The 57,671-nt window shown below is 39.6% G+C and carries 49 protein-coding genes and 1 pseudogene (2 of these 50 cut by a window edge); 31 read left to right on the top strand and 19 right to left on the bottom strand.

Annotated elements, in window-relative coordinates; genetic code table 11:
- Positions 1-469: the 3' portion of a 4-hydroxy-tetrahydrodipicolinate reductase gene (gene dapB, locus AC0L3Y_RS00830; RefSeq protein WP_473467595.1), read on the top strand. The gene continues 332 nt to the left of window position 1, outside the view; 469 of the gene's 801 nt are visible here — the last part of the coding sequence; its start codon lies beyond the left edge, outside the window; it ends in the stop codon at positions 467-469.
- 130 nt (positions 470-599) lie between these two features.
- On the opposite strand, the gene AC0L3Y_RS00825 is transcribed toward dapB, so the two are convergent.
- The 6 genes and pseudogenes from AC0L3Y_RS00825 to AC0L3Y_RS00800 all read right to left on the bottom strand — a co-directional run bounded on the left by AC0L3Y_RS00825 (position 600) and on the right by AC0L3Y_RS00800 (position 7,204).
- A complete protein-coding gene (locus tag AC0L3Y_RS00825) occupies positions 600-1,808 on the bottom strand; it encodes a quaternary amine ABC transporter ATP-binding protein (RefSeq protein WP_473467593.1) in 1,209 nt (402 codons plus the stop codon).
- Positions 1,801-2,696 (bottom strand): annotated as a pseudogene (locus AC0L3Y_RS00820) (ABC transporter permease). The gene AC0L3Y_RS00825 and the pseudogene AC0L3Y_RS00820 overlap by 8 nt, the downstream one beginning before the upstream one ends.
- A gap of 90 nt (positions 2,697-2,786) precedes the next feature.
- The gene (locus AC0L3Y_RS00815) at positions 2,787-3,785 is read right to left on the bottom strand and encodes an ABC transporter substrate-binding protein (RefSeq protein ID WP_473467591.1); all 999 of its coding nucleotides are present in this window, start codon (positions 3,783-3,785) and stop codon (positions 2,787-2,789) included.
- Positions 3,786-4,157: 372 nt separating this feature from the next.
- The gene (locus AC0L3Y_RS00810) at positions 4,158-4,646 is read right to left on the bottom strand and encodes a MarR family winged helix-turn-helix transcriptional regulator (RefSeq protein ID WP_473467588.1); all 489 of its coding nucleotides are present in this window, start codon (positions 4,644-4,646) and stop codon (positions 4,158-4,160) included.
- A gap of 166 nt (positions 4,647-4,812) precedes the next feature.
- Positions 4,813-6,213: a deoxyribodipyrimidine photo-lyase gene (gene phrB / locus AC0L3Y_RS00805; RefSeq protein ID WP_473467585.1), complete on the bottom strand. Its 1,401-nt coding sequence runs from the start codon at positions 6,211-6,213 to the stop codon at positions 4,813-4,815.
- A 13-nt stretch (positions 6,214-6,226) separates the two neighbouring features.
- Entirely contained in the window at positions 6,227-7,204 is a 978-nt protein-coding gene (locus AC0L3Y_RS00800) for a YbgA family protein (RefSeq protein WP_473467583.1), read from the bottom strand.
- Between the two features lie 254 nt (positions 7,205-7,458).
- On the opposite strand from AC0L3Y_RS00800, the gene AC0L3Y_RS00795 reads away from it, so the two are divergent.
- The 3 genes from AC0L3Y_RS00795 (at position 7,459) to AC0L3Y_RS00785 (ending at position 8,726) form a co-directional block, all read left to right on the top strand.
- On the top strand, positions 7,459-7,731 hold the full coding sequence (locus AC0L3Y_RS00795) for a hypothetical protein (RefSeq protein WP_473470652.1): 273 nt from the start codon (positions 7,459-7,461) through the stop codon (positions 7,729-7,731).
- The gene (locus AC0L3Y_RS00790; RefSeq protein ID WP_473470566.1) at positions 7,628-8,389 is read left to right on the top strand and encodes a MerR family transcriptional regulator; all 762 of its coding nucleotides are present in this window, start codon (positions 7,628-7,630) and stop codon (positions 8,387-8,389) included. The genes AC0L3Y_RS00795 and AC0L3Y_RS00790 overlap by 104 nt, the downstream gene beginning before the upstream one ends.
- 97 nt (positions 8,390-8,486) lie before the next feature.
- Positions 8,487-8,726: a DUF2061 domain-containing protein gene (locus AC0L3Y_RS00785; RefSeq protein WP_473467581.1), complete on the top strand. Its 240-nt coding sequence runs from the start codon at positions 8,487-8,489 to the stop codon at positions 8,724-8,726.
- 109 nt (positions 8,727-8,835) lie between these two features.
- Here AC0L3Y_RS00785 and AC0L3Y_RS00780 read toward each other — a convergent pair whose 3' ends face one another.
- On the bottom strand, positions 8,836-10,194 hold the full coding sequence (locus tag AC0L3Y_RS00780) for a sodium-dependent transporter (protein WP_473467579.1): 1,359 nt from the start codon (positions 10,192-10,194) through the stop codon (positions 8,836-8,838).
- A 468-nt stretch (positions 10,195-10,662) separates the two neighbouring features.
- Here AC0L3Y_RS00780 and ectA point away from each other — a divergent pair, with 468 nt between their 5' ends.
- The 4 genes from ectA (at position 10,663) to AC0L3Y_RS00760 (ending at position 14,674) form a co-directional block, all read left to right on the top strand.
- Positions 10,663-11,166, top strand: a complete 504-nt coding sequence (gene ectA / locus AC0L3Y_RS00775; protein WP_473467577.1) for a diaminobutyrate acetyltransferase — start codon at positions 10,663-10,665, stop codon at positions 11,164-11,166.
- A 75-nt stretch (positions 11,167-11,241) separates the two neighbouring features.
- The gene (ectB, locus tag AC0L3Y_RS00770; RefSeq protein ID WP_473467573.1) at positions 11,242-12,555 is read left to right on the top strand and encodes a diaminobutyrate--2-oxoglutarate transaminase; all 1,314 of its coding nucleotides are present in this window, start codon (positions 11,242-11,244) and stop codon (positions 12,553-12,555) included.
- A 30-nt stretch (positions 12,556-12,585) separates the two neighbouring features.
- Positions 12,586-12,972, top strand: coding sequence for an ectoine synthase (locus AC0L3Y_RS00765; RefSeq protein WP_473467570.1), 387 nt, complete (start codon positions 12,586-12,588; stop codon positions 12,970-12,972).
- A 259-nt stretch (positions 12,973-13,231) separates the two neighbouring features.
- Positions 13,232-14,674, top strand: a complete 1,443-nt coding sequence (locus AC0L3Y_RS00760; protein WP_473470564.1) for an aspartate kinase — start codon at positions 13,232-13,234, stop codon at positions 14,672-14,674.
- A 132-nt stretch (positions 14,675-14,806) separates the two neighbouring features.
- Here AC0L3Y_RS00760 and AC0L3Y_RS00755 read toward each other — a convergent pair whose 3' ends face one another.
- Together AC0L3Y_RS00755 and AC0L3Y_RS00750 are read right to left on the bottom strand one after the other, a co-directional pair.
- Positions 14,807-16,999 carry a bifunctional diguanylate cyclase/phosphodiesterase gene (locus AC0L3Y_RS00755; protein ID WP_473467568.1) on the bottom strand — a complete coding sequence of 731 codons (2,193 nt, stop codon included), beginning with the start codon at positions 16,997-16,999 and terminating at the stop codon, positions 14,807-14,809.
- Positions 17,000-17,238: 239 nt separating this feature from the next.
- Positions 17,239-17,823: a HupE/UreJ family protein gene (locus tag AC0L3Y_RS00750; RefSeq protein ID WP_473467566.1), complete on the bottom strand. Its 585-nt coding sequence runs from the start codon at positions 17,821-17,823 to the stop codon at positions 17,239-17,241.
- Positions 17,824-18,086: 263 nt separating this feature from the next.
- On the opposite strand from AC0L3Y_RS00750, the gene AC0L3Y_RS00745 reads away from it, so the two are divergent.
- Positions 18,087-18,350 carry a DksA/TraR family C4-type zinc finger protein gene (locus tag AC0L3Y_RS00745; RefSeq protein WP_473467562.1) on the top strand — a complete coding sequence of 88 codons (264 nt, stop codon included), beginning with the start codon at positions 18,087-18,089 and terminating at the stop codon, positions 18,348-18,350.
- A gap of 206 nt (positions 18,351-18,556) precedes the next feature.
- The gene (locus tag AC0L3Y_RS00740; RefSeq protein ID WP_473467559.1) at positions 18,557-19,141 is read left to right on the top strand and encodes a hypothetical protein; all 585 of its coding nucleotides are present in this window, start codon (positions 18,557-18,559) and stop codon (positions 19,139-19,141) included.
- A gap of 73 nt (positions 19,142-19,214) precedes the next feature.
- Here AC0L3Y_RS00740 and AC0L3Y_RS00735 read toward each other — a convergent pair whose 3' ends face one another.
- Positions 19,215-20,429 carry a phosphoribosyltransferase family protein gene (locus AC0L3Y_RS00735; protein WP_473467556.1) on the bottom strand — a complete coding sequence of 405 codons (1,215 nt, stop codon included), beginning with the start codon at positions 20,427-20,429 and terminating at the stop codon, positions 19,215-19,217.
- Between the two features lie 291 nt (positions 20,430-20,720).
- Positions 20,721-22,208 (bottom strand): DUF3612 domain-containing protein, encoded by a 1,488-nt coding sequence (locus AC0L3Y_RS00730; RefSeq protein ID WP_473467552.1) that lies wholly within the window; start codon positions 22,206-22,208, stop codon positions 20,721-20,723.
- A 194-nt stretch (positions 22,209-22,402) separates the two neighbouring features.
- On the opposite strand from AC0L3Y_RS00730, the gene AC0L3Y_RS00725 reads away from it, so the two are divergent.
- The 5 genes from AC0L3Y_RS00725 to AC0L3Y_RS00705 all read left to right on the top strand — a co-directional run bounded on the left by AC0L3Y_RS00725 (position 22,403) and on the right by AC0L3Y_RS00705 (position 29,173).
- Positions 22,403-24,595, top strand: coding sequence for a malate synthase G (locus AC0L3Y_RS00725; RefSeq protein ID WP_473467550.1), 2,193 nt, complete (start codon positions 22,403-22,405; stop codon positions 24,593-24,595).
- A 55-nt stretch (positions 24,596-24,650) separates the two neighbouring features.
- Positions 24,651-26,231 (top strand): isocitrate lyase, encoded by a 1,581-nt coding sequence (locus tag AC0L3Y_RS00720; RefSeq protein ID WP_473470562.1) that lies wholly within the window; start codon positions 24,651-24,653, stop codon positions 26,229-26,231.
- A 350-nt stretch (positions 26,232-26,581) separates the two neighbouring features.
- Positions 26,582-28,252, top strand: coding sequence for a methyl-accepting chemotaxis protein (locus AC0L3Y_RS00715; RefSeq protein WP_473467548.1), 1,671 nt, complete (start codon positions 26,582-26,584; stop codon positions 28,250-28,252).
- An 83-nt stretch (positions 28,253-28,335) separates the two neighbouring features.
- The gene (locus AC0L3Y_RS00710; RefSeq protein WP_473467546.1) at positions 28,336-28,527 is read left to right on the top strand and encodes a hypothetical protein; all 192 of its coding nucleotides are present in this window, start codon (positions 28,336-28,338) and stop codon (positions 28,525-28,527) included.
- A 217-nt stretch (positions 28,528-28,744) separates the two neighbouring features.
- Positions 28,745-29,173 (top strand): GNAT family N-acetyltransferase, encoded by a 429-nt coding sequence (locus AC0L3Y_RS00705; RefSeq protein ID WP_473467541.1) that lies wholly within the window; start codon positions 28,745-28,747, stop codon positions 29,171-29,173.
- 29 nt (positions 29,174-29,202) lie between these two features.
- Here the strand turns inward: AC0L3Y_RS00705 and AC0L3Y_RS00700 are convergent, their stop codons facing one another.
- Entirely contained in the window at positions 29,203-30,240 is a 1,038-nt protein-coding gene (locus tag AC0L3Y_RS00700) for a GGDEF domain-containing protein (protein WP_473467538.1), read from the bottom strand.
- 266 nt (positions 30,241-30,506) lie between these two features.
- Between AC0L3Y_RS00700 and AC0L3Y_RS00695 the strand changes: the two genes are divergently transcribed.
- Positions 30,507-31,217: a YccT family protein gene (locus AC0L3Y_RS00695; RefSeq protein WP_473467534.1), complete on the top strand. Its 711-nt coding sequence runs from the start codon at positions 30,507-30,509 to the stop codon at positions 31,215-31,217.
- Between the two features lie 108 nt (positions 31,218-31,325).
- Here AC0L3Y_RS00695 and AC0L3Y_RS00690 read toward each other — a convergent pair whose 3' ends face one another.
- Positions 31,326-32,198 carry a carboxylate/amino acid/amine transporter gene (locus tag AC0L3Y_RS00690; protein ID WP_473467531.1) on the bottom strand — a complete coding sequence of 291 codons (873 nt, stop codon included), beginning with the start codon at positions 32,196-32,198 and terminating at the stop codon, positions 31,326-31,328.
- A 229-nt stretch (positions 32,199-32,427) separates the two neighbouring features.
- On the opposite strand from AC0L3Y_RS00690, the gene AC0L3Y_RS00685 reads away from it, so the two are divergent.
- A complete protein-coding gene (locus AC0L3Y_RS00685) occupies positions 32,428-33,066 on the top strand; it encodes an HD domain-containing protein (RefSeq protein WP_473467528.1) in 639 nt (212 codons plus the stop codon).
- Here the strand turns inward: AC0L3Y_RS00685 and modC are convergent.
- Genes modC through AC0L3Y_RS00665 form a run of 4 tightly spaced genes read right to left on the bottom strand, consistent with a single transcriptional unit; the run spans position 33,063 to position 36,055 of the window.
- Positions 33,063-34,175 (bottom strand): molybdenum ABC transporter ATP-binding protein, encoded by a 1,113-nt coding sequence (gene modC / locus AC0L3Y_RS00680; RefSeq protein ID WP_473467524.1) that lies wholly within the window; start codon positions 34,173-34,175, stop codon positions 33,063-33,065. The two genes, AC0L3Y_RS00685 and modC, sit on opposite strands and share 4 nt — an antisense overlap.
- Positions 34,172-34,870 carry a molybdate ABC transporter permease subunit gene (modB, locus tag AC0L3Y_RS00675; RefSeq protein WP_473467522.1) on the bottom strand — a complete coding sequence of 233 codons (699 nt, stop codon included), beginning with the start codon at positions 34,868-34,870 and terminating at the stop codon, positions 34,172-34,174. Before modB ends, modC begins: the two co-directional genes overlap by 4 nt.
- An 11-nt stretch (positions 34,871-34,881) precedes the next feature.
- Positions 34,882-35,676, bottom strand: coding sequence for a molybdate ABC transporter substrate-binding protein (modA, locus tag AC0L3Y_RS00670; RefSeq protein ID WP_473467520.1), 795 nt, complete (start codon positions 35,674-35,676; stop codon positions 34,882-34,884).
- A gap of 49 nt (positions 35,677-35,725) precedes the next feature.
- On the bottom strand, positions 35,726-36,055 hold the full coding sequence (locus AC0L3Y_RS00665) for a Rieske (2Fe-2S) protein (RefSeq protein ID WP_473467518.1): 330 nt from the start codon (positions 36,053-36,055) through the stop codon (positions 35,726-35,728).
- 371 nt (positions 36,056-36,426) lie between these two features.
- On the opposite strand from AC0L3Y_RS00665, the gene AC0L3Y_RS00660 reads away from it, so the two are divergent.
- Both AC0L3Y_RS00660 and AC0L3Y_RS00655 read left to right on the top strand, forming a co-directional pair.
- On the top strand, positions 36,427-38,643 hold the full coding sequence (locus tag AC0L3Y_RS00660) for a transglycosylase domain-containing protein (protein ID WP_473467515.1): 2,217 nt from the start codon (positions 36,427-36,429) through the stop codon (positions 38,641-38,643).
- Between the two features lie 39 nt (positions 38,644-38,682).
- On the top strand, positions 38,683-39,522 hold the full coding sequence (locus AC0L3Y_RS00655) for a substrate-binding periplasmic protein (RefSeq protein WP_473467513.1): 840 nt from the start codon (positions 38,683-38,685) through the stop codon (positions 39,520-39,522).
- A 9-nt stretch (positions 39,523-39,531) separates the two neighbouring features.
- Here the strand turns inward: AC0L3Y_RS00655 and glgA are convergent, their stop codons facing one another.
- A complete protein-coding gene (gene glgA / locus AC0L3Y_RS00650) occupies positions 39,532-40,977 on the bottom strand; it encodes a glycogen synthase GlgA (protein WP_473467511.1) in 1,446 nt (481 codons plus the stop codon).
- Positions 40,978-41,058: 81 nt separating this feature from the next.
- Here glgA and glgC point away from each other — a divergent pair, with 81 nt between their 5' ends.
- The 8 genes from glgC (at position 41,059) to acpS (ending at position 49,153) form a co-directional block, all read left to right on the top strand.
- A complete protein-coding gene (gene glgC, locus AC0L3Y_RS00645; RefSeq protein ID WP_473467508.1) occupies positions 41,059-42,309 on the top strand; it encodes a glucose-1-phosphate adenylyltransferase in 1,251 nt (416 codons plus the stop codon).
- Positions 42,310-42,688: 379 nt separating this feature from the next.
- Positions 42,689-43,321 (top strand): riboflavin synthase subunit alpha, encoded by a 633-nt coding sequence (locus tag AC0L3Y_RS00640; RefSeq protein WP_473467506.1) that lies wholly within the window; start codon positions 42,689-42,691, stop codon positions 43,319-43,321.
- A gap of 358 nt (positions 43,322-43,679) precedes the next feature.
- Positions 43,680-45,482 carry a translation elongation factor 4 gene (gene lepA / locus AC0L3Y_RS00635; RefSeq protein WP_473467503.1) on the top strand — a complete coding sequence of 601 codons (1,803 nt, stop codon included), beginning with the start codon at positions 43,680-43,682 and terminating at the stop codon, positions 45,480-45,482.
- A 51-nt stretch (positions 45,483-45,533) separates the two neighbouring features.
- On the top strand, positions 45,534-46,358 hold the full coding sequence (gene lepB, locus AC0L3Y_RS00630) for a signal peptidase I (RefSeq protein WP_473467500.1): 825 nt from the start codon (positions 45,534-45,536) through the stop codon (positions 46,356-46,358).
- Between the two features lie 15 nt (positions 46,359-46,373).
- On the top strand, positions 46,374-47,057 hold the full coding sequence (rnc, locus tag AC0L3Y_RS00625; RefSeq protein WP_473467498.1) for a ribonuclease III: 684 nt from the start codon (positions 46,374-46,376) through the stop codon (positions 47,055-47,057).
- Positions 47,050-47,964: a GTPase Era gene (era, locus tag AC0L3Y_RS00620; protein WP_473467495.1), complete on the top strand. Its 915-nt coding sequence runs from the start codon at positions 47,050-47,052 to the stop codon at positions 47,962-47,964. The genes rnc and era overlap by 8 nt, the downstream gene beginning before the upstream one ends.
- A gap of 5 nt (positions 47,965-47,969) precedes the next feature.
- Positions 47,970-48,707, top strand: coding sequence for a DNA repair protein RecO (gene recO, locus AC0L3Y_RS00615; protein ID WP_473467492.1), 738 nt, complete (start codon positions 47,970-47,972; stop codon positions 48,705-48,707).
- Complete coding sequence (gene acpS / locus AC0L3Y_RS00610; protein WP_473467488.1) at positions 48,707-49,153, top strand: holo-ACP synthase; 447 nt, start codon at positions 48,707-48,709, stop codon at positions 49,151-49,153. The genes recO and acpS overlap by 1 nt, the downstream gene beginning before the upstream one ends.
- Here acpS and AC0L3Y_RS00605 read toward each other — a convergent pair.
- On the bottom strand, positions 49,120-51,939 hold the full coding sequence (locus AC0L3Y_RS00605) for a response regulator (protein ID WP_473467486.1): 2,820 nt from the start codon (positions 51,937-51,939) through the stop codon (positions 49,120-49,122). The two genes, acpS and AC0L3Y_RS00605, sit on opposite strands and share 34 nt — an antisense overlap.
- 384 nt (positions 51,940-52,323) lie before the next feature.
- Between AC0L3Y_RS00605 and cysM the strand changes: the two genes are divergently transcribed.
- From cysM to mazG, 4 genes are all read left to right on the top strand, one after another.
- Positions 52,324-53,217 carry a cysteine synthase CysM gene (cysM, locus tag AC0L3Y_RS00600; protein ID WP_473467483.1) on the top strand — a complete coding sequence of 298 codons (894 nt, stop codon included), beginning with the start codon at positions 52,324-52,326 and terminating at the stop codon, positions 53,215-53,217.
- A 151-nt stretch (positions 53,218-53,368) separates the two neighbouring features.
- Positions 53,369-54,685: a 23S rRNA (uracil(1939)-C(5))-methyltransferase RlmD gene (gene rlmD / locus AC0L3Y_RS00595; protein WP_473467479.1), complete on the top strand. Its 1,317-nt coding sequence runs from the start codon at positions 53,369-53,371 to the stop codon at positions 54,683-54,685.
- 16 nt (positions 54,686-54,701) lie between these two features.
- Positions 54,702-56,951, top strand: coding sequence for a GTP diphosphokinase (gene relA / locus AC0L3Y_RS00590; RefSeq protein WP_473467477.1), 2,250 nt, complete (start codon positions 54,702-54,704; stop codon positions 56,949-56,951).
- Positions 56,948-57,671, top strand: partial view of a nucleoside triphosphate pyrophosphohydrolase gene (gene mazG / locus AC0L3Y_RS00585; protein ID WP_473467474.1) — the 5' portion only. It continues 80 nt past the right edge of the window; 724 of the gene's 804 nt are visible here — the first part of the coding sequence; its start codon is at positions 56,948-56,950; its stop codon lies beyond the right edge, outside the window. Before relA ends, mazG begins: the two co-directional genes overlap by 4 nt.

The following is a 57,671-nucleotide window of genomic DNA, read 5'->3' as shown; positions in this document are numbered from 1 at the left end:
GGCCGCTGTAGACACTCCTGTGGTTTTTGCACCAAATATGAGTGTTGGTGTGAATCTAACTCTTAAGTTGCTTACAATGGCCGCTGAGATTCTAGGTGATGATTATGATGTAGAGATCGTTGAGGCACATCATCGCCATAAAGTCGATTCACCTTCTGGCACTGCTTTACGTATGGGAGAAGTCGTTGCTGAAGCATTGGGTCGAGATTTAAAAGAATGTGCAGTGTATGGTCGTGAAGGACAAACTGGTGCTCGTACGCAAAAAGAGATTGGTTTTGAAACCATTCGTGCAGGTGACGTTGTTGGTGAACACAGTGTTTGGTTTGCGACAGAAGGTGAGCGTATTGAAATTGCTCACAAAGCGAGTAGCCGTATGACCTTTGCTAAAGGTGCTGTGCGTGCAGCAAGTTGGCTTGAAGGTAAGGCGGCTGGTATGTATGACATGCAAGACGTATTAGACTTAAAATAACTAATAGTGACACTCGCCTTTACTAATGAAGTTTAAAGTGGATTGATTATATTCAAACACAATAAAAAGCCGTATTCATATATTAATGAATACGGCTTTTTTTTATGTTTTAAAAAATTATTTACATTTGTTATTCAGCTGTATATTCAAGTGTTTCGGCTAAACTTTCAGAGCTAAGGTCTCCGACATATCGACCGTCTTCATCCAGAACTGGCAGTGAATATTCCGATGTTAATGAGTCAGATAAGGCTTCTTGTAAGAGCATATCTGGCATTAAATTTGGAATCTCTGTTACATCTTCAGGTGTTATATTGCCTTCTGGGCGTAGTTTGATCGCGGCCTCCAACTTTTTACGAGTTAGAAGTCCGTGGAAACCAGATTCATTTTGATAAAATGCATAACCCTGTTTAGGAAGCTTGGCGATAGCTTCCGCTAAGTTAGCCGATTTTATGATAGGTACCGACTGTTGCATAATTGTTTTGACAGGTACTGCACGGGCGCGATTCACATCTTTAACAAAGGCTTCTACATAGTCATCGGCTGGATTCAGTAGGATATCTACTGGTGTCCCTATCTGTGATACTACGCCATCATTTAGAATGGCAATACGGTCACCGATTCGTAAAGCTTCATCCAAATCATGAGTGATAAAGATAATAGTTTTCTGGAGTTTCTCTTGTAATTCAAGTAGCTGGCCTTGCATTTCACTGCGTATAAGAGGATCAAGTGCAGAGAAGGCTTCATCCATCAAAAGAATTTCTGCATCTGTACATAACGCTCTAGCTAACCCAACACGTTGTTGTTGACCGCCTGAAAGTTGACCTGGATACTGTTCTTCGTAACCAGCTAATCCCACAGTCTCTAGCCATGTTACGGCTTTCTCTGATCGTTCTTTTTTTGGAACTTTTTGGATCTGTAAGCCATAAGCAACATTTTCCAAAACAGTTCGATGCGGCATAAGTCCGAAATTTTGAAATACCATAGACATTTTATGGCGTCTAAATTCAATTAATTCATCTTTAGACAATTTCATAATGTCTTCACCTTCAACCTTTATTTGACCTGCTGTTGGATCAATTAAACGGTTGAAGTGTCGAATAAGCGTTGACTTACCAGAACCTGATAGTCCCATAATGACGAAAATTTCGCCTTGTTGTACTTCTAAATTAATGTCGCGTAAACCAACAGTGTGGCCAGTTTCTGCTAATACGTCTTGTTTGTTTTTACCTGTTTCTAGCATAGGTAAAATGCTTAGTTCTTTAGGGCCAAAGACTTTATATAAGCCATTGATTTCGATGAGAGGGCTCGTCGTTTTCTTGTTTGTGTTTGTATTAGTCATGACGATTTCCTAGGTGTTTTTGTGAGCGTTTCGCATAAGCCTGAGATACTCGATCAAAAATAATCGCAAGAGCTACAATGGCTAATCCATTTAATAAACCTAATGTAAAATATTGGTTAGTAATGGATTTTAAAACAGGTTGCCCTAAGCCTTTCACGCCAATCATAGAAGCGACAACAACCATGGCTAATGCCATCATAATTGTTTGGTTGATACCAGCCATAATAGTTGGCATAGCTAGTGGTAACTGAACACCAAATAATTTTTGTGTGTTCGTTGCTCCAAATGAAGTAGCCGCTTCCATGATTTCTTTGTCGACTAAACGAATACCTAAATTAGTTAGGCGAATTACCGGAGGAACAGCATAGATAATAACCGCAATGACACCTGGAATTTTACCAATACCTAATAGCATGACAACAGGTATCAGATAGACAAAAGCAGGCATAGTCTGCATGACGTCTAGAATAGGCGTTATGATGGACTGCATTCGATTTGAACGAGACATTAAAATACCTGTAGGTACACCTATTATGATGGAGAGTAGGGTACAAACGGTAATAATGCTTAAAGTACGCATGGTGTCGTCCCACATACCAAAAATACCAATGGCAATGAGTGATGCGAATACGCCGGTACAAAGTTTCCATGAGCGAGTGGCGCTATACACAATGGCAACAATGACACCTATGGTTAGCCACCAGGGGAGGCTAATAATAATTTTTCGAACCAAATTAAAAATGTAAGCAATGGGTCAAAAAAACCTTCAATTAATTCACCGTAATTACGAGAGAATTCACGATAGGCACCGTCTAATGTCTTTTTAATGACGGTTAGATCCTTCCTATCTAATTGAGGGAAGCTAGTAAACCAAGAACTATCGGCCATTTTTATTGGAACCTTGTTTGTTATTGAGAAAAGTAGCAGCCAATATCACCATTAATATAATGGTGATATTGGCTGCAGTATAAATAGCTTTTAGTTAAGAGCTGCTTTGATCTTTTTAGCAGCATCAGCAGAGACCCAAGTGGACCAAATAGCCTCATTGTTCTTTAAAAAGTATTCAGCAGCAATATAGCCTTCAGCTTGATTGTCTTCCATCCAAGCTAATAGTGTGTTCATTTTGGCATTAGTAAATGAACGTTTAGTTAGATATTTATATACTGCTGGCTTTTCACTTGCTAATACTTCAGTTGTGACCGTATCAACTGGTGATGGTGGGTACATACTAGGTTGTGGGTTTTCACAATACTCTTGTGTAAGGCATGTTTGGAAATGTTCAAGCTTGACGCCAGAGCCAAAGTCTACTTTTACCATTTCATATTTACCCAAAACAGCTGTCGGAGCCCAGTAATAACCTAACCAACCTTCTTTACGTTCGTAAGCTTTAGCAATAGAGCCAGAAAGGCCAGCAGCAGAACCTGGATCAATTAAGTCAAAACCATGTTCTTCCATATTAAAAGCTTCAAATAAATGGCCTGTAGATATTTGACAGTTCCAACCTGCAGGACAACTATATAATGCACCTAATGAATCATCTTCTGGGTGTTTGAATAACTCAGGGTGTTTAAGTATTTCTTTCATTGAAACAAGTGAAGGGTTTTCATCAACTAGATATTTTGGTATCCAAAAGCCTTCTTCGCCACCATCAGACAATGATTTTCCGGCGAAACGTATACGCTTATCTGCGACACCTTTATTCAATGCTTCAGCCATAGAGTTTGACCATAACTCAGGTGCAATATCTGGCTCACCTCTTTCTATGATAGAGGCACCTGTCGCATTTGTGTCACCTGGTACTAATTCGACGTTACAGCCGTAACCTTCGGTCAGGATAAAGCTATCAACGTTAGCGATTAATGTTGCTGAGTTCCAAGTCATGTCAGCGATGGTTAGGTCGCCACAACTTTCGTTTGCGGCAAAAGCTGACGATGCAGAAAGCATCACAGTAAGTGCAGAAAGTGTTTTTAAATGCATGGTATCGGTCCTTTAGGATGTGATAAATCTTATAGCTATGAGGGTTTAGTCTATATTTAGTTTATACATCAAATGTTTATACATCAAATGTTTTACCTATAAGGACTGCTGGGTTTAGTGGGGAGGATATGACATAAAACTTGCAAGGGTTATGTTTTATAAGGGTTTTTGTCTTATCGTTGAATTTTGTAAAAGAAAGTTTCTTTTGTAATGAAATATGATTTCAGGAAGTATTTGGCAGAGCTCTAAGCATATCGCATGGCGAAAAAGACATATGCGAAGAAAAAGGAGGTTTCTTTGGAATGTTTACTAAAAGCACAATACGATGATTGACCACGTATTGTGCTTTTGAATATTACTTATGTTTGAAGCTTAAACGAGTGTTGTGTTCGGTGAATTAATATCTAATAAAGGAGCAGCGTCTAAAGACTCTGCATCCATCATCATAGCGATATGTTGCAATGATGATAAGATCTGGGTTTGTTGCCAACCATCTAATGATTCAAATTCATCAATAAATTTTTCATGCAATAATGGCGGTGTGGTTTTTAATACGTCTAAACCTAACGTTGTGAGTCGAGCATTCACAATACGCTTATCTTTTTGTGCTCTGACTCGCTCTACAAATTTTCTGTCTTCTAAGCGATTTAATATGGTTGTTACTGTTGCTTGGCTTAATGAAACACTGTCCGAAATACGGCGTACAGTTACATCACCAAGTTCTTCAATAGAGCGCAGCACCATAATTTGTGGAATGGTTAAACCACAAGCTTTAACAACGCGTTTTGATTGTAGATCCGTTGCTCGGATAATGCGTCGTAAATTTACAAGTACATCGTGAAGGTGTTGTGAATCAGACATAACGATAAGAAGGTCCAGAAAATGTTGTAAAAATAGGGGGTTGTAGGTGTTTATTCGCGCTAAGTTTAAATCTATTAGAGCTCAAAGTATAGACAGGCTTTCTGGTATTGGAAAGGTCTGAAAGAAAAACTTTTTATAAAAAGCGTTTCTTCCAGAAAATGAGGGCTTATAAAAGGTTTTTTAATTCGTCAAACGCAGCAATAGCGGCAAGTCTAGCGGGTTTGTAATCAATGATAGGTTCTGGGTAAGCATACTTTTTTCTTTGTTCTGAGTTCGGATTATGTATGGATTTTGAGTCTAATTCAGCCAGCTCTGGTACGAATCGTCTGATGAAATCGCCCGCTTTATCGTAGGTTTCAGATTGTCTGGTTGGATTGAAAACTCGGAAGTAGGGGGCAGCATCACAACCTGTCGATGCACTCCATTGCCAGCCGCCATTGTTGGCTGCAAATTCACCGTCAATTAGCTTACTCATAAAGTAGGCTTCACCTTTTCTCCAGTCAGCAAAAAGAAGCTTAGTAAAGAAGCTTGCCGTAATCATTCTAAGTCTATTATGCATCCAACCTGTTTGCTTGAGTTGTCTCATTGCCGCATCCACAATAGGGAAGCCTGTTCTCCCTTCACACCAGGCATGAAACTCATCTTGGTTATTACGCCAGCGTAGGAAATTAGTATTAGGTTTGAACGGTTGATTCATCGATAGGGAAGGGAAATGCTCCATTAACTGACGATAGAAATCACGCCATGCGAGTTCTTTGAGCCAAATGCTCTCTTGCCAGTTTCTTTCTTCTTGGTCACAAGTGTAAAAAATAGCTTCCAAGCATTGTCTTGGACCTAATGCACCTAATGCAAGATAAGGGGAAATCGTGCTGGTGGCAGGCTGCATTGGGTAATCTCTGCCTGTTTGATAGTGGCGCTCTTTATGGTGACAGAATTGCCAAAGACGCTGTTTGGCTGTGTCTTGGTCTGCAGGCCATAAATCTTCCCTAAAAGGCTTACTCCAGTCTAAGTTAAGCAAGATTGGATCAATTGGCTCGGCTTGTGATTCAGGAGCCGGTAACGGTGTTAGGTCTTGTTGGGCAAGCAAAGTTACCCAGCGTTTAAAGAAAGGCGTGAATACTTTAAAAGGCGTGCCTTGTTGACTAAAGACAGCTTGAGGAACGATTAAGTCAGCATGCTGAATGTGCACATCTATATTGTGGTTTTTTAGAGACAGACAGACAAACTTGTCTCTTTGTTGTTCGTGTATCGGTAAATCACGGTTAAACCAGAGATGTTTAATGCCTTGCTTTAAACAGAAATCGGTTATCTTATCAGGCACTTGTGAAAAAGTGTCTGCGTGAATGATATACAGCGGAATACCAAGCGCTGCTAAAGTATTAGCAAGAGTGTGAATAAGGCCTGCTCGCAGACCTGTTTTGGCATCTGATTCGTTATGCTCTGCCCATTGTTGCGGGGTTACTGTGATAACCACAGCAACATTACTTTGCTGAGAAGCATGGTAAAGAGCCGGGTTATCTATGCTGCGAAGATCATTTCTTAGCCAAACAAGATGTTCAATTTTCATTGTTTTTTTAGTCCTAAACCGTATTACGGATACCTAATGGCGTTGGATACGGAGCAAAATAGCTTTGCTTATTAATGTATTCACTGCCGTAATGTTTTAAATAATGTTGCAGTAACGTCATCGGAGTTGCGAGATTCACTTCGCCACGACGGTATTGTTCGACCACATTAATAATGTCTTTTCGTACCGAAACATCGACGGCATGTTTTAGGTATCCAATTAAATGCATGAGCACATTGCAATGGTTTTTACGTTGCGCTGGCTTAGATAATGTTGTCATTAATATTTCAAAGTACGTGTTTCTCAGTTCGGCTACTGGTCGTGGATCATTACCTGAAAGTAAACGACCAAGTTGACGATATATTGGTTGAGAGTGTGCCATTACCATGTATTTATAACGGCTATGGAAAGAAATCAGATCTTTCATCTTTGTTGACTCTCCGACGGTGTGACGAAAATCATGATGGGTAAAAACACGTAACAAGAAATTTTCTCTCAGTCTTGGGTCATTTAAACGACCATCTTCTTCGATTGGCAATAATGGATAACGGCGCTGTAATTCTTTTGTGAATAAGCCTGCACTTCTCTGCATGTGAGGATGTCCATTTTCTTGGTACACCTTAATTCTCTCTAATCCACAGCTTGGTGAGTTCTTCATGACGATATAGCCATCAAGGTGGGAAAGCTTTTCTAAGTACGCATTGGAAGTCGACATGAAAACATCAGAGACGTTTTTGTCTGCTTGTTTGGTGAAGACCATTCTTGGATCAGTCGGATCGCCTTCTAAGCGTAAGGTTGGGCGAGGTGTCCCAAATCCTGCTGCCACTTCTGGGCAAAATTTCTGGTATTCAAAATAGTCAGTCAGTACCTTGCTGCAATAATCTGAGTTGCTGTGTCCACCATTAAAGCGAACATTTTCCCCTAGCAAGCATGCGCTGATCCCAACTGGTATTTTTTGTTCTAGCTGATCTGGTGTATGAAATAATGGCATTTTTTATTCTCCAAAAGATAAGCTGTTAACTTAAAAATGATAGTTCAACGCTTGTCTTTTTCTTGGGCTGTAAGGATATTGTTTCAATTGTCTTGATGAGTTTCTTATACAATATAGAATGTTGTATAAGAAAAGCAAGTTTATTGTACAAAAAAATATTTGTATAACTTTTGTCTATTCCTTAAGTTTAGGTCACAATGTATCTATTGTGAGAATTTAAGCTTTTTAAGCACCGTGATTTATTGGAAATCTGTATGAGTCAGCCAAACCAGAATGAAGAAACCGCCAGCGTAGACGTGTCAGACCTATTGGATGAAGCGCTTGTCTTAGACAGCTCGTCTTACTTTCCCATTCGTGAGTTATCTTCAAAAACCGGTGTTAACTCGGTTACCTTGCGCTGCTTGGGAGCGCCGTTATGGTTTATTGAAGCCAAAACGAACCAAGAAAGGTCATCGCCTTTACGATCAAGGCGATGTGCAACGTGTGGAAGGAATACTCCGTTGGATTCAACAAGGTGTTGCGGTTAGTAAAGTGCGTGCTTTGTTGGATCAAGGCGTCGCTTTTGATGGCGTCGCACCATCTAATGAATGGTTGGAGTGGCAAGCCTCGTTAGTTAAAGCGTCGCAACTGTTTCAAGAAGACAAAATTGAGCAGCTGTATCAGCAAATTTTTTCCCAATATCCTGCGGACATTGCAGTACGTGATTGGTTGCTACCGAGTTTTGAGCAATTAGGCAAAGGTGCGCCATTGGCGTTTTGTGAATCGGTCGTGTTGTCGTGTCTGATCGCACGAATTAATAGCCTTAAATCTCAACAAAAATATTCTTCTAAAGTTTTGATCACAGGATTGATGTCTCAACGAGCGCTTTGGTGCTATATGGCTGCGGCTATGTTGCTAGACAAAGGGATATCCTGTCGAGTGGTACCAAATGCTCAACAAAGTGATGACTGGTCAGGTCTTGTAGCGGGTATTAAAGCAGAATCTGTGCTGGTATTTTGCGAAAACGAATTGGCGTCGAAAGCTGCTGATTTAATGTCGCAAATGCAACAATGGAATAAACCTGTTACAACAATAGGAGCAGGATTTTGGCTAGCGGTACATGAGTTAAATATGACAACGGGGAATGTGAAGGTGTATTCAGAAGCGTTGGAAGGCGTTTCTGAATTTATGAAGGGTATTTTATAATTTTTTATTAAAAACTATCAGCTTTATATTAATAATATATTTTTATTATTGTTATGGCTCATCTAATATCTTTATTAAATCAAACGAGGATATTCAAATGACTAAAACTATTACATTCGCCATCATGCACTTTTCTATCGCCTTTTCTGTCGCTTACTTAATTACAGGAAGCATCATTGTCGGTGGCTTGGTGGCCATTGTTGAACCCGCAATTAATACGGTTGCTTACTATTTTCACGAAATATTTTGGAATAAATTACAGCAGTCCGATGCTGAAGCAGCCATAACAAAAACCTTTCAATCAGCAGGCGAGAGCTACGCACTAAGGTCAATGTAATCTTGTTGCTATCGTTTTTACGATAGTGAGAGGATCAAGGTGAATGGTTATGGTTTTCGAAGAAACCCACTAACGCATGGCGTTAGTGGGTGAGGGAGATTATTCTGAATTACGACATTGGGAAAAGCAAGAAATATAGAACGATTGTAACGGCAATTGGTGCCGTAAACTTCATTGAGATATTCCACATTTTGTAAATAGAATCAGACAGCTGCAACTCATCCTGTGCAAACTTGTCTTTTACAACCCAGCCGGCGAACAATGCAATCAAAATACCACCTAATGGCAACATGATGTTGGCTGTGATGTAGTCTAAGAAATCAAAGGTATTTTTGCCGAAGAAGGTTACATCAGACAAGAAACTGAATGAACCTAAACAAGCAATACCTAAAGCCCAAACAACAGCTCCTAATGTGATTGATGCCGTGATTCGTTTCATTTTGAATTTCTCAATTAAAAATGCAACGGTTGGTTCTAGCAAAGAAATGGCAGAAGTCCACGCAGCAACACCGACAAGAATGAAAAACAAAGATCCGAACAATTGGCCAAATGGCATTTGGCCAAATGCAACAGGCAAAGAAATAAACATCAAGCCTGGACCTGCGCCTGGATTCAATCCATTTGAGAAGATAATTGGGAAAATCGCTAAACCAGCAACCAAAGCAACTAATGTATCTAGTGCACCGATTGTTAATACTGTTTTACCAATTGACGCTTTCTTCGTCATGTAAGAACCGTATGCCATGATTGTTCCCATACCTAATGATAGGGTGAAGAACGAATGTCCTAATGCGACAAGTGCGGCATTCCAAGTTAATTCGCTGAAGTCAACGTGGAACATGAAGTCCCAACCTTGTGCAAAGCCATCAGTAGACATGGCATAGCCAAGTAAAATAAGTAGTAGAGCAAACAATGCAGGCATCATTATGCGAGTGGCGGTTTCTATACCCTTATTAATACCACCAGCTACAACAGCAATAGTCATAATACTGAAAAGTGTGTGCCAAGCTAATAATGTTTGTGCATCACCAAGTAATGCGCCAAATGTATCACCAGCTTGCTCAGCGCTTACCCCCAGCATTTCGCCAGTAAGCATAACTTTTATGTAATGAAGTACCCAACCACCCACTACTGAGTAGAAAGAGAAGATAAGAACGCCGGATAACATTCCCATGAAACCAATCCAGCCCCAAGCTTTAGAACCACCAGATTCTTCTGCGATATCTGTTAATGCATGGATTGGGTTTTTACGCGCGCGACGTCCAATGAAGACTTCTGCCATCATAATTGGAATACCAACAAGTAAAATACAAGCCAAATAAACCAATACAAATGCACCACCACCGTTCTCGCCAGTAATGTAAGGGAATTTCCAAATGTTACCTAAGCCGACAGCTGAACCTGTTGCTGCCAAAATGAATATCCAACGACTCGCCCATGAGCCGTGAACAGATGTTTTATTTTTCATAGTTATCTCTAAGTTATTGAAAGCGAAATATACACAGCGATCGAAGCTATTTCATGACAATAATTGTGTCTCCCACAACACAAAAAAGCATGAGAACTCTTTTTGTTAAGTAAAAATCTAGTAAACAAAAATAACCAAAACTTCGAATAGGGGCGGGATTTTCCGAATTTCGCCGCTTATATGCAACAAAAAAAGGCATTTTTATGCGAATGGCTTTTATCGTGTCTTCTTGGTTGTTGCTTCAAAATGTTTTATGAATAGTGAATATACAACTCAAAAGATTAGACATCTAAATAAAATTATAGACATAAAAATACTTTCGGATATAATGTTTAGACATCAAATCAATGTGCTTATTTTAATAAATTGGATAACAAATTCCTTTTAAATAGCATGGTTTGATTTTTTTTGAGCGATTTAACCGATATTTGATAAATATAAATACTTTGTTTTCTAATGGATATGAACATGAGTGCAGATGAAATAATCTTTAAGAAGCCTAGTTCCATTGATGGGATGGCAGTGCACCAATTGGTTGCGTCTTGTCCTCCCCTAGATAGCAATTCTGTTTACTGCAACCTTCTTCAAACTAGCCATTTTGACGAAACATCCATTGCTGCTAGTTTGGAAAGCGGTGAATTGGTTGGATTTGTTTCGGGTTATATTCTTCCAAATAAAGCCGACACCTTGTTTGTTTGGCAGGTTGCTGTTAGCGAGAAAGTTCGCGGCCAAGGCTTAGCCAAAAAAATGCTTTCACATCTGCTTGATAGAGCAATTTGTTCAAATGTGCGTTATATCGAAACCAGTATTACAAAATCTAATCAAGGTTCTTGGGCTTTGTTCCGAAGCCTTGCTGAGCAGTTAAGTGCACCTTTAGAAGAATCTGTGATGTTTGATAAACAGCAACATTTTAAAAACAAACATGACACAGAGTTTCTTGTCAGAATCGGCCCTTTCTCAGTTAAAAGCTAAAAAGTGTTCTTTCAATAGAGGGTGCTACTTTTGCTCCTAAGTTCTAAATTTATTTCTTTAAAGGATGATAAAAATATGAAGATTTTTGATGAAATTGAATCAGAAGTACAATCTTACGCCCGCTCTTTTCCTCGTGTCTTTCACCGAGCACTTGGCGCGCATTTATATGATCAAGAAGGCAATAAATACCTAGATTTTTTAGCTGGTGCCGGAACGTTAAACTATGGTCATAACAATCCAATTTTCAAAGAAAAGCTGGTTGAATACATCTTAGAAGATGGTATTACCCATGGTCTTGATATGCATACGAAAGCCAAAGGCGAATTTTTAGAAGCATTTAAGAAGCATATACTTCAGCCTCGTGGCCTTAAATATATGATGCAATTTACTGGACCAACCGGTACGAACGCAGTAGAAGCGGCGCTTAAATTGGCGCGCAACGTAACAGGTCGTGAAAACATCATCAGTTTTACCAATGGTTTCCATGGTTGTAGTTTGGGGGCTTTGTCTGTTACGGGTAACTCTCATCATCGTGACGCTGCTGGAACGAGCTTAGGTGCTGGTGTTTCTACTATGCCATTTGATGGTTATCTTGGCGAAGGCATTGAAACTACAGAATATTTAGACAAGGTTTTGTCTGATTCAAGCAGTGGTGTCGATACACCTGCCGCTGTGATTGTTGAAACAGTGCAAGGCGAGGGCGGTATTAATGCTGCAAGCTTTGGTTGGTTGCAAAGCCTTGAGGCCGTTTGTAAAAAACATGATGTACTTTTAATTGTTGATGACATCCAAGCGGGTTGTGGTCGTACAGGAACTTTCTTCAGCTTTGAAGACGCGGGTATTACGCCAGATATCGTTACCATGTCTAAATCATTAAGTGGTTACGGTTTACCATTCGCCGTTGTGTTGATGCGTCCAGAATTAGATACATGGAAACCAGGTGAACATAACGGTACGTTCCGAGGCAATAATTTGGCTTTCGTGACGGCAACCGCGGCGATTGAAACCTATTGGCAAGACGATCGTTTCGAGAAAGAAATAAAACGTAAAGGTGATTACATTCATCAGCGTACACAAGCGATTGTAAATGAATTTGGTGAAGGTAACTTTACCGTTCATGGTCGCGGTATGATGCGCGGCATTAACTGTGTGAGTGGTGAGTTAGCTAATAAAATCACTAAGAAATGTTTCCAAAACGGATTGATGATAGAGACCTCAGGTGCTGATGATCAAGTAGTGAAATTTCTTTGTCCTTTGATTATCAGTGATGAAGATCTTAAGCATGGCATCGATATTTTAGAAAAAGCGATTCGTGAAGTCTGTGCTAAAGAGGACGATATGCCTGAAGCTAGAAGCTACTTTGATGAAAACTATGACATTGCCGTATAAATACACATTTAAAAACAGGAAGGAGCATTTATGTTTGCACGTGATTTAGCAGAATGTGAAAAAACGGAACGACGCGTTGTATCGCCAGACGGTAATTGGGAAAGCACACGACTTTTGCTGAAAGAAGACAATATGGGCTTTTCTTTCCATATTACGACTATTTATGAAGGCAAAGACTTTGACATGCATTATCAGAATCATCTTGAATCTGTGTACTGTATTTCAGGTGAAGGCGAAGTGGAAAGTCGTGAAACAGGTGATAAACACCAAATCAAACCAGGTGTTGTGTATGTTTTAGATAAACATGATGCGCATACTCTAAGAGCTTTTAAAGAACTGAAGTTAGCATGCGTATTTAACCCGCCAATCACGGGTAAAGAAGTGCATAACTCAGAAGGTGCTTACGAAATTTTATAATAAACCACGTATTAATAATGGTCGAAAAAGACGCTTCTTCATGAAGCGTTTTTTTCAACCATTTTTCCTAGACCATTTTAAGTTGAGAGTCATTTTTATATAGAGTGCTATAACCTTAGTTTATGGTGGCTATGAAACGATTTGAGTACTTAAAAAGGCGATTAATGCTTAAAATTTCCGCAACCTTATGACAATATAGCGGCAGTTTTATGACTCTGGTTGAAGTTTGCTTTCAACCCCTTAGTGAATTGGATAAATGATGGGACAACACACAGTTGAAAAAATTGGCGGTACGTCCATGAGTGACTACCGTTCAGTTAGAGATAATATAATCTTTAAGCCGGCTCAAGCAGGAAACATGTACCAGCGTATCTTTGTTGTTTCAGCTTATGCTGGTATGACGGATAAATTGCTAGAACATAAAAAAACTGGCGATGCTGGTGTTTTTGCTTTGTTCGCGCAGGAGCGTAAGCAAAATAACTGGTTTGCAGCACTTACAGACGTGCGTAATGCCATGTTAGACATTAACAACACCTTGTTTGAAGCGGGTGAACTTCGCGATAAAGCCAATGCGTTTTTGAATAGCCGTCTGCAGGAAGCTCAAGAGTGCTTAGAAGACTTACACCGTCTTTGTCAGCATGGACACTTTTCGATTAGCGAGCACCTCGCTACTGTACGAGAAATGCTTGCCAGTCTGGGAGAAGCTCATAGCGCATGGAACACAGCACACCTTTTAAAGCGTGATGGAGTAAATGCAGTTTTTGTCGATTTGACGGGTTGGAATAGCCCAAGTCATATGTCACTTGATGAACGTATTCTAGATGCGTTTAAAGACATAGACCTAAGCAAAGAGCTGCCGATCACAACTGGTTATGCTCATAGCGAGACTGGCTTGATGTCGACGTTTGACCGCGGTTACAGTGAAATGACCTTTAGTCGTATCGCAGTGTTAACGGAATCCCGTGAAGCTGTGATTCATAAAGAATTCCACTTGAGTAGTGCTGATCCTCGCTTGGTAGGTGAAAGCAAAGCCGTACCAATCGGCCGAACGAACTACGACGTGGCTGACCAATTAGCCAATCTTGGGATGGAAGCGATTCATCCGAAAGCCGCTAAAGGTTTGCGTCAAAGTGGTATTTCATTAAGAGTAAAAAACACTTTTGAACCAGAGCATACAGGCACCTTAATTACGGGCGATTACGTCAGTGATGCACCTTGTGTCGAAATTATTGCGGGTTGCCGTGGTGTTTTTGCCGTTGAATTATTTGATCAAGATATGGCGGGTGATATAGATAAATTCGATGTGGGTATTCTTAAAGTACTGAATCAATTTAATGTTCATATTATTGCTAAAGACATCAACGCGAATACCATTACGCATTATTTAGCGATCAATTTAAAAACGTTGAAGCGTGTTATAAAAGTGCTGCATGAAAGCTTTGAAGGTGCAGAAATCACTCAGCGTAAAGTGGCTATTGTGTCTGCCATTGGTAGTGACATGAAAACAACCGGCATGCTTGCTAAAGCGGTTAAGGCGATTGCAGAACAAGACGTGAACGTATTGGCTATGCACCAATCTATGCGTCAAGTTGATATGCAGTTTGTTGTTGATGAAGAAGACTATGAAAAAGCCATTTGTAGCCTACATAAAGAATTAGTAGAAGCGCAAAATCATGGCCGAGCTATCTGTCTAGCATCTTAACCTGTTCTTAAATTAATTTATTCTGAGTGGCGTAAGCCACAGTAAAAAGCCCTAAGTTGATGAAGTGGTTCGACTTGGGGCTTTTCTTTTCATTTTCTAAAAAAGTGTTTTTCCTGATCTTAGCAAGATAAGTTAACTGTCGTGATGAGTAATAGGTTGGCCTCTGTTAAATTCATCAGCTGTTACAGCTTTGCTGACATAGTAGCCTTGCCCAAAGTCACAATGAAACGATTCCAACATTTTCCATTGTTCTCTGGTTTCTACACCTTCTGCCAGTACCTTAATATTAAGCTTGTGGGCCATTGCAATAATCGCTTCAATGATTTTACGATCATCTTCATCCTCTTCTAAATCCATCACGAAACCACGATCAATTTTTAATAGGGTGACAGGTAAGTTTTTTAATTGAGCAAGAGAGGAATAACCAGTCCCAAAGTCATCAATAGCGATGCATATTCCCATATTTTGGAATGTTTGCAGTACTTTTTTGGCTAATTTAACGTCTTCTAAAATAGATGTTTCGGTGATCTCAAAACCAAGTGACGTAGCTGGAACATTGTATTTCAAAAGCAATTTTTGAACGAAGGAGACAAATTTAGGATCAGATAACTGTTTAGACGATAGATTTATGTGCAGCATAATCGGAACCATGCCCTGTTCTTTTCTTTTACCTAAATAAGAAATGCCACTTTCGACAATCCAATGACCTAGCTCGATAATTTTTCCTGTACTTTCGGCCAGTGGAATAAAATGGTCTGGAAAAACGAGCCCTTTTTCAGGATGATTCCAACGAATCAAGGCTTCAGCACCGAACACTTGATTAGTATGTAAGTCGAATTGGGGCTGATAATAGAGTTCAAATTCATTGTTTGTTAATGCTTTAGCTAAGTCTTCTTCTGCTTTGATTAATTCATAAGTGTTGATCTTCATTTTCTCTGTATAGAAAACGAATTGGTTTTTGCCTTGTTGTTTAGCTTGATACAAGGCCATGTCTGCATTTTGCATAATGGTTACCAAATCATCACCATGTTCTGGGATCATTGCAATACCTAGGGAAGTACTGAGTATGAAATCTTGAGTACTTATTCTGAAAGGGGTTTGAATACTTTTTAGTACCTTATCTGCATATTCACTTACCTCTTCAAGATGATTGATATCATCCAATAGAATACCAAATTCATCACCGCCTAATCGTACAACCTTATCTGAAGAACCTTTTAATTGATTGAGTTTGTCGGCGACCAAGATTAATACTTTGTCACCAACATCATGACCAATAGTGTCGTTAATACGTTTGAAATTATCTAAATCAAAGTAAATAAAAGCAGATAGACGTTTGTTCTTTTTGTTTTTTTTCAGAATAAGAGGCAATTTGTCTTGTAGATACCTACGGTTTGGTAAACCTGTTAAAGGATCTAGATAAGCTAATTCTTGTAATTCTATGGTTTTCTCTGTAACTAAAACTCTTAGTCTTTGTGGCTGTATTAAGATGGCATATAAAGCAAGGGAAAGTAAAAATGCCACAATGATACTGATGCCATAGCCCATGAGCTGTCGCTGAGTTAATCGGGGGCTTAAGGTTTTACTTATTTCAAGTGTCCAAGTGCCTACTGGTAAGACTAATTCAGTGGTTGCCTTAATTTCGGTTAGAGGAATGTCAGAGCTTGAAAGAACAATGACGTTGTTGTCTTTTATTTTTGAAAGGCGGTATTGGTAACCTTGTCGCTCAAGCTCTTTTAGTTTAGTTGATTCTATTAGGCTGTCTAAATAAATAAATGCTGAGGCAAATCCCCAAAAAAGTTCTCCTTGAGTGCCTGAATTTAAAAAAACTGGGGCGCGAGCAATAATAGCTTCATCACCTTGCAATAGTTTCACTGGCCCAACAGCAATAAGCTTGTTTTCTTTAATCGAGCTTAAGACTTCTTCCTGATATTGACTTTCAGCTAAAATATTAAACCCAATTGCGATCTTACTTTTTTCTAGAGGGTAGATACGAGTAATAATCCCATTAGGTGCAAGTTGTAGGCTTTCAACATCGGTGATCGACTTAATAAGTTTACTGGAATAATCATCAAACCATTCGTCGTTATCTTTATGGTGCTCTACTTCATAGGATAAGAAACGTGCTGAAGTGAGTGCAGCAGACAATCGGCGCTCTAAAACGGAGGCTTGAGTTCGGGATAGATCATCTAAGATAGATTGTTGCTGATTAATGATTGAATTATTTGTTGATACAGTCCAATAGCCACCAAATAGCGAAATCACTAAAAAAGCAATCGATGAAACAATGGCTGCTGAGGGTTGTTTAAGCTTTTCGGTATTCAATCGGTTTTCCCTTACAAATAATCCTATCAATGATAATTATAGGATAGTCATAAAAGATGTATTGATGTTTCATTTTTTGTAAATAGATGTGGCTGATCTTCAAGGTTAATAGGGGGTTCTGTAAGTCGTTTCTAAGGATATGGAAGAAATGTAATGTTAGGAAAAGAAAAAACCGCACAATCTAAGTATAGACAGTTAAATACAGATTAAACTTAGAAAGGTGCGGTTTTAAAGGCGTTTTATGCTATTGCTAGAAATATACCTGCAAGGGCAATAATACTTCCAGTAACGCGAGTAATAATTGGTGTATGAATGCGGACCATCTCTGTACCAAAAACTAGGCCAACAACATGCAAAGCTAGAGTAGCTGTCGCGAAACCTAATCCATATTCTATTGCATTTGTATGTAACGGTATTTCTACACCGTGTGCGGCACCATGAAATATTGCAAACGAACCCGCAACGCATACAGAAGCTATAACAGGGAAGCGAATAGCACTTACTAATAGCGCCCCCATTAAAATAACGGACAAAGTAATACCTTGTTCAATAAAAGGCACTTGAACGCCAGCAATGACTAAACCGCCGCCGAATATCATAGTGGCAACAAATGCTACTGGAACCGCCCACAATGCACGACCACCAAGGCTCGCTCCCCATAGGCCGACAGCTAACATTGCCAGTAAATGATCGAACCCTAACATTGGATGCATGAAGCCCGTCATGAAGCCGGAAGCATGTTCGTGCCCTGGGTGAGCAGAAGCAAGAGCAGGTATGGTAGCAACAAGTGCAACCAAGCCCATTTTAAGCGTATTTAGACGCATGGTTTATCTCCTAAAAAAATGAGTGTGAAGAAACCTTAATGAAAAAAGGACTTCCCTAAACCACCGCTCTTGCGGCTGGAATAAGCGCAAATTCTATCATATCTATATCAAGGGTAAATTGAATCATGCGTTGTTAGCTGAGCGGTTTTTTCAAATTGGTATGTTTTTAAGTCCAATGTAAAAAAGTGCTGAAACAAAAAAAAGCATAAAAATCTAAACCACGGTAATATATTTTTATACATGGTCCGGAAAAAGGTTCAGTTATGGCTGGTGGTTGGGCGCACGATGGTGCAGTGCAAGATCAAATAGACGCGACAATTGATTCGGAAGTTGAGCGTGCGAAAAATAACATGCCAAAAGGGGAAAGTTTAACTCATTGTGAAGAATGTGATGCCGTAATTCCAGAGCCGAGACGTAGAGCTATTGGAGGAGTGCGCCTATGTGTTCAATGTCAGATGGAACAAGAGAAGAAGGGGAACACTGCCTTGTTCAATCGCTCGGGTAGTAAAGATAGTCAGTTTAGGTAAAGTATCTTCATGGTTTATTTTTATATATCTTTATTGTCATTGATTTAGGTAGGTGATTTTTCACTGAATTTGCTTATATAACATGGATTTCCTCCTGCTTGCTCTTCGACATTATGGTAAGGTTTCGCCATAAAAAGATAACAAGCACAAAGCGCTGTTTATCTTGAATCGAGCATTTCGTTTTTAGAATGAATAAGGAAAAGGTTTTGGCAGACACTCAATCTACACAGATAGAAAAATTAGAAAAATTACGAACAGCTTGGCTACCTGCGGTTGAGTTTCTTTTTGGTGAAGCGGTAGCAGAAGCTAAGTTTGATGGTTTTGATGTATTAGAAGATATCGCCAAGCCAACAGTTCTTTTTGCACACGCGGATGAGCCTTATCGCTATTGCATTCAAATGCCAACAAGAAGCTTTTCTAATGATGTGATGCTGTTTGTTGATGTGATTCAAGAAATGGTTAGGGGGTTATACCCTGTCGGTGCTAACGATACGAAAACTTCAGCATTGTGTGAAGGCGTTGCTGTGTTTGGGGCCATCACTGCGATTAGGCAAGTGTTTGGGGAAGAAACGGTTGACTCATATTTGAATGCACTGAAAGAGCAAGCTTTTCCATATTATGATGCTTTTTCTTATACGGCAGTTCTATTGGCAGAAGATCCACAGGCAATTAAGAAACTACGTGGTGTTCAGCCTTTCCTTTATAAAGTTGTAAGGGATGATTTTGAAACAGCAGGTGTTGAGATTGATCGAAAAATCAAAGACATTTTATTATTGGCGTTTCGCGCTTAACGAGTAATCGTTAAAATCACGATAAGTAATAGAATTGAAGTCAGGTGAAAGCGGTTCACCTGACTTCAAAATGCTATTTTGCTTGCAGCTCGCTTAACTCTTCACTGAACCAAATTTTGCGTGTAAAACGAGGGTTCTTAGACGACATGTCAATCTTATATGGATTGGCATCTTGGTTATGAGGTAAATCAAGAATATTGCATAGCTCTTGAGCAAGCCATTTTTCAACCTTCAATACCACCATCTTCTTACGCAAACGACCTTGCTCATCACGGTTTAAAATCGTTGGTAAAGTATTCAGCGTTAAAATTTCGCCCAAAGCAGGGTGTGCCATACGTTCACGGCCTTCATCGCTGGCATAAAAATGCGAAACAGCAAATACCATACGTTGTGGATTAATTTGACGTAAAAATTGACAAGATTTAACCACAGTAGAACCAGTACGTACCATGTCATCAAACAAGACGATACTCGCACCGTCTAAGCCATCAAAAGTATGTTCGCTTTCTTTATGCAGAGTGATTTCCACTTTGCGTTCATTGGTCCGCTCTTTATCAAGCATGATGAATTTAGCTTTGCTTAGCCCAAGTGTCTTATACATTTCTTTAACGAAATCTCGCGCACCTTTATCAGGAGCGCAAAGCACAAGACCTTCACCGTCTTTTCCATAATGCAAAATATCTGAATTCAATAAATAGTGTGCGTAAATTTCATAAGGAATTAGATTATGAAAATCGCCGTCAAAGACTTCAGTGAAGATTTTTTGTACAGAATCAGAATGATTGTGAATCGTCATTACCGTATCTACACCAGATAGCTTTAACATCTGAGCATAAAGTTTGGCGGTAAAAGGCTGGCCGTCGAATTTTTTAATATCCTTGACGTCACGTTCAAAGCTGGTTTGGCCTAAATCTTTATGGGGGCCACGATCCTGTGCGCTGTAGAACAAATCTGGTTCCACAAGAATGACACGAGCCGCACCGTTTTCTTTTGCCGCCCTAGCTATGATGAAATTAGACATGGCTAATTCTTGGCGGCTTTTTACATGGCTTCCAGTACTAACAATAATGACCGATTTGCCCTGAAGCTTGCGGCCAATGTTGTCGAAATCAGCCTCGTCGGAAATAAACCGAGGACAAAATTCAGAGTTCATGAATTGTTTCATACTGATCAAATCAGCGATGTCATCGAACTGGCCCATTGCATAAGCAATATCGATGGCAAATGGATTATCGGAAGAGTTACTAACAACTACGACATTAGTTGACTGACTGGTCGACAAAGTCATTGAAGATCCTTAACGAGGGGTTGGGGATTTGAGCAGATTTTAATACTTGTAGATGTATTTCGATAGGCCTGATTGCGTATAAATGGCAATTTCATGTCAAAGATTGACCGCGATAGTTTTTATTTAGGGAGAAGTCTCATAAAAATGACTGAGTTAAGGTACTTAGAGGTATGTGAATAGCATATTAAATCGGTTAACTTTGGTTTGAATGATTCAAAACTTTACGGTGCTTTATTTATTCAGTATTAGTGAAATGGCACAGCACCATAAAGTTCTGTATTTTCGAAATGGTTAACCTACTTCGCATTGTTTGTAACAACTCGGTGTTCTTGGGCAAACTGCTCCCCGTGAACAGATAAGTCTGGCATCGTTTTCTATACCGCGCTCGACCCAGTTGATATTGAGGATTTTTGCTACGCTCATTAGGTCTTTCTGAATACTTTTAGGAATTCGAGAAGAGCCGCCATGATTGACACAAGCTTGCTTCAAATCATTCGCAATAGAAATGGCGTCTTTACCTTGTGCGTCAATGGCTGGGTTAAGGTCAATACCAGAACAAAGTACATGACTGTTGCCAGCGAGATCTTGAACCTTAATAGATTCACAAGCGTAGATGCGAGGTTCATCGGCAACATTAAGAATTGATATCTGCGCAGAGGTTCCTGTGGTTGGCTCACTGATCATGCGGAAAACGGCCCAGTGCTGACAAGGGTCTTCAACTAAATTCATGTTTCCCCAGGGTAAAGGAATTCCGTTACCTCGATAAACCGCTTTTAATTTTCCTGGTGCGTAGGCATCAAAATAATGCCAATGAGGGTAAGGTGAAGCTGCGGTCATACGGCGCATGGCAACGGATTCTGAAACCCCTGCCAATTTCGCAGTATTGATCTCGTAACCGTTGCGATCCAGCATTTGTCGAAAAGGCACTTTAGGACAAAGTAACGCGCCTGCGAAAAAGCTGCATTCAAAGTCACGCCATGCGTGCAAAATATCTTGAGCATCCATTCCGGATGATTGTATTTTCGAATTCCGTGCTTGTAATGGCGATATCTCATTGCGTCCAGTGACAAGTACGTTTTTCATGCCATCTTTATCGTGTAATACCGCATGGCCAATGTGAACGGCCAAGTTGTATTTCAAACGCTGCGGTTGAGCTTTCATGATCTGGTTGATGTAAATCGTGCTTGGTGGATCAAAGAAGGAGGTGACAACATGACTTTCATCTATTCCCATACTTTCTAAAACAGAGAATGGTGTTTTACGAAACCATTTTATTTGTAAGCCCATCTGCTTAGTGATGGCAACAATGTCTTCAAGACTTAGTGGTAAGCGTTTAAGTCCAACATCTTCAGCGGCGCGTTCGAGATCAGGGAAATGGTTTTGATGGTGTTCTTGGTGGGCACGAATCAACAAGTGAGCGAATTGACGTCCGCTGGTTCCTGTTTGTGACAACATTTCAGGAATCGCGATTTGCAATATCTCTTTAGAGAATAAAAAATTGGGTTCCAATGCCATGCCACTGATTCCTCCACCAGAACCTTTTGATGGTGTAATGGCATCTTCTTCGGGAATATCGTCAAGGAACCAATTCACTTCCTTTTGAAAAACACTGGCAATAACCTCCAAAACATCTTCGCTAGGAATACGTTTTCCTCGCTCTATCATCGACAAATATGACACAGAAGGTGCGGACTCAGCATCGACTTTTATGCATCTTGCAGAAAGGTCTTCCATTGTCAAACGATTGCGTTTACGGAGGTTACGGATCTTTGTGCCCAAAAAATGGGCTTTACGATTTAGGCTATTTTTATTTTTCATTTTTGTAAAATTTACATTGTGTAATTCTTATTGTGAAATTTTATATTAGTAGCGCATAGACTATAAATCAAGCAAACGGTAACTATGTAAGAGGAAGTAGTTAATACCGAATTGCCAAACGATGATGAGAACGGCTCACTAAGAAGGAAAGCAAAATGACCATACCACAACATAAAAATAACAACCGGATTCATCCAGAGTTTTACAACTTCATCAATGAAGAGGTGTTGCCACTTCATGATATTGAGCCAACCACGTTTTGGTGTGAACTTGAAGCCTTAATTGCGGATTTAGTGCCAGTCAATCGTCAGTTATTGGCAACCCGAGATCGGATGCAGCAACAGATTGACCAATGGCATTTGGCGAGAAAAGGTCAGCCTATAGATGTGCAAAGCTATGAGTCCTTTTTACGAGAGATTGGTTACCTAGTAGAGGAAGGTGATGATTTTTCCATTACAACTGCAAACGTTGATGCAGAGATTGCCACTCTAGCTGGGCCGCAATTAGTAGTTCCAGTGAAAAATGCACGTTTTGCTTTAAATGCGGCAAATGCTCGCTGGGGTAGCCTCTACGATGCCTTTTATGGCACGGATGTAATTCCTAAAGTTGGAGAGTTAGCGACAGGAAATGGGTACAACCAAGTTCGTGGTGAACAAGTTATTCATAAAGCTAAAGCGTTTTTGGATGAGGTATTTCCATTGGAGAATGGGTCTCACCAAGATGTGAGTAGTTATGTGGTTTATTACCGTCATTTGTTGGCATTTTTTGAAGATGGCAGTCAATCGGGTTTACGAAAACCTTCTAAGCTGGTGGCGGTGAATGGTCAACGTAGTGAGCCAGAAGCCGTTTTATTGAAGAACAATGGTTTGCATGTAGAAATTCAGTTTGATCGTAATGACACAAATGGTGCGAAAGACAAAGCAAATATTAGCGATATCATTATTGAGTCGGCCCTTAGCACCATTATCGATTGTGAGGACTCTGTTGCTGCGGTAGATGCTGAGGACAAGATTGAGGTGTATCGCAATTGGCTTGGTTTGATGCAAGGTACATTAGAAGCGAGCTTTGAAAAAGATGGTCAACATCAGACTCGCAGAATGAACCCTGACCGCTGCTTCACAGGTTTAGATGGAAAAGAATACCGTTTACATGGTCGTTCATTGTTATTGGTGCGTAATGTTGGGCATTTGATGGAGTGTGACTTAGTGAAGGATTCACTTGGTAACTTTGTACCTGAAGGCATCATGGATGCGGTGGTTACTACATTAATTGGTGCTCTTGATCTGAAATCTACGTCAAACATTCGAAACAGTCGAACAGGTAGCATTTATATTGTTAAACCTAAAATGCACGGGCCCGATGAAGTGGCGTTTAGTTGTCAGCTGTTCGGACGTGTAGAGCAGATGTTGGGGTTGCCAAAAAATACCATAAAAATCGGCATCATGGATGAAGAGCGCCGTACAACAGTGAACTTGAAAGAATGTATTCGTCAGGCAAAAGAGCGTGTGTTTTTTATTAATACCGGTTTCTTAGATCGCACAGGTGATGAGATTCACACCAGTATGCAAGCAGGTGCATTTTTACCAAAGGATCAAATTAAAACTCAGCCTTGGATTCAAGCGTACGAAAATCGCAATGTGGATATTGGTCTGCAATGTGGTTTGCAAGGTAAGGCACAAATTGGCAAAGGCATGTGGGCGATGCCAGATGAAATGGCCGCCATGATGGAAGCGAAAATCGCTCATCCTAAAGCGGGTGCGAACACGGCTTGGGTACCTTCACCAACGGCGGCAACGTTACACGCTTTGCATTATCACCAAGTGAATGTATTCGACGTCCAGGAACGAATTAAATCACGACCTAAATCAAGCTTAAAAGATCTACTGAGCATTCCACTTATTCCTAATACGTTGACGTTATCAAACCAAGTAATTGAAAGAGAAATTGAAAATAACGTTCAAGGTTTACTGGGGTATGTAGTGCGCTGGGTCGAGGCCGGAGTTGGTTGTTCAAAAGTGCCAGATATCAACAATGTTGGTTTGATGGAGGATCGCGCCACGTTACGTATTTCGAGCCAGCATTTAAGTAATTGGTTGCTTCATGGGATCTGTACAAAAGCACAAATAGATGACGTGATGCAGCGCATGGCAATTGTGGTGGATGAGCAAAATAAAGGCACTCAGGGCTATCGTCCAATGATGCCAACTATTTTAGGTAAAAACGAAGAGCCAAGTTTTGCTTTTAAAGCTGCCCAAGACCTAATTTTTAAAGGGCAAGTTCAACCGAACGGTTATACCGAACCTTTATTACATGCTTATCGTATGAACGTGAAAGCGCTTAATCCGTAATTAATAAAAATGACCTTAAAAAGAGAGGAATATCATGCAAACTTATAAAAATAAAATGCAGCAAGCAAACCAAACTCTTCAACAACAAGGCCCTACTTGGGCTGCGATGAATCCTGAGTATGTAACGAGAATGCAACTGCAGAATCGTTTTAACACTGGTTTGGATATTGCGAAATATACAGCGAAAATAATGCGCGAAGACATGGCAAATTATGACAAAGATCCTGCTAATTACACGCAATCTTTGGGGTGCTGGCACGGATTTATTGGTCAACAAAAAATGATTTCGATTAAGAAGCATTTTGGTACAACTCGAAGCCGTTACCTTTACCTGTCTGGTTGGATGGTTGCGGCGATGCGCTCTGAATTTGGTCCATTACCAGATCAATCCATGCATGAAAAAACCTCTGTGCCTGCCTTGATTGAGGAGTTATATACCTTCTTAAAACAAGCTGATGCTCGTGAATTACAGCATTTGTTTAAAGAAATGGACGATGCGAGAGAGGCCGGCGATCAAGTGCGTGAACAAGCGGCACAACAAAAAGTAGATGAGTTTGAAACGCATGTAGTGCCTATCATTGCCGATATTGATGCAGGGTTTGGTAACGAAGAAGCAACCTATTTGCTGGCGAAGAAAATGATTGAAGCGGGGGCTTGTTGTATCCAATTAGAGAACCAAGTATCCGATGCTAAACAGTGTGGTCATCAAGATGGCAAAGTAACGGTACCTCATGAAGATTTCTTGGCAAAAATTAATGCAGTGCGTTATGCCTTTTTGGAGCTGGGTGTGGACGATGGTGTTATCGTAGCGCGCACGGATTCCTTGGGTGCTGGTTTGACTCAAAAGATTCCAGTATCACAAACAGAAGGTGATTTGGCAGAACAGTACAATGCTTTTATCGATGGTGAAGAGATTACGTCTTTGGCAGAGATGAAATCGGGTGACATGGCAATCAAGCAAGGCGAGAAGCTGATTAAGCCGACTCGTTTGGCTAATGGTTTGGTTCGTTTTAAACCAAATACGGGTGAAGATCGTGTGGTATTGGATTGCATTACCTCTTTGCAAAATGGTGCGGATCTTTTGTGGATTGAAACAGAGAAACCACACATTGGGCAAATTGCGTCGATTGTGAATCGTATTCGTGATGTCGTGCCAAATGCCAAGTTGGTTTATAACAACAGCCCGTCCTTTAACTGGACATTGAATTTCCGTCAGCAAATATTTGATACATGGTTAGCAGAAGGCAAAGACGTGTCAGCGTACCAACGTGAAAAATTAATGTCACAAGACTACGATGAGACAGCGCTTTCTGTTGAAGCAGATGAACAGATTCGTCGCTTCCAAAAAGACGCGGCGGCGCAAGCAGGCATCTTCCATCATTTGATTACACTGCCAACTTATCATACTGCGGCCTTGTCGACAGACAATTTAGCGAAAGACTACTTTGGTGAGCAAGGTATGTTGGGTTACGTGCTAGAAGTTCAGCGTAAAGAGATTCGTCAAGGTCTAGCTTGTGTGAAGCATCAAGATATGTCTGGATCTAATATGGGCGATGATCATAAAGAGTACTTCTCTGGTGTACATGCTCTTAAAGCATCAGGCAAGGATAATACAATGAATCAGTTCGCTGGTTAATATTGACTCGCAATAACCACCTGTTCAAACTAGATCAATGTTTGAAATGAAAAAAACCAGCAGCTTCCCCTCTGTTGGTTTTTTTAACGGTACTTAATCAAGTTATGTTTGAAGGTAAATACTCTGTTGTGTGAACCTGTGCCTTAGAGATTGAAGATCGAAGTAATCTTTATTGATTTTTTGTTAATTTTTCGTTTATTTTTATGGATTTTAATTTTCCTTCTGGTACCTTTCCGCACTTATTAAGTCATTATTGTTTGTTTTAAAAGCAAACGAAAAATAAAGTTTATTTTATAGATAAAAACTCTACTCTAAAGAGTTTGTATCTATACTTCTACAAGGAAAATTTTATGTTCAAGTCTCTTAAGTTAAGGATCTATTTGCTTGCGTTTGGACCCTTTCTATTTATTGCTATTATCAGTGCATTAACTCAAATGCAGACTTTAAAAACAGTAAATGATGGTGTTTCTAATCTCGTAGAGCAAGCCACAATAGAGACTGAAAAAAATCGTCTAGTGACGGTACTTGATTCTGCAATCAGTATTATTCAGCCACAAATCAATAAACCGGGTAAGGAAGGCTTACAAGAAGCCATGGATTTGTTGAATACTTATAAATTCGATGGCGGCGAAGGTTATTTGTATGCATATGACACCAAAGGCTTGAGGTTGATGCATGGGGCTGGTGGTAAAACAAATATTAATTTATATGATTTAAAAGATATTAAAGGCAATTTTATTTTACAAGATATTATTAAGGCTGCTACAAAAGGTGATGGTTTCAGTCAGTTCTACTTCCCTAAGCCAGGTGAGACTGAGCCGAGTAAAAAATATGGTTACGCTGTTTATGTGCAAAAATGGGATCTAGTTATTGGTACTGGTTTCTATATTGATAGCGCAGATAAAATTGTTGCCGATATATCCGCTTCTGTTGATGACATTCAATCCACTAGTCAGTTAACCGCTTTAGCAATTCTAGCGTTTGTGTTCGGTGTCTTAACTTTGATTGTTTTACTGTCTTCTCGCTCTGTTTTAACTCCATTAATGACATTAGGTTCGGCGGTAAAAAATTTAGCCAGTGGACAAGGTGATTTGACGAAGAAACTCCCAGACAGTTCGATTGATATTTTGAATAATATAGCTAAAGACTTTAATACATTTTTGGATTCTATGGCTGTTGATATTGGTTACTTAAAGCATTCGAGTAGTGATCTTCTTTCTATCTCTTTGAAATCGAATCAACAACGGATGAAGTTGTCAGAAGCGTCAGATAGACAGATAAATGAAACAAACCTAGTGGCTAGCGCAATAGAAGAAATGAAAGCGAACTCGAATGAGATTGCTGGTAATGCGGAGACCACAAAGCGTTCTGCTGAAAGTACCGAGCTAGAAATTCAAGAAGTATTAAAACAAGTTCAATTGTCTAATAGTGAGTTGAATGAGTTGAGCTCTGTGCTGAATACAGTGGAGCAATCTATCCATGTACTGGGTGGAAACGTTGATGAAATCAATGTGGCCCTTAGTGTTATCCAAGGAATCTTTGAACAGACTAACCTGTTGGCGCTTAATGCTGCAATTGAAGCGGCCAGAGCTGGTGAACAAGGTCGTGGTTTTGCTGTTGTAGCGGACGAAGTGCGCGGACTAGCTCAGCGTAGTCAGCAGAGTACGGTGGAAATCAAAGATGTTCTAGAAAAGCTTCAACAAAGCGCAGCAAAAGCAACAGAAGATATGCAAGGGTCAATGCAACGACGTGAAATGGTTGAGTCAGCAATGGCTAAAATTAGCGAAATTATCCATTCAAGTACAGATTCAATTAAGAATTTGACACAAATGAATGTGCAAGTTTCTACAGCTGCCTATCAACAGTCTCAAGTGGCAAGTGATATTGCTAAAAATGTAGTGGGAATAGCTCAACTCGCTGAAAATATTGGTGATGAATCTAGCCAAACAGCAGAGCAAATGGCATTGTTAGAAGAGCAAGCTCAAGTCATTAAAGGTATTAGTGATAAATTTAAAGTGTGATTGTTCATTTAAATATTTAGATTAGAAACTATGATGTTAAAAAGAATGCTTCGGCATTCTTTTTTTGTATGGAGTTATTAGCAGTGGAAGCTTACCTTTCTGGTCAGCAAGACACTATGAAGCGAGTTGATACGATTAAGAATTTGAAGTCGCTAAGTTCTTGGTGGGGGAAAATAACACTGGTTGGCAAAATAAATAGTTTTGAAGTGGCATCTACTATTTTACAAGACATGGATCATACATTGAGTCAATTTAATGACTTACAGGTACTATGAGTTGAAAGTTTAATCAATGAGCATGTTCGAAAACTATTGTTCAAAATACTTCCCGTTGCCAGATGGCAATTGATGTTCTAATGCGGAATTTACTTGAACTGGCTGCTGATATTGGCTTTTTATCAGCAGATTATGATGTTTAGTTTCTAAATAACGTTATTGCTTGGGTTCTAATACCTTGCTAATAATAGGGTAGTGTATCAATGAGACCGCATGAATGATGAAAAATTATCGTATTAGTAGTCGTGCTGAGGATATGGATTTTGATGCCATTCATTCTTATATAGCAACGACTTATTGGGCAGAAGGTATTCCAGTAGAAACTCTACAAAAAGCATTAGAAAACTCACTCTGCTTTGGTGTTTTTACTGCTGAAAATAAACAGATCGGCTTTGCCCGAATGATTACAGATCATGCAACATTTGCATATTTGGCGGACGTGTTTATTGATGAAGCACACAGAGGGAAGGGGTTGTCTAAATGGCTTATGGAAGAGATCCATAACCACTCTTCATTACAAGGTTTGCGTCGTATATTACTAGCGACAAAAGATGCTCATGGCTTGTATAAAAAATTTGGTTATACCGAACTGAATGATCCTTCAACATTTATGCAAAAATGGAATCCCAATATTTATAAGAATTAAGATATTTCATCATATAGATTTAAGGCTAATTAGCCTTCTGACACTTCTACCCGATTACGACCTTTATCTTTTCCTTTGTAAAGTGCTTTATCCGCACGTTTAATCATTTTTAGCGTGGTTTCATTTTTTGCTTCTGATTGGGTGATTCCGAAGGTAACAGTTAAAGGAAGTTTGAACTCACTATAAGTGCCTTGGGATACTTTACTTCTAAGTGCTTCAGCTATTGTGATTGCTTTCGTTAAAGCGGTGTTTGGTAAAATAATTATAAATTCTTCACCACCAAATCGAGCAATTATATCATTTTTTCTAAGCTCTTCTTTTAGTGCTTTAGCTACTTCAATTAAGCATAAATCGCCCACATCGTGACCGTATACATCATTGATACTTTTAAAATAATCAATATCAACTAACATCAAGGTTAATGGTGAGTTGATGTTTGCTTTATTTAGCTCTTTGTCAAAATAGAAGCTTAATCCACGTCGATTTAATAGGCTAGTTAGTGGATCTTGAAGGTTTTCGTCTTTAAGCTGATCTGTTAATTCGGTGTATTTTTGTAGGAAAAAACGCCCGAAAAACATGCTGAAAATAATGGTAGCTATTAACCAAAAACTGCGACTAAGGGTTTTTTCATCTGAATATAAGTGATCGTTTAAGTCCATAATAGCATCACCGAATATGCTAGCTAAGACAGTTGATATGATCAAAATAATGCCGATGATAAGGGACTCTAATCTACCTCCTATTAATGCTGCCATGATAGGGAACAAAGGTAAGAAAAAAGCTAATGGGCTGTTTATACCTCCCGATATTGCAAGAAGAGGCAAAATAAGAAGGTTGGAAGCCGTTAATGATATGGCTATCTCCCATTTTTCTAAAAAGCCAGCACGGATAATAAAATAGAAAATCACCGCTAGGGTTAAATCAATAAATTCTATCCATAAAAAATAGGGGTGTATCTCTGACAATAAAGGCCGGATGGTAATTGCACATATTAAAGTGGCAATGGTTAGTTCTACAATTCGTAGGGTTAGCCTGTGGTTTAGTTCTGCTTGTTTAGTTGTGTGCATAAATTGATTTTATCAGTCCATTTGTTGGCATCAATTTTAGATCATGCTTAATTAGGTGATGCTTAAGTTAAAAATTATACATGAGACTGGATAGATTTTTTCGTTTTATCCTTTTTTATTCTAAATATGTTTAGTCTTGACCCCTTTGTTGGTGATGAAAAAAGACAAGAATTAGCAAGATAGCCCAGCATCAAGTAAATCCATAAAACAGATTAAAGCATTGTGTTAGATTCACCATGAGAACGAATTTTTTTAAGAGGTAAGTAATGACATTGAAAAAACGTTTTATTGCATATGGTGCTTTGTTTTATTGTGTATTGGTTTTACCTGTTTATGCAGCAACCTTTGAAGTGCCAAGGTCGTTTGAAATTATGTATGTGGATCTTGAAAGTGCAAATCAGTTTGGGAGTGATTTCAAAGTGAATTTGGATGAAGGACAGCATCAGATAGTCGTTCGGTTTAATAAACTATTGAGAGCAGGTGGTGATACAGAAGCTTATCAGTCGGAACCTATAGTATTGGATATAGCATTTGGCAAAGATGCTTATCTAACTTTGAAAGCGCCTTATATATCGAATATAAAACAAGCTAAGGCATTTTCTAAAGAACCTATTTTCACTGTCGTTGATGATGTTAGTGGTAAAGAAGTTCAGTACCGTCAGGAAATTCTGTTAGAAAAAACTGGGTTACAAAATACTCGTAATTATGTGAATGAGATTGAACATTTGACAGCAGAGAAGCTCTCTGTAGCCAATGGTCCAGCACCAGCGCCACTCTTGATGAAAGAAAATATAACCTTGAGTAGGCTGCAATATTGGTATAACCAATCTGATGAAGCGACTCGACAAGAAATGCGCATCTTGATTGCTGATGATTTATATAAACCAAGGGGTTCAAGTATTCAATTAGAAATGATGCAGTTTTGGTTTAATAAGGCGACAGATGAAGAGAAAAAACGTTTCAGGTTTGGCTTGTAAAATAATTTTGAATCGTTAATTTCAACCATAAAAAAGAACCTCCAATATTGGTTGTCCAACTATTGGGGGTCACTTCATGCGTAGGGTCTTTTTATGGCCTAATGAGGTTTAGGCTGGTTGTGCTTTAGTGAATCTTTGGTTGAATTTATCGTTCAGCCAAAGAGCTAGTACAATAATACTACCGCCAATAACCAAGCGCAGAATATCTGCATCGCGATTCCAGAATAGAACGTTGACCAAAATGCCTGTAGGAATAAGCAGGTTATTAGCAATTGCCAAGGTTCCTACATCTACTTTTGTTGCGCCTTTATTCCAAGCAAAATAGCCTAAACCAGAAGCAACAATGCCTAGATAAATAAGAATTCCCCATTGTAAATTTGTAGTTGGAAGTTTGTCCGGATTTCCTAATAAAAGGTAGCAAGGAATAACAACTGCCAATGCACCTAGGAAAAACCAACCAAAGACAGTGCGTTGGGCAATACCTGGGTGGTTTTTGGTGATGACGCGTTTATAACCAACTTGTCCTGCTGCAAAGCAGATATTTGCACCCTGTACTATAAGTAGGCCTTTAATAAAGCCTTCATCTACGCCTTGATAGCGAATAGCAACGGCTCCAAGAATAGCGAGTAAAGAACAAAGAGCAAAACCAATATTGAATCGACGATCTAATATATCGTTTATTAGTGTTACATAAAGAGGCGTCATTACTGTGAATAACAGTCCCTCAGGGACTGATAAATATAAGAAAGATTGGTAATAGAAGCCATACATAATGCCGAGTTGCAGCGCACCACAGACCATCAATTTTAAAGCAACATTTGCTTCAATTTGACGAAACTTCAAAAAAGGTAAAAATACCGCCGTTGCTAATGCAACGCGTATGAGTACTGAAAACCAAGCATCAACCTGACCGGCGAGATAAACCCCAATCAAGCTGAATGAAAACGCCCAAAGTATGGTGACGGCAATGAGTATTGGCATAAAAATGTATTCCTTAAATAAATTTTTTGCCAGTTTACTTATTTTTTACATAACCGCAAATTAGTTTACTTAATTTTTAAATTTGGTTTACTAATGGTTTTTAATTGATCTTTTTGTCGTTTTTATTTTGAGAGTTCTGTTTTGAAAGGGAGCTTTCAGTTAGGCTTACTTTTTGTGGGATTAACTAGGATTTATATCAAGGCTTAAATTAAGTGGAAGCTAGAAAATAATGACTCTCGATTTTTTACCTAAATTTGAAGTGCGTTGTCGTGATTTTTTAGAATCACAAGGCCATGCTGATGTAGCCCACGATATCAGCCATATCTCGCGTGTAGTAAAGGTCGCCAAACAATTGGCGATAGAGGAAAGAGCTGAGCTAGCGATTGTGGTGCCTGCTGCGTGGTTGCATGATTGTGTGTCTTTACCAAAAAATCACCCAGATCGACATTTAGCTTCGACTATGTCAGGGGATAAAGCTATTGAGTTTCTAACCTCTATCCATTACCCCGCTGAATATTACCAAGCAATTCATCACGCCATTCGGGCCCATAGCTTTAGTGCGAACATAACGCCTGAAAGCTTGGAAGCAGAAATAGTTCAAGATGCGGATCGCCTAGATGCATTGGGTGCCGTTGGCGTCGCTCGCTGTATGCAAGTAAGTGGTATGCTTAATCGAGCTTTATATGCACCTGATGATCCATTTTGTGAAGTACGTAAACCTGATGATACCTTGTATTCGATTGATCATTTTTATAATAAGCTCTTTTGTATTGCCCAGAGTCTGATAACTTTGTCAGCCAGAACGGAAGGAAAAAGGAGAGAAGGTGTCATGAGGGAGTTTTTACATCAACTAGCACGAGAAATTTAATGTATAAGTGCCACAGATTTAATTTGAGCAATGACTTTTTGGCCTTTTGAAAGTGTTAGTTTATGTGCAGATAAAGTGGTGATTTTGGCAAGAATAGGGGTGTTATCAGTCAGTAGTCTAATCATCATCATACCTGGATCTTTTGGATCTTTTTCCATATCGTCAATAGTGACGTGAAGTCGATTTAAGATACTTGAATCTTCTTGTTCACTTAGTGACAGACTAACGTCTTTTGATTTGATTCTTAGGCGCAGAGTATCTCCTAATTTTTCTTTGCCTTGCTTAAACGCAATGGTTTGATCGCTGATCTTTAACCATGATAGTCCCCATTCCTCTTCTTGTTTTATCACAATACCTGAAACCACGACACTGGCATCTTGATGCCTAGAGAATGATGTACTGAGTTTTCCTAATAGGGTTTGTGTTTGACCTTCTTCAACCACATTTCCTTTTTCTAGAACAATCATATGGTCTGCTAACCGAATGACCTCATCAAGTGAGTGACTAACATAAATAATAGGTATGTTAGCACTGTGACACAGTTGCTCTAAATAGGGCAAAATTTCTTGTTTTAAAGCTTCATCTAAAGCAGCTAGAGGTTCGTCCATCAGAAGTAATTTTGGCTGGATTAAAAGTGCTCTAGCGATTGCGATTCTTTGTCGCTCACCACCAGAGAGTTGTGCTGGATACTGAGATAGAAGCGGTTCAATTTCCATTAAACGGATGACATCTTCATAAGAGATAATTGTCTGTGTTTTGTCTGCTCGTTTGGTGGCGAAATTCAGGTTTTCTCCTGCTGTTAGATGAGGGAATAGGTTGGCTTCTTGAAATACATAACCAATAGGCCTGCGGTGAGTGGGGAGTGACAGTTTGTCATTCTGCCATATTTCGCCATTTAGACTAATATTGCTTTTTAGATGTTTATCCAACCCAGCTATACAACGTAATAGGGTAGTTTTACCTGAACCTGAAGGCCCGAATAAAGCGGTTACGCCTGAGTTCGGAATTTTAATGTCAAGGTTTAAAGTAAAGTCAGACACTCTTGATTTTTTCTGGGAAACAAGAATGTTCAATGTGTTGGATGAAAGGTAATCTTTGCTTTCTGTCATAGTAAGCTACCTGTTACCGATTGGCTTTTTTGTCGCCTTTGGATGCTATACAAAAAAGCGAGGACAACAAAAGCAAAGGCAACCATAAGTAAGGAGAGAGAATGAGCTTGGCCATATTCCAGAGCTTCAACGTGATCGTATATTTGCACTGAAATAACCCGTGTTTCATTAGGAATATTTCCGCCTATCATTAACACCACGCCAAACTCTCCAACAGTATGAGCAAAGCCTAATACCGTAGCACTGATGTAACCAGGTTTTGCAAGAGGAACCGCAATATAAAGAAATCTATCTAATGGCGATGAGCGCAGAGTTGCCGCAGCTTCTAAAGGACTATTTCCTATAGCTAGAAATGCATTTTGAATGGGCTGAACGACAAAAGGTAATGAATACAACATGGAAGCCACCACCAAACCTGAAAAACTAAAAGGTAATGGTGAAAAGCCAAGCTGACCCAAGAACTGTCCGATTGGACCTTGAGGCCCTAAAAAAATCAGTAAATAAAACCCGAGTACTGTTGGTGGTAAAATAAGCGGCATGGCCACAATAGCATTGATGGGGCCTTTTAACCAAGATTGGGTACGGGCAAGCCACCAAGCAATTGGGGTACTAACAAAGAGCAATAATAGGGTGACTAAGCTTGCAAGCTTTAACGTCAGCCATATAGCGTCGATGTCTTCTGGACTGAATTGCATGGAATGTTTACCTAGTTTTGTACTGTTATATAGCCAAATTGAGCTATTTGAGCTTGACTGTCAACTCGCATTAAGAAGGACATAAAGGATTTAGCTAATGCTATATCTTCTGTTCTGTTTAGGATCACTGCTGCTTGATTGATATCGCTATAAAGACTGCTTGGAACTCTTATCATCTGACCTTCAGCTTGGTTCACTTGAACTTGAGACAGTGCCACAAATCCGATGTTGGCGTTTTGCGAATAAACAAACTGGTAAGTTTGACCTATGTTTTCCCCTCGTACTAATTTGCTCTGAACCTTATCCCATAAGGACAAATGACGTAGGCTTTCCTCTGCTGCTTTTCCATAAGGAGCTAATTTAGGGTTGGCAATGGCAATACGCTTTGCATTGAACAATGCTTCTTCTAAAGAGCTTAAAGGAGCCGTAGCCTTTGACCAAAGTGCTAATTGACCTTTGGCATAAATGGTTAGGCTTTTAGGGACGGCAATTTGATCCTCAATAAGAGTGTGTGGCTTTATTAAATCAGCAGAGAGAAAGATGTCATATGGTGCGCCGTGTTTGATTTGTGCGAAGAGTTTACCTGATGAACCAAAAGATAAGGTTAGTTTGTGACCTGTTTCTTTTTCGAATGCCTTAGCTAAGTGTTCGATTGGTACGATGAAATTAGATGCTACAGCAAGGTGTAAATTGTTTGCAAATGATTGGCTAGGAGTCAATAAGCTCCAAAGAAAGAGGAAAGGCAAGGCAACTATCTTAATATTTTTGATAAATTGCCTAGCGACTAAAAATGTTTTGTTTATCATCCGTTTTTGCTTGGCCCACTCTTCAGGTGACAAACGAGTTTAATGGAAATTAGGCGAGCAACAAATAACAATTGCCCTGTTCCATACCGACGATTGCTCTTTTCAAGTGACTTCCCTGACAAGGACCCGTAATGCATGAACCATCTTTTGGTGAAAAGAGCGCCCCATGGTGGTGACATTTTAAGTAGTCGCCTTCATTATCAAGTGCTTTTTCAGCTGAGCTGTTAAGAGGTTTGTTTTGATGAGGACAATTGTTCTCGTAAGCAATAATTTGTCCTTGTTGTTTAGTAATCAAGAAGTCGTACTTTTCTACTTTGATGTTAAGCGCTTGACCTTCAGAAAGGCTTTGCGTATTAGGTATTAAATGCTTATTAAACACGTGAGTACCGCACTTTTATTATAATTAATGTTGTTTATTTCAATAAAATTGATATTTGCTGTTAATGGTTCAACTGAAAAATAGCTTGTGAAAGCTGCACCTCAGTTGTATTTATTCTCAATTTTGTTGCCGACTGTATAAATTTAATTAAGGAAAATGTCAGTAAAATAAACTTTCCGTTAGGAAGGACTCTAAAGCGCTAGGATGCATGAGTCAATATGCAAGAATTGAGTTAGTTCTTTTGATAACGTTGCTTGCGCATCATAAGCTCCTTATACTTCTCTGCTATGGCCAAAAAAACACCCACAAAATCTACACGTAAGTCCCCGACCCGAAAGAGAAAAGTATCTAAATCTTCACTTTTTAGGCGGATGTTTCGTGCCCTTTTTAAATGGGGACTTATTTTTTCCTTAATTGGCAGTATTCCTTTTGCTGGTTGGGTCTGGTGGTTGAATTCTCAGGTTGTGAATCGCTTTGAAGGACAAAAGTGGCAAGTACCTTCAGAGGTTTATAGTGCCCCTATTATTCTCAAGAGTGGTGCTCCTTGGAAAAAACAAGATTTAGAAAACTTACTTGAAGAAACGGGCTACCGTTTTGGCCGTAATAGTCAAAATGTAGGCTGGGCGGCTCGCAGTCAAACAAAAGTCAGTGCGCACCTACGTTCTTATGTTGATCATCTCGGTTTTCATGAAAGTGAAAGGCGAATTTTTTCTTTTCAAAATGGTCGACTTTCTATCCAGACATTGAGTGGTTCAGAAGTTGAAGAAGCCAGAATTGAACCTCAGCGTATTGGTTTTTTATACGGGGGTAATACAGAAAGCCGACAAATATTAAGGTATGACGAAATTCCTAGTACCTTAATTGATATTCTCATTTCTGTGGAAGACCAAGATTTTTATCATCATTGGGGGATTTCTTTAACAGGTATTGCCCGAGCTGTGGTTGTTAACTTCACCCATGGTTCTCGTCGTCAAGGTGGTTCAACCTTAACGCAACAACTTGTTAAAAACATGTTCTTGAGCTCAGAGCGAACCTACACGCGAAAACTAACTGAAGTTGTCATGAGTTTGCTGCTTGAATATCACTATTCCAAAGACGCTATCATTACAGCTTACATGAATGAAGTGTACTTAGCTCAACTGGGTAGCAGTGCTTTGCATGGCTTTGCAGCGGCCAGTCAGCACTTCTTTGGACGGCCTGTTAATGAATTGAATATTGACGAATTTGCTCTTTTAGTTGGTATGGTAAAAGGTCCATCTCTTTATAACCCTGAACGTTCTCCTAATCGAGCGAAAGCTCGCCGTAATACAGTATTGGGCGTGTTGAAAAGCCAAGGTCGATTATCTGAGGCTGATTATAATAGTTTGATAAAACAGCCTATTCGTCTGGCGAGTAAACAAAAAGAGCGTTCCGTTTACGGTGATTATCTCGACCTTGTAGCAATGCAATTGTCTCGAGATTTTGATGAAACTACATTGGCGACGAAGAATTTACGAATTTACACCGGTGTTGATATTCGAGCTCAGAGAGCTGCAAGTTTAGCTATGCAACGGCAAGTTGGGGCTTTGGAAAAAAGGGATCCGAAGTTAAAAGGCTTGCAAGGTGCTATGGTGGTCACAGATCGAGAATCTGGACAGGTTCGTGCCATTGTAGGATCCAGCGGACAGTATTATACCGGTTTTAATCGTGCGTTAGGTGCAGTAAGGCCAATTGGCTCACTAGTTAAGCCTCCGCTGTACCTATCTGCTTTAGCTACAGGGCGCTATACATGGTGGTCCAAAATTGAAGATAAGCGTTTACGATTTAATGTTGGCGGTCAAATTTGGGAGCCAGAGAACTACGATCGAAGAACACATGGTGTTGTTCATTTGTATGAGGCTATGGCGAAATCCTATAATTTAGCTACAGTGAATTTGGCGCAAGAAGTAGGCTTTGATCGGATTGGAGATGCTTTGCGACAATTAGGTGTTAAGAGGCCTTTTACAATGCATCCTGCGATGGCGTTAGGTGCCTTGGAGTTATCTCCTTTTGAGGTGTCGAGACTTTATCAACCAATTGCTTCTCAAGGTCAGAGTAGTGAGTTAGGGGTTGTACTTGCTGTAATGGATCAAGATGATCATTTGATGAAACGGTTTGATCAAGATAATGAAGTGCCTTTTACCGATGCAGTACTTGCTGTAACGTTAGATGGAATGACGAAGACTCCAAAAATCGGGACGGCTAGAGCTGCTCAAGCGGCATTTCCCGGACTTAATTTTGCTGCAAAAACAGGCACAACAAATCAACAGAAGGACAGCTGGTATATTGGTATAACAGGAGATTATTCTACGACAGTGTGGCTGGGCGATGACGATAATGTTCCGTTAAGTATAACTGGCAGTAGTGGTGCACAAAAAGTGTGGATCGACTTCACACAGAATGTAAACCCTAGATCTTTGCCTGATACCTTGCCTAGTGGTGCAGCACGCTTTAACGTATTGGATAATAAATTTGAAATTGCAGCAGAACGTTGCAATGATAAAACACCGTTAGCATTTATTTTAGGTACTGAACCGAAAGACAGTTCTTCTTGTTTTTGGCCCTTTTAAGAAATCATATAGCTTTTAATGTGTAAGGAGTAGTACAGAATGCGACTGCATACAAACTTGTTTTTTTGTCTTATTGCTAGCTTTTTCTATTCAGGCATTGCATCTGGCGAAACGAGTGCTCGATTATCTCCTTTCTCAACTTGTACTTCTCTTACAGCATCTGGAAACTCCGAATACCCTCCGTTTTTATGGAGAGAAACACCCACATCAATAGAATTAAGTGGTGTAAATCGCCTTATCATTGACGAAGTTAGTCGACGGATTGGGATTCCTATTAAGCTTATTCATGTCGGGCCTTGGTCGCGAGCTCAAACAGAAGTGAAAAATGGTCGTATTGATTTAATGGCTGGCGCTTTTTATACCAATGAGCGTGCCAATTATATGGACTACTTTACCCCTGTGATGTTGCATACAACTAGTGTGGTTTGGCAACAAAAAGATAAGCAATTTCCGTTTAGTAAAAAAGAAGATTTAGAAGATAAGTGGGGAGTTACTGTTATTAATAACAGTTTTGGGCAAGAGTTTGACCAATACGCTAAACGTAGTTTAAACATACTTGCTGTGGCCAGTTTATCCCAGGCGTTACGCATGTTAGCTGCAGATCGAGTAGATTATGTTTTGTATGAAAAGAATCCAGCCCATGCTTATGCGACTATTTTAGGGTTATCAGACAAAATTGTTTCTGTGTCTCCTTATATTAGTAGTGAAGGCTTGTATTTGACTATGTCTAAAAGCTCACCTTGTAATACCACTTCTGTTAAACACCAAATTGCCCTTGCTCTACAGAGCATGAATAATGATGGCTTTACAGAAAAAGCATTGGTTGATGGTGTACAAGATTGGGGAAGTCGTAGCCACTCAGATTTGTTGATTGAATGATATAAGGGGTTATTTACGCTTGATAAGGGAATTATATAAATTAACCCATTGATCGGTGACAGCTTCCCAACTGTAATCGTACCCCATCGCGTTTCTTTGTTTTTCTTGCCAGCGGTTAATGTCTTTAAATTCGTCGTAACAACGCTCCATAGCCGCTTGCAATGATTCATTGTCGGCGTTTTTGAAAACAAAACCATTGGCTTTTTTATCTTTCTGGTCTTCTTCAAAGACGGTATCGGCTAGTCCACCCGTTTGTCTCACTACTGGCAGGGTTCCGTATTTTAGAGCATAGAGTTGTGTTAATCCGCAAGGTTCGAATCTTGATGGAATAAGTAAGGCATCAATACCTGCTTGTAAACGATGTGAGTAATCTTCAAAATATCCAATAGTCACCGCTACTTGTTCTGGGAAGAGGCGCTGTAATTCTAAATAACCAGCTTCTAATGATTTGTCTCCTGATCCAAGAACAATAAGGCGGGCACCTTTCTTTAATAGTGCCGGCATAACCTCTAGAACGAGATCTAAGCCTTTTTGTTCTGTGAGTCGACTGACAATACCAAATATCGGTTGGCTAATGTCTTCTGGCAGGTGGTTTTCCCTTAAAAGCGCGAGTTTGTTCTTCTGTTTTTGATCGAGGTGATTTGAGTCGTAATTATGAGGTATAAGCGTGTCTTTCTCTGGTGACCACTGGTCATAGTCGACACCATTTAAAATACCGAAAAGCCTTTCTTGCATTGCTCTGAGTACACCGTCTAAACCATCACCGTATTCTGGAGTGAGTATTTCTTTGGCATAAGTAGGGCTTACTGTTGTCACAGCATCGGCATAAACCAAACCGGCTTTGAGGCCAGAGAACCGCCCATAAAACTCCATACCATGCATGCTGAGTAGTTCCGGTGATAAATGAGTGTCTGCAAATTGATTCATATCAAAACTACCGTTGTAACGTAAATTATGTACGGTAGTGACAACTGGGATATGTTCTGTCTTCCAGCTTTCCAAATATGCTGCAGCGAAGCCTGTTTGCCAATCATTGAGGTGCAGTAAGTCAGCTTGCCAGTCCATAAGGTGGCCATGTAACGCTAATGTCGCTGTAGCCCATGATAGCGCGGCAAAGCGTATGTGGTTATCATTAAAGTCTAGACCGTCTTTATCGACGTAAGGGCCATCTTCCCGTTCATAAAGTGCTTGGCATTGTAGTAACCAGATTGGCGTATTATTTTCAAGGATATGAGTTTCTAAAAGTAACAAATCACCGATACCAAAAGGGTTACCTAAGTTGATACTCTTCTGAATAGGGGCTACCTTTTCTAATAGGCCTTTGTAAGCTGGCATAATGAGTTTGACATCATGGCCTTTTTTTCTCAACGCAACTGGTAGGGCGCCTGCAACATCGGCTAATCCACCGGTTTTAATCAAAGGATAAATTTCAGAAGCTGCGAAGAGTATTTTCATTATTTTGCGTCTTATTGATTTGGAATAATGATCAGAGTATACCTAGAAACGAGCGAGTTGATAAAAAATTAAGGGCATCACATGGATTTAAATACGGCACGTATGAAAACCTTGTCCATTATATTAGCGGGCGGACGAGGCTCTAGATTAAAACAATTAACCGATAATCGCTCTAAACCTGCTGTTCCTATTGCAGGTAAGTATAAAATCATTGATTTTCCACTTTCTAATTGCATAAATTCAGGAATGCGACGAATTGCCGTATTAACACAATATCGATCCCATACATTGAATCAGCATGTACAGCGAGGTTGGAATTTCTTACGTTCTGATTTTAATGAATTCATAGAATTATGGCCGGCTCAACAGCAAACCGGCAGTGACTGGTATCGTGGTACGGCAGATGCTGTGTTTCAAAATTTGAGTATGATTGATGGTTTGGAGAGTGAATACATACTCATTCTTGCGGGCGATCATGTTTATAAACAAGATTATAGCAGTATGCTGAAAGAGCATATTGAGAGTGGTGCAGACGTTACTGTTGCTTGTATTGAGGTGCCAATAGAAGAGGCGAATCAGTTTGGTATTATGCACATTGATGAAGGTAGTAACATTATTGCCTTTGAGGAAAAACCTTCTAACCCTCCAACCATGCCTGGAAAACCAAATATCTCCCTAGCAAGCATGGGAATCTATATTTTCAACACTAAGTTTTTGTCGGAAAATTTGCGTTCTGATGCCAGTGATGATGCATCAAGTCATGATTTTGGTAAGGATCTTATTCCATTATTTGTCGGGCGTAGCAATATTAAAGCTCATCATTTTGCTAATAGTGTTGTCGAGAATCCTAGTTATCCTGTTAAGCCTTATTGGCGTGATGTAGGAACTTTGACAGCCTATTGGGAAGCGAATATGGATTTAACACGCTTAACACCTGAATTGGATTTATATGACGAGGATTGGCCAATTCGAACAATGCAGTATCAGCGTCCTGCGGCTAAGTTCAATTACAACTACGAAGAGCGTATTGGTACAGCGCTAAATTCGGTCGTTTCTGCTGGTTGTATCGTATCGGGTTCGACGGTTGAACAATCTATTTTATTTAACAATGTGAGGGTGAATTCATACTCGTATGTTAATAAATCTGTTGTGTTGCCTCGTTGTGATATAGGGCGTAACTGTCGCTTGACTAAAGTTGTAGTGGATTCTGATTGCTGTATCCCTGAAGGGACTATTATCGGAGAGGATGCGGTGGCGGACACTGCAAGGTTTTACCGAAATTCAGATGGCATTACACTAGTGACTCAAGAAATGATTGAAGCCCTGTCTTAACTATCATGTTTCTATTGATTTTACTGCTTTCTTGAAATCCGCTTTATAAGCGGTTTTTTTGTACGTTTGAAGTTCAAATGTGTTTTTACTCGGGAGTTAACTGTACCTTGCTTGAATTCTGATAAATCGGGCGCATTAGTAGAGGTAGTTTTTGGAGCTGTCTTTTAGATAGAGTCGTTTTTAGAAAAGTATTTTTCGTATGTTTTTTGAGTTGTGGTTATCCACGTAACCTGTGGATAACCCTATTGGTGGAATTATGATAACTTTCGGAAGCCTAGATTTTATAGGGCTTCAGCATCAGGTGTTCATTTCTTCTGCAGTCTTTGATTTAGTGTACATTTATTAACTCATATAAATTGTATCGGTAATGGGGTGTTTTATGTTTACAGGTATTGTTCAGGGAACTGCAAGTGTGCAGGCAGCACATCAAGTGGGGCGTAATAAGCGTCTAGAAATCGTGTTTCCTGCAGGTGTTATGCTAGGTCAACAATTAGGTGCAAGTGTCGCTATTAATGGAGTTTGCTTGACTGTCTCTGAAATTGGCCATGATGTACTAACATTCGATGTAATTGATATGACATTAGAGCTGACGAATATAGGTCTTCTTCAAGCCGGTGATACAGTCAACTTTGAACGTGCTGCTAAAATGGGTGATGAAGTGGGTGGTCATGTTATGTCGGGCCATATCATGACTACAGTTACAGTGTCTCGAATTGAAAAAATTGAAGAAAGTGTTCATATTCGTTTTACAACGGATCGTCAGAATGAAGTAGATGCAAGACGCTATTTATTTAATAAAGGTTATGTCGGTTTAAATGGTTCAAGTTTAACCATCAGTGATATTGGTGATGACTGGATAGAAGTTTCCTTGATTCCCGAAACACTTAGGTTGACGACATTCGGTATTTTGTCTATTGGCGATAGGGTGAACCTAGAGATTGATGCCCACACACAAGCTACGGTTGATACGGTTGAGCGTATTCTAAAAGAAAAAGGAATTGTCTTGCCTTGAGGCTGAATAAAGAACGATTTTGATTATTAAATAATGCAAGGTGCTATTCTGGCACCTTGGTGACCTTCCTACAGTATTAAAAAATATGAAAATAGTACTGCCTTTTAAAAAGAAAACCATAATTTAAAACACTTTAATTGTGGTGATGAGTGAATTAATAAGTTTTTTGAAAAATGTCGTCAAAGTGTCACTCTCCAAGGCTAGAGTATTACCACGGTAAGCTGGCCTAGAATACTATCAACTCCACAAGACACTCTGTATAATGCCTCGCAATGTTTTCATCGTTTTCTTAGCATTGCATGAAAGTAAGTACTCTTTGAGGACAAGCTTTCAAAAAAATGCTTAATTAGAGTAAAAAATGTCTAATAAACTCAAGCACATACGAAATTTTAGCATCATCGCACACATCGACCACGGTAAATCGACTTTAGCCGACCGTTTTATCCAAACTTGTGAAGGTTTGAGTGAACGAGAAATGTCCGCACAGGTTCTCGATTCAATGGACATCGAACGTGAGCGTGGAATTACCATCAAGGCTCAAAGTGTGACTCTTGATTATCACGCGAAAGATGGGCAAACCTATCAGTTGAATTTTATCGATACACCAGGCCACGTGGATTTTTCTTATGAAGTATCTCGCTCATTGGCTGCTTGTGAGGGAGCCTTGCTGGTGGTTGATGCGGCACAGGGTGTAGAAGCTCAGTCAGTTGCGAACTGTTATACGGCGATTGAGCAAGGTCTAGAAGTCATGCCTGTATTAAATAAAATTGACTTGCCTCAAGCTGAGCCTGAACGAGTTTGTGCAGAGATAGAAGAAATTATTGGTATTGATGCCATGAACGCTGTGACCTGTTCTGCAAAAACAGGCATGGGCGTTGATGATGTTCTTGAACGTTTGGTTGCGACTATTCCACCACCAGAAGGTGATGTTGATGCCCCCCTTCAAGCTCTGATTATTGATTCTTGGTTTGATAACTATTTAGGCGTTGTATCTCTTGTTCGAATTAAACAAGGGACTTTGCGTAAGAAAGATAAGATTTTCATCAAGTCTACTAAGCAAACTCACCCGGTTGATATGGCAGGTATTTTTACGCCAAAACGTAAAGAAACGGGTGTTTTGAGAGCTGGTGAAGTAGGTTATGTCGTTGCAGGTATTAAAGACATTCATGGCGCGCCAGTAGGTGATACGATTACTCATTCTTCTACGCCGGATGTTGCCCAGTTAGCGGGCTTCCAAAAAGTGAAACCTCAGGTTTATGCTGGTGTGTTCCCTGTTAGTTCTGATGAATACGAAGACTTTCGTGTTGCTTTGAATAAGTTAACTTTAAACGATGCATCTTTGTTTTTTGAACCAGAAAGTTCTGATGCATTAGGTTTTGGTTTCCGTTGCGGCTTCTTAGGAATGTTGCACATGGAAATAATTCAAGAGCGTTTAGAGCGTGAATACAACCTGGATTTGATTACTACTGCACCAACTGTGGTATATGAAATTGAATTAAATACGGGTGAGATTATCAATGTTGATAGTCCGTCTAAGATGCCTGATCCAGGTACTATTAAAGAAATGCGTGAACCTATTGTTGAGGCCAATATTTTGGTACCGCAGGAATACCTAGGTAACGTAATTACTTTATGTATTGAGAAACGTGGTATCCAGAAAGACATGCTTTATGTTGGTCGCCAAGTACAATTACGTTATGAATTACCAATGAACGAAGTAGTTATGGATTTCTTTGATAAGCTGAAGTCTTGCAGTCGTGGTTTTGCATCATTAGATTATAGCTTTTCACACTTTAATGCAGCTCCACTGGTGCGCTTGGATATTCTCATCAACGGTGAGCGAGTAGATGCATTAGCGTTGATTATGCACAAAGATAATGTGCAATTTAAAGGTCGTGCTTTATGCGAAAAAATGAAAGATTTAATACCTCGTCAAATGTTTGATGTGGCTATTCAAGGTGCGGTTGGCGCGAAAGTGATTTCTCGAACTACTGTAAAGGCATTACGTAAAAATGTTATCGCAAAATGTTACGGCGGCGATGTAAGTCGTAAGAAAAAACTGCTGCAGAAACAGAAAGACGGTAAAAAACGTATGAAGCAAGTTGGTAACGTTGAAGTGCCACAATCTGCTTTCCTTGCTGTGCTGCAATTAGATAGCTAGCCAGACAATCGAACAGGTGCGTCAATACGTACCCTAGTGGAGAAGTGAAGTATGGGTTTTGATTTCGAATTGATACTGGCCGTTGCATTTTTAGTGACGGGAGCCTTTTGGGTGTTTGACCGAGTTGTTTATTATCCTAAACGCAAAGAAATTTTGGATAATATGGCGACGGAAGCGAGAGATGTCTTGAATAAAGATGCCCAACAAAGGTTGGCTGAAACGCCTAAATTTGTTGCTGAAGTGAAATCATATTTTGTGATTATTGCAGTGATTTTTTGTCTTCGTTCATTTGTCGTTGAGCCTTTTCAGATCCCATCGGGATCTATGTTGCCGACATTGAAAATTGGCGATTTTATTCTAGTTAACAAATTTGATTATGGTATTCGTCTACCTGTTTTAAATACAACGATTATTCCAACGACTCAACCACAGCGTGGCGATGTTGTGGTATTTAAATACCCTTTAAATCCTAGTCTAAACTATATTAAACGTTTGATCGGTCTTCCTGGCGATCAGGTTAGCTATCATAATAAAATTTTGACAGTGAACGGTCAGCAGGTCAGTAAAGATCTATTGAGCAAATTGTCAGTGTCTCTAAACCCAAGCAGAGAACCTGTTGAATTGTTCAATGAAAATATTGGTGGTATAGAGCACGAGATTTATAATAGTTATCGTAATACACCTCACGAAGGCGATTGGGTTGTGCCGGAAGGCCATTACTTCGTTATGGGGGACAATCGTGATAACAGTGCAGATAGCCGATTTTGGGGCTTTGTTCCTGAAGAAAATATGAAAGGTCGTGCCTTTTATGTATGGCTGCATTGGGATGAATTTTTCAGTATCCCAAGTTTTAAAAACAATGGTTTGATTGAATAAGTTTTTGGAGAAATTTTGAGCTCACAGTATCAAAAATTGAGTCGGCGAATAGGTTATTTTTTCGCAGACCTTGGATTACTTGAATTGGCGCTAACGCACCGTAGTTTTGGTGGGAAGAACAATGAGCGTCTTGAGTTCTTAGGCGACTCTATTCTCAATTATGTTATTGCTGAAGATCTTTTTCACCGTTTTCCAAAAGCCAAAGAGGGCGAGTTAAGTCGCTTACGAGCGTCGTTGGTAAAAGGTGATACGCTGGCGGAGTTAGCAAGAGAATTTCAGTTAGGTGACTATCTTAAATTAGGTGCTGGTGAATTGAAGAGTGGTGGTTTTAGACGAGATTCTATTTTAGCTGATACTGTTGAAGGCATCATTGGTGGTATGTATTTGGATGCAGGTATGGATGTTTGTCGCCAGCATATATTGGAATGGTATAAAGAGCGTTTAGACGCTACGTCATTGAAAATAGTGACAAAAGATGCCAAAACTCGCCTCCAGGAATACTTACAAGCTCGTAAACATGCTTTACCTCAATATGATGTGGTGAACATTGTCGGTGAACCTCATGATCAGACGTTTTATGTGCATTGTCATATTGAGCTTTGTGATGACTTTATTGAAGGTAAAGGTAACAGTCGTCGAATTGCTGAGCAAAATGCAGCAACAGCAGCACTAAAAAAATTGGAAAAGAAAAATGTCTGACGTTGAAGTTGAAATTACCCACTGTGGTTATATCGCCATTGTCGGCCGCCCAAATGTGGGTAAGTCCACTTTGCTTAATCATATATTAGGGCAAAAATTATCTATTACTTCACGTAAGCCACAAACCACACGTGATCAGATTTTAGGTGTTAAAACTGAGGGTCATGTTCAAGCAATTTATGTTGATACCCCAGGCTTGCACTTGGGCTCAGCGACAGATAAAGCGATTAACCGTATTATGAATAAAACAGCGGCAGCGGCATTGAAAGATGTGGATGTTGTTTTGTTTGTGATTGATGCAGATCGTTGGACAGAAGAGGATGAGTCTGTACTTCAAAAAGTTAAGCATGCTCGTTGTCCTGTTATTTTGGTCGCGAATAAAGTAGACCAGCTTGATCAAAAGGAAGATTTGCTTCCACGTTTAGCAAACTTATCTGAGCGAATGAACTTTTCGCAAATTGTGCCAATTTCAGCATTGCGCAATGATAATCTTGATCGACTAGAGCGTTTGGTTGGAAGCTATATTCCTGAAGGTTCACAATTCTATCCTGAAGATCAAATTACAAATCGTAGTTCTCGCTTTTTGGCTGCTGAAATTGTTCGTGAAAAAATTACTCGTCAATTGGGGCAGGAAGTACCGTACGAAGTGGCGGTTCAGATTGAAGAGTTCGTTTATGATGAATCTGCGATACATATTAGTGCGTTGATTCTAGTTGAACGAAATGGCCAAAAACGCATTATCATAGGTGAACGTGGCGATAAAATTAAGCTGATTGGTAAAGAAGCACGTATTGATATGGAGAATTTATTTCAACATAAAGTTATGTTGAATCTCTGGATTAAAGTGCGCTCTGGTTGGTCAGATGATGAGCGTGCATTAGCCAGTTTAGGTTATCAGGAAGAGTAATTTCTATGCGCGCTTCCGCGTATGTGATCCACACCCGCCCGTTTCAGGACAGTAAAATTTTGCTGGATGTTTTAACTCTTGAGCAAGGTTTAATTAGAGGTGTATGGCGGTTACCAAAAAAAGAGGCTCGGGTCATACCTGGGCCTTTTTTATGTTATGAAATGGAGTACATAGGTCGTAGTGATTTAAAAACGGTGAAAAGCCTAGAATCATTAACGTCAGCTTTATCTCTAGAGGGATTACCTCTGTATGCTGCTTTATACGCCCATGAACTACTTGAAAAACTCTTGCCGTTGAATTTGCCTTTACCAGATGTATTTACACTCTATAAGTGGTTAATAGAGAGTCTCCATACCGGTGCTGCTATTGCGCCATTATTGAGGCGCTTTGAAGTAGGCCTGTTTTCAGAGTTAGGTGTTGCCATTAATATGGTGTCTACTGGTCGAGGTGAATTGGTTCAAGCAGATCAGCTTTACCAGTTTCACTATAAATTTGGATTAAGGCCTTATTATGGAGAAACACCTAAACAAATGCCTATGTTGTTTGTCGAAGGGCGTGTGGCGCTGGATTATCATTCTGGTAAATGGATGGATAGACAGGTACTGAGTCTAGCAAAAGAGTTGCATCGTAATTGGCTAGACAGTTTACTAAATGGTAAGCCTATTGATTCTAGGCGTTTGTTACCGAAGCAACCCTTTCAGGGGGAACGGCATTTAGGTGTTCCTATTTTCCGTGGTTTATAATGTGTCATGATGAATGGTTCTTTGAAGAAGACCTGTCTGAAAAGACGTTGAGGAAAAAATTGATTATCGGAATAGGAACGGATTTAGTTGATATCGCTCGTATTGCTCAGTCTATTGAGCGACTAGGTGAGCGTTTTATTAACCGTATTTTAACCCTAGAAGAAAAGCAGCGTTGGTCAGAGATTAGTAACTTAGAAAAATCAAATGCCTTTGTTGCCAAGCGTTTTGCTGCTAAAGAGGCGGCTGTAAAAGCATTGGGAACAGGTATTGGTTCAGGTATAAGCTTTCAACATTTCACTGTAAATAACTTATCAACAGGGCAACCAGTATTAATTGTAGATGATTCTATTTCAGCTCGTTATGATTTTCCTGTCGTTTGGCATTTAAGCTTAACGGATGAAAAGGCTTATGCTCAAGCGTTTGTGGTGCTTGAGTCTAAATCATGAGGCCAGGGGATAAGTTGACGATGGTCCAGTAAATCTTCGATAGCTTCAATAAAGTCCTCTGCAACACCTTCCACATCTTCTAAGCCTAATTCTTTTAAGTGGGTTTCTAAAAAACCGGCATGACGCGCAATATTTATGGTGCCACTGTATTTAGATGCGCCATGAATTCGATGAACCACTTCGATGAGTTTTTCTGTATCTTGGTGCTCGAGGTGATGTTGAATCAATTTTTTCTCTGCATCTAACGAATCAGCCAACATATCAAACATTTCTTTTGCTATGTCCGCTTTACCATCAACGATTTTTAATGCTTTTTCTAGATCAAAAACGTTAACCAGTTTTGCATCTATTTGATCTTGGAGGGTTTCGGTGTTTGAACGCCAAGTATCAATGGTGCTAAGTAATATATCTTCATCAATTGGTTTAGTTAAGTAAGCGTTCATTCCGCAGGCAAGAATTTGTTGTTGTTCAGATCCTAACGCATGCGCTGTCAGTGCAATTATAGGAGTGTTTTCATAATCACCTAGTAAACGAAGTTGGCGAGTTGTTTCCATGCCATCCATTTCTGGCATTTGAATGTCCATGAAAATTATATCGAACTTTTCGATTGTTGCCGCGTCAATAGCCTGTCGACCACTGTAAGCTAAGGACACTTCTATGCCATATGGCTTAAGCCAATGGCTGAGCAGTTGTAAGTTGATTGGCGTGTCATCGACGGCCAGTATTTTTAGCCCTTTTAATTTGTCTGTATAAAAATGGGTTTGTGGTTGTTGGGTTTTTGAGTGCTGAATTTGTTGCTCTATTGGTGTGTTATTTAAATTACTGAGTGCGTTGTAAAGTCGATCATGACTGATGGGTTTTAATAAAATATCGCTACATAAATCTTTTAAATCTGGATAGTGAGCGATTTGTCCCGGTGGTTGAATCATCAAGATGCACGGCGTGTGAAATTGCTGTCTTGCATAGATGATCAGTTCTCTTGCTTCTAGTACGTTTTGTTCATCTGGCGTTACGCTGAGCAGAATGGCATCAGTCGTTCTTTGCTTTTTATTGAGTACTGCAACCACTTGTTCCAAATCAGAACAAGAGGTGCAACTGACACCTACATCATTTAAATATCTGTACATGTAAGTTTTATAGGTTGAGCTCGGCTCTAGTAAGATGATGTGTTTATTTAATGCGGCTTTCTCTTTACTGACTTGAGAGGAAAGTTTGAGCTTTAGGGTAAAACGGAAAGTTGAACCAATGGCGGGATCGCTACTGACTTCTATTTTTCCATGCATTTGTTCAACCAGTTTTTTGGTAATGACCAGTCCTAGTCCTGTACCGCCAAACTGTCTTGTTGTACTTGTGTCTACTTGCGAAAATGGTTTAAAAAGGCGATTTATTTTGTGTTCTGGTATACCAATACCTGTATCTATTATCTGGAATGATAGAGTAATGTCTTTCATATCTTGTGAGGCGATAGATACCTTAGTCCTAACAGAGCCTTGGTAGGTGAATTTGATCGCATTACCAATTAAGTTGGTTAGGATTTGTCGAATACGAATGCTATCACCTACAAACCATTCTGGTATGTCTTGATCGAACTCTGGTACCAAATCTATTTGTTTATCTTTACTCAACAGGTTAATGCTCAAGGTTTGGTAAACGTCGTGAATCAAGGATTTTAGATTAAAGTTATTACTTTCAAGGTTTAGTTTCCCTGCTTCTATTTTAGAAAAGTCTAAAATGTCGCCAATAATAGCCAGCAGGTTATTGGTGGATTGCTCAATAGTATCTACATAAAAGCGTTGTTGTTTATCTGTAATGTCTTTTTGAAGCGTTTTTGTGTAACCGAGAATCGCATTAAGAGGGGTTCGGACTTCATGGCTTATGTTGGCAAGGAATTGTGATTTTAACCGGTTCGACTCCATCGCTTCTCGATTTGCTATATGCAGTTGAGCGCTTTTTTCTTCCATGCTATCCATACTTCGACGAATATCTTCTGTTGATTGTTCAATGCCAAGGAGAAGTTCTTCGTTATGGTGTTCCAGTCTTTCTGTCAAATCAAAAATGTCTTTTTGAATGGCGGCATATTCAGAAGGTAACTTCATTAATTTGACGGTTGAGAATTGACCTTTGACTAACTTATTTAATGACTGAGAGAGCTTATTAATAGGCTGCATTAGCAGTTTCGATAAATGTAAGGCGCCTAAAATAACCACGGCATTGAACAGGGCAAAAATAAATATGACAAGACTTGCGTACTGATATTTTTTAATTTGGGTTTCAGATTTACTGGCTTCAATTCTAGCCCAACCAATTATGTTTCGTTGCTCAGAAGGGTTAAATAAATTGGTTTGAGCATTTAATGCACTGTCAAAAGTGTTGCTTGCGTAGTAAATGGCGCTAATGAATTCTAAATAGTCTGGGTGCTCAATAATATTAATATCATCAGTGAAAAGATTAGTGGTAGCAGAAGGTGTTTTGCCTAGCTCTGCGATGATCTCTTGTTCACTATTAAATATTTGAACACTATTAATATTATGGTTGTTAAGTGTGTTTTGTAATATTCGATTCATCATATTTTGATCAGAAAATACAATGGCATATTCACTTGTTGCTGCAACTTGTTTGGTTATATGAGAGGTGTGTTCGTATAAATTTTTTTCGAGATCACTAAAGCGAGATGACAAAAGGAAAAAACAAGCGAGTATGGATATGGTGAATGAGGGCAGAAAAAGCGCCCAAAATAGTCGGCCACTTAGTGTCGGTGATATGAGTGGGAAAATGAGCTTCATCATACTGAATATCTAGCTAATAGGTCAGTAACAAGCGAAATTAGCTTTGTTTTTACGGTCATCGCATTCTTTTCCATAATTGTTGCACATCTGTTGTTCACGGCTAGATGGGTTTTTGATATACATACATTCGCGCCATTTTTTTCTCAGCTCCACATTGTCTACTTTTGTAAGATTTTTTGAAGACTGATCACAACTGCTGAGTATGAGTATTAAAAAAAACGATGTAAAAATACGTGTTATGAACATGTCGTTTGGCCTAGAATGCGAAAATGAAACTAAGTTTATAACGCTTTCTTATTGTACTGTTTAGTATAAGTGTTCTTAAATAGGCTTGAAGCATTAAGTTTCATTCCCTATGTCATCAATGTCAATGAAGTTTTTTTTATGATTCAGTACCCTAGTGTCGAGTCCCTAATTGGGCAAACTCCTTTGGTTCGCTTACAGCGTATCAATCCTAATCCAAGCAATACGATTCTTTTAAAACTGGAAGGACAAAACCCTGCCGGCTCGGTAAAAGATCGTCCTGCTTTGAACATGATACATCAAGCGGAGCTTCGTGGAGCTATTAGGCCAGGCGATAGTTTAATTGAAGCAACTAGCGGTAATACTGGTATTGCATTGGCGATGGTAGCTGCAATTAAAGGTTACAAAATGCATTTGATTATGCCTGATAACATGAGTCAGGAGCGAAAGTCTGCCATGTCTGCATACGGTGCGACACTTCATTTAGTCACTAAGGAAGAGGGTATGGAGCGAGCTCGAGACCTTGCGCAAGAAATGCAGGATCAAGGTGTGGGGGTTGTGCTTAATCAGTTTGCGAATCAAGACAACCCCAATGCTCATTATCTAACAACAGGGCCAGAGATTTGGCAACAAACACAAGGCACAGTGACACATTTTGTTAGTTCAATGGGAACGACTGGAACCATTATGGGGGTTTCACATTATTTGAAAGAGCAAAATAGTGAGATTCAAATTATTGGTTTACAACCACAAGATGGTGCAAGCATTCCAGGTATTCGCCGTTGGAATAAAGAATATTTACCAGCTATTTTTGACGATAGTCGAGTGGATAAAGTGATGGATGTTTCTCAAGAAGCGGCAGAAGTAACCATGCGACGACTAGCAAAAGAGGAAGGCATCTTTTGTGGGGTTTCTTCAGGTGGTTCGGTTGCCATGGCCATGGCGTTATCTGAGCAACTGTCAGATGCAGTTATTGTTGCGATTGTGTGTGACCGTGGTGACCGTTATTTATCAACAGGAGTTTTTAACTCGTAGTATAAGCCCTTTCACTAGAAGTTATAAAATGGAATGCTTAGAGTCAAAGGTTCTCTTTTAAACGTGTAGGATTACTAGTAGATGCGATAGAATACCTCGTACGTTTACCTTTACATTTTAATTTAAGTTCAGGAAATAAAGAGAGCCTCCTTTGAGAAGAAGAAAACCCTCACGCCGCCCGACTAAAGTACAGCCTATTGGTCCGGTACAAACTTTCCAAGTAGATGGTTTGACTCACGAAGCAAAAGGCGTTGCTCGCTTACAAGGTAAAGTAACCTTTATTGCAGGCGCTTTACCGGGTGAAACAGTTTCCGCACAAATTACAAAAACAGGGCGCCACTTTGATGAGGCAGTTCTGACTAATATTATTGAGCCTAGTGCTTATCGAATCGCCCCATCTTGTCAGCATTTTAACGAATGTGGCGGTTGTAGTTTTCAGCATTTGATGGATGAGCAACAATTATCTTCAAAAGTTGATTGGCTAAAAGGTCAGCTGCGTAATGTGCTTACAGATCAAGATCTAGAATTATTATCAGATGCTTCAACAAAATATCGTCGCCGAGCACGCATTGCTGTTAATAATAAGAACGGAACACTTTTTTTGGGCTTTCGTGGCAAAGCTTCAAAAGACATTGTTTCGGTTGAACAGTGTGTTGTTCTTACTGCTCCTCTACAAGAAATCTTCCATTCATTGAAGTTGGCCTTATCTGGGAATGACTTAGCAGGTGCACTTGGGCATATTGAGTTATTGGAAGACACTAGAGGCGTCTCTGTTTTATTTCGTTTAACTTCGGTTCTTTCTGAAACATTGGAAAATAGTTGGCAAGATTGGGCTAAGCAAGAGAATGTGTCTCTGTATTGGCAAGCACCATCAATGAGCAAGGCAGAAGTTGCACCAGAAAACATGCGCTATTATGATCTTGATGGCTTGAGGTTGAGTTATCATCCACAAGACTTTATCCAAGTTAATGCGGTTATGAACCAAAAAATGGTTGCGCAAGCAATAGACTGGCTGAGCCTTACGAACCAAGATGTAGTTTTAGATTTATTTTGTGGTGTCGGTAATTTTTCTTTGCCATTGGCCAAACGTGTGCAGTCTGTTATTGGAGTAGAAGTACAGGAAACCATGGTTGCTGCAGCAAAAGAGAATGCACGTCAGAATGGTTTTGATAATGTATCTTTTATTGCGGCTGACTTAACACAGCCAGTTGCACATAAATTTAAAAAAGAAGGAATCACAAAAGTACTGCTTGATCCTCCTCGTGCTGGTGCTTTTGAATTTCTAGACACAATAATAAAAATGCAACCTACACAAATATTGTATGTTTCTTGCAACGCTTCTACATTGGCAAGAGACGCAGAATATTTAATTGCAAAAGGATATCGTGTTCTTCGTGTGAGTTTGATGGATATGTTTCCTCAAACATCTCATGTGGAAACCATGATGTTATTGCAAAAAAAGAAGTAAATTTAAGGGCGGATACATGGTTACAGTAAGAAAAGATCACCCTGTATTAGAGGATGGTAATGTCGACATTGACGCTTGGATGGGACAGTTTACCCACCTTATTGACGACAGTGCTAGGGTTCCTTTACGTATGGCCTGTGAATTGGCTCGCCAAGCAGAACTACAATGCGCTCGACCTTCATTTTGGGGCGCGCAGGCGAGTACTTTTCGTGCTGGTCTTGAAATGGTTGAAATCCTATCAGGTTTTCGAGCGGATCAAGATTCTTTAGTCGCTGCAGCTTTATATCGAGTTGTGCGTGAAGATCAGCTTCCTTTGTCTCGTGTGACAGAAATGTTTGGTCGTAAAGTATCGTCTCTTATCGAAGGTGTGATTCGGATGGGCGAGGTTTCTAAAAACCTTAGTGCAGACACCGCCATTGAAGTATTGGGTAGTCATGACAACCAATTAGAATCGTTACGTAAAATGTTGGTGTCTATTATTGACGATGTTCGCGTCGTACTAATTAAATTGGCCGAGCGTGCATGTGCAATTAAAGAAGCGAAACACCAAGACGAAGACCGTCGAGTAGCTGTCGCTTTAGAAGTTCAAAGTGTTTATGCACCTTTGGCTCACCGTTTAGGAATAGGTCATATTAAATGGGAGTTAGAAGATCTCTCTTTTCGCTACCTTTATCCTTCTGACTATAAACGTATTGCTTCTTGGTTAGATGAAAAGAGACTTGATCGTCAACAATATATTGATGACGTTATCAGTGTTTTAGATGAGCGCTTAAAAAGCATTAATATTCATGCTGATCTAATGGGTAGGGCAAAACATATTTATAGTATTTGGCGCAAAATGAAGCGCAAAAATATTGGTTTTGATGAAGTGTATGATGTTCGTGCAGTACGTATTCTGGTTGATGAACCTATGCAATGTTACGGTGTGCTAGGAACGGTCCATACTTTGTGGCGACCTATACCACAAGAGTTTGATGACTATATTAGCAACCCTAAATCAAATGGTTATCAGTCATTGCATACGGCGGTTGTTGGTCCGCAAGGGCGAGTGTTTGAAATTCAAATTCGCACACATAAAATGCATGAAGATGCGGAGCTTGGTGTTTGTGCTCATTGGAAATATAAAGGGACAGATTTAAGTTCAAACAGCACCAGTTACGAAGAAAAGCTTCAATGGCTTAGAGCCATTCTGGACTTTCATGAAGTTCAAGGCGATCTTGAATCCCTGTCTGAGCAAGTACGTAGTGACATAGAACAAGATCGTATTTATGTCTTTACTCCGGATGGTCATGTGGTTGATTTACCCGTTAATTCAACACCGGTTGATTTTGCTTATCGAGTGCACACAGAAATTGGTCACCGATGCCGTGGTGCAAAAGTGAATGGTAAAATTATCACCCTCGTAACCCATTTAAAAACCGGTGATAAAGTTGAAATATTAACCTCTAAAGAGGGTGGGCCAAGTCGAGATTGGCTTCACCCAACATTGGGCTATGTGCAAACCAGTCGTGCCCGAGCTAGTATTCAAAACTGGTTTAGAAAAGAAGACCGTGAGAAAAACTTAGAGGCGGGTAAGCAATTATTAGATAAGCAATTAAAACGTCTTGGCATTGATGATAGTCGTATAGATTTCCAAAAAATTGCCTCTCGATTTAGTTTCTCAAGTGCCAGTGAAGTTTATGGTGCATTAGGTGCTGGTGACATTCAATTAGCTCGTGTATTACGTGTTATTGATGATTTATATAGTCTTGATGGTGATGCGGCGCCTGTTCGCCCAATTCGTTTGAAAAAGAGTCGTCATAAGTCTTCTGATAACGATATACATATTTTGGGCGTCGGTAAGTTACTGACGCAAATGGCTAAATGTTGTACACCAATACCGGGCGATGACATTGTTGGTTATATTACTCAAGGTCGAGGTGTGTCTGTGCACCGACAAGATTGCATTAATATTGTTCAATTAGGTTTAGATGAGCCCGAACGAATTGTTAATGTGAACTGGGGAGAAGAGCTTGATAATCAATATCCAGTGAACATCCAGGTTGAAGCTTATGATAGAACAGGCTTGCTGAATGATATTACAAGTTTATTGGCTAATGAAAAAGTAAACCTCTTGTCCATGAATACGCTATCGGCAAAAGAAAACCATATGGCTACCATTCGTTTTACTATTGAAGTTGGCGAGTTAGGTGTTTTGAGTAAACTCCTACATCGTATTAACCAATTACCTAATGTATCTAATGTGTTTAGAGAGAAAGATTTTTGAGTAAGCCGATAGAGCAATTGCAACATTTGATGGCTTGTTTAAGAGATGAGTCATTTGGATGTGCCTGGGATAAAAAGCAAACCTATAAATCTGTTGCTCCTTATACTTTGGAAGAAGCCTACGAAGTTCTGGATGCCATTGAGCGGGAAGATTTCGACCATTTGAAAGAAGAGTTAGGTGATTTGCTTTTCCAAGTGATTTTCTATGCGCAGATTGCAGAGGAAGAGAAGCGTTTCAATTTTGATGATATTGCGGCAGGTATTATTGAAAAAATGATACGCCGCCATCCTCATATATTTCCGGATGGTGATATTTCTCGCTTTGGGGAGCCTAACACTTTCTCGGAGCAGGATATTGCGAACCAATGGCAGAAGATTAAAGCCCAAGAAAAAGGCCCTTCAGATGAAGGTCTATTAGCTGATGTTCCGGCTTCGATGCCAGCTTTAATGCAAGCTATAAAAATACAGAAAAAAGTCTCTACGGTTGGTTTTGATTGGCCTGATGTCTCTCCTGTGTTTGATAAAATCAGAGAGGAGTTAGATGAGCTTGAAGACGCGATAAAGGAGCAAAATAATCTTCATGTAGAAGAAGAAATGGGCGATGTGTTATTTGCGGTGAGTAATCTTGCAAGACACCTTGATGTTGCGCCAGATGTAGCATTAAATAAAACTAATCTTAAATTCCGTCGTCGATTTGGTCGAATAGAAACCCTTGTATCAG

The organism is Marinomonas sp. GJ51-14 (assembly GCF_055808695.1).
This window is presented reverse-complemented; position numbering and strand designations above follow the sequence as displayed.

What these genes read in the sequence shown, in the direction of transcription:
- AC0L3Y_RS00825 (WP_473467593.1), bottom strand. Translation starts at nt 1,808, where the DNA reads ATGACTAATACAAACACAAACAAGAAAACGACGAGCCCTCTCATCGAA.
- AC0L3Y_RS00815 (WP_473467591.1), bottom strand. Translation starts at nt 3,785, where the DNA reads ATGCATTTAAAAACACTTTCTGCACTTACTGTGATGCTTTCTGCATCG.
- AC0L3Y_RS00810 (WP_473467588.1), bottom strand. Translation starts at nt 4,646, where the DNA reads ATGTCTGATTCACAACACCTTCACGATGTACTTGTAAATTTACGACGC.
- phrB (WP_473467585.1), bottom strand. Translation starts at nt 6,213, where the DNA reads ATGAAAATTGAACATCTTGTTTGGCTAAGAAATGATCTTCGCAGCATA.
- AC0L3Y_RS00800 (WP_473467583.1), bottom strand. Translation starts at nt 7,204, where the DNA reads ATGCCATTATTTCATACACCAGATCAGCTAGAACAAAAAATACCAGTT.
- AC0L3Y_RS00795 (WP_473470652.1), top strand. Translation starts at nt 7,459, where the DNA reads ATGAGTCAGCCAAACCAGAATGAAGAAACCGCCAGCGTAGACGTGTCA.
- AC0L3Y_RS00785 (WP_473467581.1), top strand. Translation starts at nt 8,487, where the DNA reads ATGACTAAAACTATTACATTCGCCATCATGCACTTTTCTATCGCCTTT.
- AC0L3Y_RS00780 (WP_473467579.1), bottom strand. Translation starts at nt 10,194, where the DNA reads ATGAAAAATAAAACATCTGTTCACGGCTCATGGGCGAGTCGTTGGATA.
- ectA (WP_473467577.1), top strand. Translation starts at nt 10,663, where the DNA reads ATGAGTGCAGATGAAATAATCTTTAAGAAGCCTAGTTCCATTGATGGG.
- ectB (WP_473467573.1), top strand. Translation starts at nt 11,242, where the DNA reads ATGAAGATTTTTGATGAAATTGAATCAGAAGTACAATCTTACGCCCGC.
- AC0L3Y_RS00765 (WP_473467570.1), top strand. Translation starts at nt 12,586, where the DNA reads ATGTTTGCACGTGATTTAGCAGAATGTGAAAAAACGGAACGACGCGTT.
- AC0L3Y_RS00760 (WP_473470564.1), top strand. Translation starts at nt 13,232, where the DNA reads ATGGGACAACACACAGTTGAAAAAATTGGCGGTACGTCCATGAGTGAC.
- AC0L3Y_RS00750 (WP_473467566.1), bottom strand. Translation starts at nt 17,823, where the DNA reads ATGCGTCTAAATACGCTTAAAATGGGCTTGGTTGCACTTGTTGCTACC.
- AC0L3Y_RS00745 (WP_473467562.1), top strand. Translation starts at nt 18,087, where the DNA reads ATGGCTGGTGGTTGGGCGCACGATGGTGCAGTGCAAGATCAAATAGAC.
- AC0L3Y_RS00735 (WP_473467556.1), bottom strand. Translation starts at nt 20,429, where the DNA reads ATGACTTTGTCGACCAGTCAGTCAACTAATGTCGTAGTTGTTAGTAAC.
- AC0L3Y_RS00725 (WP_473467550.1), top strand. Translation starts at nt 22,403, where the DNA reads ATGACCATACCACAACATAAAAATAACAACCGGATTCATCCAGAGTTT.
- AC0L3Y_RS00720 (WP_473470562.1), top strand. Translation starts at nt 24,651, where the DNA reads ATGCAGCAAGCAAACCAAACTCTTCAACAACAAGGCCCTACTTGGGCT.
- AC0L3Y_RS00715 (WP_473467548.1), top strand. Translation starts at nt 26,582, where the DNA reads ATGTTCAAGTCTCTTAAGTTAAGGATCTATTTGCTTGCGTTTGGACCC.
- AC0L3Y_RS00705 (WP_473467541.1), top strand. Translation starts at nt 28,745, where the DNA reads ATGATGAAAAATTATCGTATTAGTAGTCGTGCTGAGGATATGGATTTT.
- AC0L3Y_RS00700 (WP_473467538.1), bottom strand. Translation starts at nt 30,240, where the DNA reads ATGCACACAACTAAACAAGCAGAACTAAACCACAGGCTAACCCTACGA.
- AC0L3Y_RS00695 (WP_473467534.1), top strand. Translation starts at nt 30,507, where the DNA reads ATGACATTGAAAAAACGTTTTATTGCATATGGTGCTTTGTTTTATTGT.
- AC0L3Y_RS00690 (WP_473467531.1), bottom strand. Translation starts at nt 32,198, where the DNA reads ATGCCAATACTCATTGCCGTCACCATACTTTGGGCGTTTTCATTCAGC.
- AC0L3Y_RS00685 (WP_473467528.1), top strand. Translation starts at nt 32,428, where the DNA reads ATGACTCTCGATTTTTTACCTAAATTTGAAGTGCGTTGTCGTGATTTT.
- modC (WP_473467524.1), bottom strand. Translation starts at nt 34,175, where the DNA reads ATGACAGAAAGCAAAGATTACCTTTCATCCAACACATTGAACATTCTT.
- modB (WP_473467522.1), bottom strand. Translation starts at nt 34,870, where the DNA reads ATGCAATTCAGTCCAGAAGACATCGACGCTATATGGCTGACGTTAAAG.
- modA (WP_473467520.1), bottom strand. Translation starts at nt 35,676, where the DNA reads ATGATAAACAAAACATTTTTAGTCGCTAGGCAATTTATCAAAAATATT.
- AC0L3Y_RS00660 (WP_473467515.1), top strand. Translation starts at nt 36,427, where the DNA reads ATGTTTCGTGCCCTTTTTAAATGGGGACTTATTTTTTCCTTAATTGGC.
- AC0L3Y_RS00655 (WP_473467513.1), top strand. Translation starts at nt 38,683, where the DNA reads ATGCGACTGCATACAAACTTGTTTTTTTGTCTTATTGCTAGCTTTTTC.
- glgA (WP_473467511.1), bottom strand. Translation starts at nt 40,977, where the DNA reads ATGAAAATACTCTTCGCAGCTTCTGAAATTTATCCTTTGATTAAAACC.
- glgC (WP_473467508.1), top strand. Translation starts at nt 41,059, where the DNA reads ATGGATTTAAATACGGCACGTATGAAAACCTTGTCCATTATATTAGCG.
- AC0L3Y_RS00640 (WP_473467506.1), top strand. Translation starts at nt 42,689, where the DNA reads ATGTTTACAGGTATTGTTCAGGGAACTGCAAGTGTGCAGGCAGCACAT.
- lepA (WP_473467503.1), top strand. Translation starts at nt 43,680, where the DNA reads ATGTCTAATAAACTCAAGCACATACGAAATTTTAGCATCATCGCACAC.
- lepB (WP_473467500.1), top strand. Translation starts at nt 45,534, where the DNA reads ATGGGTTTTGATTTCGAATTGATACTGGCCGTTGCATTTTTAGTGACG.
- era (WP_473467495.1), top strand. Translation starts at nt 47,050, where the DNA reads ATGTCTGACGTTGAAGTTGAAATTACCCACTGTGGTTATATCGCCATT.
- recO (WP_473467492.1), top strand. Translation starts at nt 47,970, where the DNA reads ATGCGCGCTTCCGCGTATGTGATCCACACCCGCCCGTTTCAGGACAGT.
- acpS (WP_473467488.1), top strand. Translation starts at nt 48,707, where the DNA reads ATGTGTCATGATGAATGGTTCTTTGAAGAAGACCTGTCTGAAAAGACG.
- AC0L3Y_RS00605 (WP_473467486.1), bottom strand. Translation starts at nt 51,939, where the DNA reads ATGATGAAGCTCATTTTCCCACTCATATCACCGACACTAAGTGGCCGA.
- cysM (WP_473467483.1), top strand. Translation starts at nt 52,324, where the DNA reads ATGATTCAGTACCCTAGTGTCGAGTCCCTAATTGGGCAAACTCCTTTG.
- relA (WP_473467477.1), top strand. Translation starts at nt 54,702, where the DNA reads ATGGTTACAGTAAGAAAAGATCACCCTGTATTAGAGGATGGTAATGTC.